The organism is Microvirga sp. 2TAF3 (genome assembly GCF_052114965.1).
Taxonomy (GTDB): domain Bacteria; phylum Pseudomonadota; class Alphaproteobacteria; order Rhizobiales; family Beijerinckiaceae; genus Microvirga.
The window spans coordinates 115,344-165,889 of record NZ_JBFRFT010000009.1 but is presented as its reverse complement, the minus strand read 5'-3'; the positions used below and the strand labels follow the sequence as shown (position 1 = coordinate 165,889).

General features: G+C 61.9%; 51 protein-coding genes, 1 tRNA gene and 4 pseudogenes. 36 read left to right on the top strand and 20 right to left on the bottom strand.

All coding sequences use genetic code 11. The features are described from left to right. Positions 1-1,109: 1,109 nt before the first annotated feature. Positions 1,110-2,158 (bottom strand): annotated as a pseudogene (locus AB4Y97_RS11600) (IS110 family transposase). A 269-nt stretch (positions 2,159-2,427) separates the two neighbouring features. Between AB4Y97_RS11600 and AB4Y97_RS11595 the strand changes: the two are divergent. Further along, positions 2,428-4,974, top strand: a complete 2,547-nt coding sequence (locus AB4Y97_RS11595; RefSeq protein ID WP_441999198.1) for an excinuclease ABC subunit A — start codon at positions 2,428-2,430, stop codon at positions 4,972-4,974. A gap of 596 nt (positions 4,975-5,570) precedes the next feature. On the opposite strand, the pseudogene AB4Y97_RS11590 reads toward AB4Y97_RS11595, so the two are convergent. Then, positions 5,571-5,834, bottom strand: a pseudogene (locus AB4Y97_RS11590) (L,D-transpeptidase); the annotation flags it as partial. Positions 5,835-5,848: 14 nt separating this feature from the next. Between AB4Y97_RS11590 and AB4Y97_RS11585 the strand changes: the two are divergent. Beyond that, positions 5,849-6,091, top strand: a complete 243-nt coding sequence (locus AB4Y97_RS11585) for an oxidoreductase (protein ID WP_441999197.1) — start codon at positions 5,849-5,851, stop codon at positions 6,089-6,091. A gap of 44 nt (positions 6,092-6,135) precedes the next feature. After that, positions 6,136-6,876 carry an SDR family oxidoreductase gene (locus AB4Y97_RS11580; RefSeq protein ID WP_441999196.1) on the top strand — a complete coding sequence of 247 codons (741 nt, stop codon included), beginning with the start codon at positions 6,136-6,138 and terminating at the stop codon, positions 6,874-6,876. A 124-nt stretch (positions 6,877-7,000) separates the two neighbouring features. Here the strand turns inward: AB4Y97_RS11580 and AB4Y97_RS11575 are convergent, their stop codons facing one another. Then, on the bottom strand, positions 7,001-7,624 hold the full coding sequence (locus tag AB4Y97_RS11575) for a short chain dehydrogenase (RefSeq protein ID WP_441999195.1): 624 nt from the start codon (positions 7,622-7,624) through the stop codon (positions 7,001-7,003). Positions 7,625-8,188: 564 nt separating this feature from the next. Here AB4Y97_RS11575 and AB4Y97_RS11570 point away from each other — a divergent pair. From AB4Y97_RS11570 to AB4Y97_RS11560, 3 genes are all read left to right on the top strand, one after another. After that, entirely contained in the window at positions 8,189-9,457 is a 1,269-nt protein-coding gene (locus AB4Y97_RS11570; protein WP_441999194.1) for a low temperature requirement protein A, read from the top strand. 87 nt (positions 9,458-9,544) lie between these two features. Beyond that, positions 9,545-9,805, top strand: coding sequence for a transposase (locus tag AB4Y97_RS11565; protein ID WP_441999193.1), 261 nt, complete (start codon positions 9,545-9,547; stop codon positions 9,803-9,805). 157 nt (positions 9,806-9,962) lie between these two features. Beyond that, the gene (locus AB4Y97_RS11560) at positions 9,963-10,592 is read left to right on the top strand and encodes a hypothetical protein (RefSeq protein WP_441999192.1); all 630 of its coding nucleotides are present in this window, start codon (positions 9,963-9,965) and stop codon (positions 10,590-10,592) included. Between the two features lie 197 nt (positions 10,593-10,789). On the opposite strand, the pseudogene AB4Y97_RS11555 reads toward AB4Y97_RS11560, so the two are convergent. Further along, positions 10,790-11,728, bottom strand: a pseudogene (locus AB4Y97_RS11555) (FAD-dependent oxidoreductase); the annotation flags it as partial. Between the two features lie 32 nt (positions 11,729-11,760). Next, on the bottom strand, positions 11,761-13,311 hold the full coding sequence (locus tag AB4Y97_RS11550) for an aldehyde dehydrogenase family protein (protein WP_441999191.1): 1,551 nt from the start codon (positions 13,309-13,311) through the stop codon (positions 11,761-11,763). A gap of 178 nt (positions 13,312-13,489) precedes the next feature. Between AB4Y97_RS11550 and AB4Y97_RS11545 the strand changes: the two genes are divergently transcribed. After that, positions 13,490-14,050 carry a BON domain-containing protein gene (locus tag AB4Y97_RS11545; protein ID WP_441999190.1) on the top strand — a complete coding sequence of 187 codons (561 nt, stop codon included), beginning with the start codon at positions 13,490-13,492 and terminating at the stop codon, positions 14,048-14,050. Then, positions 13,972-14,142: a BON domain-containing protein gene (locus AB4Y97_RS11540; RefSeq protein ID WP_441999189.1), complete on the top strand. Its 171-nt coding sequence runs from the start codon at positions 13,972-13,974 to the stop codon at positions 14,140-14,142. Before AB4Y97_RS11545 ends, AB4Y97_RS11540 begins: the two co-directional genes overlap by 79 nt. A gap of 639 nt (positions 14,143-14,781) precedes the next feature. Here the strand turns inward: AB4Y97_RS11540 and AB4Y97_RS11535 are convergent. Both AB4Y97_RS11535 and AB4Y97_RS11530 read right to left on the bottom strand, forming a co-directional pair. After that, positions 14,782-15,630: an aldo/keto reductase gene (locus tag AB4Y97_RS11535; protein WP_441999188.1), complete on the bottom strand. Its 849-nt coding sequence runs from the start codon at positions 15,628-15,630 to the stop codon at positions 14,782-14,784. 294 nt (positions 15,631-15,924) lie between these two features. Then, positions 15,925-16,530 carry an Hsp20/alpha crystallin family protein gene (locus AB4Y97_RS11530; protein WP_441999187.1) on the bottom strand — a complete coding sequence of 202 codons (606 nt, stop codon included), beginning with the start codon at positions 16,528-16,530 and terminating at the stop codon, positions 15,925-15,927. A gap of 520 nt (positions 16,531-17,050) precedes the next feature. Between AB4Y97_RS11530 and AB4Y97_RS11525 the strand changes: the two are divergent. Continuing rightward, a pseudogene (locus tag AB4Y97_RS11525) lies at positions 17,051-18,227 on the top strand (IS3 family transposase). A gap of 127 nt (positions 18,228-18,354) precedes the next feature. Here the strand turns inward: AB4Y97_RS11525 and AB4Y97_RS11520 are convergent. Continuing rightward, positions 18,355-18,444 (bottom strand) — tRNA-Ser (locus AB4Y97_RS11520). Positions 18,445-18,644: 200 nt separating this feature from the next. On the opposite strand from AB4Y97_RS11520, the gene AB4Y97_RS11515 reads away from it, so the two are divergent. The 3 genes from AB4Y97_RS11515 (at position 18,645) to AB4Y97_RS11505 (ending at position 20,126) form a co-directional block, all read left to right on the top strand. Continuing rightward, complete coding sequence (locus tag AB4Y97_RS11515) at positions 18,645-18,965, top strand: PetM family of cytochrome b6f complex subunit 7 (RefSeq protein ID WP_441999186.1); 321 nt, start codon at positions 18,645-18,647, stop codon at positions 18,963-18,965. A gap of 96 nt (positions 18,966-19,061) precedes the next feature. Continuing rightward, positions 19,062-19,721, top strand: coding sequence for a peptide-methionine (S)-S-oxide reductase MsrA (gene msrA, locus AB4Y97_RS11510; RefSeq protein WP_441999185.1), 660 nt, complete (start codon positions 19,062-19,064; stop codon positions 19,719-19,721). A gap of 42 nt (positions 19,722-19,763) precedes the next feature. After that, positions 19,764-20,126 (top strand): YqhA family protein, encoded by a 363-nt coding sequence (locus AB4Y97_RS11505; protein ID WP_441999184.1) that lies wholly within the window; start codon positions 19,764-19,766, stop codon positions 20,124-20,126. On the opposite strand, the gene mepA is transcribed toward AB4Y97_RS11505, so the two are convergent. Together mepA and AB4Y97_RS11495 are read right to left on the bottom strand one after the other, a co-directional pair. Further along, a complete protein-coding gene (mepA, locus tag AB4Y97_RS11500; RefSeq protein WP_441999183.1) occupies positions 20,113-21,024 on the bottom strand; it encodes a penicillin-insensitive murein endopeptidase in 912 nt (303 codons plus the stop codon). The two genes, AB4Y97_RS11505 and mepA, sit on opposite strands and share 14 nt — an antisense overlap. Positions 21,025-21,227: 203 nt before the next feature. Then, positions 21,228-22,379 carry an SDR family oxidoreductase gene (locus AB4Y97_RS11495; RefSeq protein WP_441999182.1) on the bottom strand — a complete coding sequence of 384 codons (1,152 nt, stop codon included), beginning with the start codon at positions 22,377-22,379 and terminating at the stop codon, positions 21,228-21,230. A 197-nt stretch (positions 22,380-22,576) separates the two neighbouring features. Here AB4Y97_RS11495 and AB4Y97_RS11490 point away from each other — a divergent pair, with 197 nt between their 5' ends. The 12 genes from AB4Y97_RS11490 to AB4Y97_RS11435 all read left to right on the top strand — a co-directional run bounded on the left by AB4Y97_RS11490 (position 22,577) and on the right by AB4Y97_RS11435 (position 31,575). Next, positions 22,577-22,999: a PRC-barrel domain-containing protein gene (locus AB4Y97_RS11490; RefSeq protein WP_441999205.1), complete on the top strand. Its 423-nt coding sequence runs from the start codon at positions 22,577-22,579 to the stop codon at positions 22,997-22,999. A 131-nt stretch (positions 23,000-23,130) separates the two neighbouring features. Then, the gene (locus tag AB4Y97_RS11485) at positions 23,131-24,162 is read left to right on the top strand and encodes a hypothetical protein (RefSeq protein ID WP_441999181.1); all 1,032 of its coding nucleotides are present in this window, start codon (positions 23,131-23,133) and stop codon (positions 24,160-24,162) included. 255 nt (positions 24,163-24,417) lie between these two features. Continuing rightward, positions 24,418-24,573, top strand: a complete 156-nt coding sequence (locus AB4Y97_RS11480) for a hypothetical protein (protein WP_441999180.1) — start codon at positions 24,418-24,420, stop codon at positions 24,571-24,573. Beyond that, a complete protein-coding gene (locus AB4Y97_RS11475; protein WP_441999179.1) occupies positions 24,573-24,770 on the top strand; it encodes a hypothetical protein in 198 nt (65 codons plus the stop codon). Before AB4Y97_RS11480 ends, AB4Y97_RS11475 begins: the two co-directional genes overlap by 1 nt. After that, positions 24,767-25,039: a hypothetical protein gene (locus AB4Y97_RS11470; protein WP_441999178.1), complete on the top strand. Its 273-nt coding sequence runs from the start codon at positions 24,767-24,769 to the stop codon at positions 25,037-25,039. The genes AB4Y97_RS11475 and AB4Y97_RS11470 overlap by 4 nt, the downstream gene beginning before the upstream one ends. Positions 25,040-25,119: 80 nt before the next feature. Further along, complete coding sequence (locus AB4Y97_RS11465; protein WP_441999177.1) at positions 25,120-25,986, top strand: DMT family transporter; 867 nt, start codon at positions 25,120-25,122, stop codon at positions 25,984-25,986. Continuing rightward, positions 25,983-27,074, top strand: coding sequence for an ATP-dependent DNA helicase (locus tag AB4Y97_RS11460; RefSeq protein ID WP_441999176.1), 1,092 nt, complete (start codon positions 25,983-25,985; stop codon positions 27,072-27,074). Before AB4Y97_RS11465 ends, AB4Y97_RS11460 begins: the two co-directional genes overlap by 4 nt. Before the next feature lie 149 nt (positions 27,075-27,223). Further along, a complete protein-coding gene (locus AB4Y97_RS11455) occupies positions 27,224-27,997 on the top strand; it encodes a sensor histidine kinase (protein ID WP_441999175.1) in 774 nt (257 codons plus the stop codon). 22 nt (positions 27,998-28,019) lie between these two features. Continuing rightward, positions 28,020-29,537, top strand: coding sequence for an RAD55 family ATPase (locus AB4Y97_RS11450; RefSeq protein WP_441999174.1), 1,518 nt, complete (start codon positions 28,020-28,022; stop codon positions 29,535-29,537). Then, complete coding sequence (locus AB4Y97_RS11445; RefSeq protein ID WP_441999173.1) at positions 29,534-29,890, top strand: response regulator; 357 nt, start codon at positions 29,534-29,536, stop codon at positions 29,888-29,890. The genes AB4Y97_RS11450 and AB4Y97_RS11445 overlap by 4 nt, the downstream gene beginning before the upstream one ends. 104 nt (positions 29,891-29,994) lie before the next feature. Beyond that, on the top strand, positions 29,995-30,168 hold the full coding sequence (locus tag AB4Y97_RS11440; protein ID WP_441999172.1) for a DUF1328 domain-containing protein: 174 nt from the start codon (positions 29,995-29,997) through the stop codon (positions 30,166-30,168). A 318-nt stretch (positions 30,169-30,486) separates the two neighbouring features. Beyond that, positions 30,487-31,575 carry a TRAP transporter substrate-binding protein gene (locus tag AB4Y97_RS11435; protein ID WP_441999171.1) on the top strand — a complete coding sequence of 363 codons (1,089 nt, stop codon included), beginning with the start codon at positions 30,487-30,489 and terminating at the stop codon, positions 31,573-31,575. A gap of 54 nt (positions 31,576-31,629) precedes the next feature. Here AB4Y97_RS11435 and AB4Y97_RS11430 read toward each other — a convergent pair whose 3' ends face one another. Further along, positions 31,630-32,466: a lytic murein transglycosylase gene (locus tag AB4Y97_RS11430; RefSeq protein WP_441999170.1), complete on the bottom strand. Its 837-nt coding sequence runs from the start codon at positions 32,464-32,466 to the stop codon at positions 31,630-31,632. 136 nt (positions 32,467-32,602) lie between these two features. On the opposite strand from AB4Y97_RS11430, the gene AB4Y97_RS11425 reads away from it, so the two are divergent. From AB4Y97_RS11425 to arsC, 3 genes are all read left to right on the top strand, one after another. Then, positions 32,603-33,238, top strand: coding sequence for a hypothetical protein (locus AB4Y97_RS11425; RefSeq protein ID WP_441999169.1), 636 nt, complete (start codon positions 32,603-32,605; stop codon positions 33,236-33,238). Between the two features lie 103 nt (positions 33,239-33,341). After that, complete coding sequence (locus tag AB4Y97_RS11420) at positions 33,342-34,676, top strand: sensor histidine kinase (protein WP_441999168.1); 1,335 nt, start codon at positions 33,342-33,344, stop codon at positions 34,674-34,676. An 11-nt stretch (positions 34,677-34,687) separates the two neighbouring features. After that, complete coding sequence (arsC, locus tag AB4Y97_RS11415; protein WP_441999167.1) at positions 34,688-35,116, top strand: arsenate reductase (glutaredoxin); 429 nt, start codon at positions 34,688-34,690, stop codon at positions 35,114-35,116. Between the two features lie 27 nt (positions 35,117-35,143). On the opposite strand, the gene AB4Y97_RS11410 is transcribed toward arsC, so the two are convergent. After that, a complete protein-coding gene (locus AB4Y97_RS11410; RefSeq protein WP_441999166.1) occupies positions 35,144-36,382 on the bottom strand; it encodes an MFS transporter in 1,239 nt (412 codons plus the stop codon). On the opposite strand from AB4Y97_RS11410, the gene AB4Y97_RS11405 reads away from it, so the two are divergent. The 3 genes from AB4Y97_RS11405 (at position 36,381) to AB4Y97_RS11395 (ending at position 37,676) form a co-directional block, all read left to right on the top strand. Further along, positions 36,381-36,635 carry a hypothetical protein gene (locus AB4Y97_RS11405; protein ID WP_441999165.1) on the top strand — a complete coding sequence of 85 codons (255 nt, stop codon included), beginning with the start codon at positions 36,381-36,383 and terminating at the stop codon, positions 36,633-36,635. The genes AB4Y97_RS11410 and AB4Y97_RS11405 overlap by 2 nt on opposite strands. A gap of 104 nt (positions 36,636-36,739) precedes the next feature. Beyond that, positions 36,740-37,324, top strand: a complete 585-nt coding sequence (locus AB4Y97_RS11400) for a PAS domain-containing protein (protein ID WP_441999164.1) — start codon at positions 36,740-36,742, stop codon at positions 37,322-37,324. Positions 37,325-37,397: 73 nt separating this feature from the next. Beyond that, complete coding sequence (locus tag AB4Y97_RS11395; protein ID WP_441999163.1) at positions 37,398-37,676, top strand: DUF6894 family protein; 279 nt, start codon at positions 37,398-37,400, stop codon at positions 37,674-37,676. Between the two features lie 35 nt (positions 37,677-37,711). Here AB4Y97_RS11395 and AB4Y97_RS11390 read toward each other — a convergent pair whose 3' ends face one another. From AB4Y97_RS11390 to AB4Y97_RS11380, 3 genes are read right to left on the bottom strand one after another with little or no spacing between them, the layout of a single operon-like run. After that, positions 37,712-38,515 carry a sulfite exporter TauE/SafE family protein gene (locus tag AB4Y97_RS11390; protein ID WP_441999162.1) on the bottom strand — a complete coding sequence of 268 codons (804 nt, stop codon included), beginning with the start codon at positions 38,513-38,515 and terminating at the stop codon, positions 37,712-37,714. Between the two features lie 14 nt (positions 38,516-38,529). Next, the gene (locus AB4Y97_RS11385) at positions 38,530-39,054 is read right to left on the bottom strand and encodes a rhodanese family protein (protein WP_441999161.1); all 525 of its coding nucleotides are present in this window, start codon (positions 39,052-39,054) and stop codon (positions 38,530-38,532) included. Between the two features lie 20 nt (positions 39,055-39,074). Continuing rightward, complete coding sequence (locus AB4Y97_RS11380) at positions 39,075-39,398, bottom strand: ArsR/SmtB family transcription factor (RefSeq protein ID WP_441999160.1); 324 nt, start codon at positions 39,396-39,398, stop codon at positions 39,075-39,077. A gap of 85 nt (positions 39,399-39,483) precedes the next feature. Between AB4Y97_RS11380 and AB4Y97_RS11375 the strand changes: the two genes are divergently transcribed. Then, positions 39,484-40,356: an MBL fold metallo-hydrolase gene (locus tag AB4Y97_RS11375; RefSeq protein ID WP_441999159.1), complete on the top strand. Its 873-nt coding sequence runs from the start codon at positions 39,484-39,486 to the stop codon at positions 40,354-40,356. 73 nt (positions 40,357-40,429) lie between these two features. On the opposite strand, the gene lepA is transcribed toward AB4Y97_RS11375, so the two are convergent. Continuing rightward, complete coding sequence (gene lepA, locus AB4Y97_RS11370; protein WP_441999158.1) at positions 40,430-42,235, bottom strand: translation elongation factor 4; 1,806 nt, start codon at positions 42,233-42,235, stop codon at positions 40,430-40,432. Positions 42,236-42,608: 373 nt separating this feature from the next. Here lepA and AB4Y97_RS11365 point away from each other — a divergent pair, with 373 nt between their 5' ends. Further along, positions 42,609-43,145 carry a Dps family protein gene (locus AB4Y97_RS11365; protein WP_441999157.1) on the top strand — a complete coding sequence of 179 codons (537 nt, stop codon included), beginning with the start codon at positions 42,609-42,611 and terminating at the stop codon, positions 43,143-43,145. Between the two features lie 13 nt (positions 43,146-43,158). Here AB4Y97_RS11365 and hrcA read toward each other — a convergent pair whose 3' ends face one another. Then, entirely contained in the window at positions 43,159-44,250 is a 1,092-nt protein-coding gene (gene hrcA / locus AB4Y97_RS11360) for a heat-inducible transcriptional repressor HrcA (protein WP_441999156.1), read from the bottom strand. Between the two features lie 182 nt (positions 44,251-44,432). Here hrcA and rph point away from each other — a divergent pair, with 182 nt between their 5' ends. After that, positions 44,433-45,146 carry a ribonuclease PH gene (gene rph, locus AB4Y97_RS11355; RefSeq protein WP_441999155.1) on the top strand — a complete coding sequence of 238 codons (714 nt, stop codon included), beginning with the start codon at positions 44,433-44,435 and terminating at the stop codon, positions 45,144-45,146. Between the two features lie 2 nt (positions 45,147-45,148). Further along, a complete protein-coding gene (locus AB4Y97_RS11350) occupies positions 45,149-45,793 on the top strand; it encodes a non-canonical purine NTP pyrophosphatase (protein ID WP_441999154.1) in 645 nt (214 codons plus the stop codon). 63 nt (positions 45,794-45,856) lie between these two features. Here AB4Y97_RS11350 and AB4Y97_RS11345 read toward each other — a convergent pair whose 3' ends face one another. Both AB4Y97_RS11345 and AB4Y97_RS11340 read right to left on the bottom strand, forming a co-directional pair. Next, positions 45,857-46,384 carry a DUF2852 domain-containing protein gene (locus tag AB4Y97_RS11345; RefSeq protein ID WP_441999153.1) on the bottom strand — a complete coding sequence of 176 codons (528 nt, stop codon included), beginning with the start codon at positions 46,382-46,384 and terminating at the stop codon, positions 45,857-45,859. 87 nt (positions 46,385-46,471) lie between these two features. After that, entirely contained in the window at positions 46,472-47,155 is a 684-nt protein-coding gene (locus tag AB4Y97_RS11340; RefSeq protein WP_441999152.1) for a TetR/AcrR family transcriptional regulator, read from the bottom strand. Between the two features lie 190 nt (positions 47,156-47,345). Between AB4Y97_RS11340 and hemW the strand changes: the two genes are divergently transcribed. After that, positions 47,346-48,506, top strand: a complete 1,161-nt coding sequence (gene hemW, locus AB4Y97_RS11335; RefSeq protein ID WP_441999151.1) for a radical SAM family heme chaperone HemW — start codon at positions 47,346-47,348, stop codon at positions 48,504-48,506. Positions 48,507-48,562: 56 nt separating this feature from the next. On the opposite strand, the gene gshB is transcribed toward hemW, so the two are convergent. Then, positions 48,563-49,510: a glutathione synthase gene (gshB, locus tag AB4Y97_RS11330; RefSeq protein WP_441999150.1), complete on the bottom strand. Its 948-nt coding sequence runs from the start codon at positions 49,508-49,510 to the stop codon at positions 48,563-48,565. A gap of 166 nt (positions 49,511-49,676) precedes the next feature. On the opposite strand from gshB, the gene AB4Y97_RS11325 reads away from it, so the two are divergent. Next, positions 49,677-50,546: a lipid kinase gene (locus tag AB4Y97_RS11325; protein WP_441999204.1), complete on the top strand. Its 870-nt coding sequence runs from the start codon at positions 49,677-49,679 to the stop codon at positions 50,544-50,546.

Genomic DNA, 50,546 nt, shown 5'->3' with positions numbered 1-50,546 from the left:
AGCTTTTGGTCGGGACCCCTTCGCGGAGGGCATTATGGCCAGCGGTCATGAGCACCGCAGCAACAGGTCGAACACATGGCCGCACCGACCAACCTTGCAGCAGCGTTCAACAAAACCCTTGCCAACGGGGAGCCGTCCACACATGGCACATTCCGGACCTTGGCCGAACTTCCGTTTTCGAGCTGAACGCGATTGCAGATTAAGCCGGTATCACGCACACCGGCCTGTCGCGCCATAACCGAACTGGGTGGTTTAGGGCAGAGATTGCAGGCAAAGTTGGAGGCCTAAAGGCCCTTTGGATATCCCGGAACATCTGCCAGAGAATAGCTATCCGGAAATTGGCACAAGAAATCAGACACTTAGGAGCCCACGCCCTTAAGAGAAAAGATTTGAAATTTCATAGATTTAGATAGTGGCGGTGGAGACAGTCACCTGCGAACCTGTCTCCATGGCGAATTCCCTGTTTTCAGCGAAATTACTGGTAAATCCATCCAACTAGACTGCTCCTGACCGACCTTCTCATAAAACTATATAGCTATAACAACAATTTAAACTCTTACTCCCTGTATGAAATAACAGGGAATAGTCCTGCATGAACAGGGAACTATCCTGAGCGGAACAGGCTGCCTAAATTTATGAAAAAGGAGTCTAGTTTCGAGCCCTCCACTGGGTGCTGAATTGAGGGCCCTGAGCCTAAATCTCTGGTCATCATACTGATGCATCTGAAGCCGGCGAGCCTCTGCGTGGCATGCCCATGAAAGCACTCAGGCGATCTCAATGAGCTTCCGCATTGTGGAGGCAAATGGACCTTCATGGAGCGTTACGGATTTCCGCTTCTGACCCGGATGTATGGACCGGCCGTGCGTCGCAAAAGGCTTTGGAGATGGCGAGGTTGGTCTTGCGCTAATGTATCCGGCCCTTGCGGAGCAACGCTCCTGGCCATCATGGATATCCGCGCGCATTCAGTCTCATAAGCGGATCGGCCCGTTATGGCCCACCGGGTCACCAGAGCATGAATGCGACGGCGCGACCGTTCTCCATCTCGTCTTCCTCTCGCAGACCTCGGCGAGCTCCAAACCAGCTTGTGGCAGGGGGAGGCGATACTGCCCTTACCCCGCCACAGCGGCAGTTCGTGGTTCATAGATGCGGTTCTGGCTCAGCACGCTCCAAGCAATCCGAGCGAGCTTGTTGGCCAAAGCTGCCGCGAGCACGTTGGTGCAGCCGTGTCGAAGCAGCCGTAAGCTAGTTCCCGAAACTGTGCTGGCGCCACTTGGCCGGCCAAAGCAGGAGTACGCGGGCGGCCTGAACCAGCAAGGATCGCAGATAGCTGTTGCCGCGCTTCGACAGGCGGCCCAGGATCGTGCGGTCACCCGTCGAGGTTTGCTTTGGCACCAGCCCGAGCCACGCGCCGAAATCGCGCCCTCGGCTAAAGGCGGCTCCGTTGCCAATGGCGGCCACCATGGCACTGGCGATGATCGGCCCCACGCCCGGCACGCTCATCAGGCGCTGGCAGGCCTCATCCGCCGCCACGAGCGCCTCAATCTCCTCGGTCACCGCATCAATGCGCTCATCCAGGTGACGCCAGTCCTGCACCAGGCCTTCGATCAGGCGCGATCCGCGGGGTGAGGACATCGGTGCGGTTGGCGAGGATATCCGGCAGGGCCTGGCGCAGCGAACGCAGCCCCCGGCGAACGGCGATGCCGCGCTCCAGCAGGAAGGTGCGGATCTGGTTGATCACCGCTGTCCGCTGGCTCACCAGGCGCGAGCGGACGCGGTGCAGGACTTGCAGGTCGAGCTGTTCGACCGTCTTGATCGGCACGAAATGCATGGTGGGGCGGAGCACCGCCTCGGCGATGGCTTCGGCATCGCGGAAGTCGTTCTTGTGGCTTTTGCGGAAGGGCTTCACGAACTGCGCTGGGATCAGCTTCACGTCATGGCCGAGAGCCAGCAACTGGCGACTGAGATGATGGGCTCCGACGCAAGCTTCCATGCCGATCAGGCAGGAGGGCATATTGGCAAGGCGCTGCTCCACCTGCCCGCGGGAGAGCTTCTGGCGCAGGACAATGGCGCCGCGAGCGTCCAGACCGATCAGTTGGAAGCTGTTCTTGCCGATGTCGATGCCAAGGGTGGCAACGTGCTGAAGCGGAGCTTTGGGCATGGCTCAGATCCTCGTGCTGGGCGCTCCTGATGGAGGGTGCGCCGGTAAGCACGGCCGGTCCATCCCATTAGCTGACGTTAGCCGGTTCGGGACCATATGCCTTGTGCGCAACACAGTCTCCATGACAGTCCTGGCGCTGAACGACAGGACCTGTTTCCGGCGAGCATGCCCTTAGCGGTTCCGCCACGCGGAGTCGAAAACCATTCCTCTGGCGGGAGCGTCGGATCGCCCTAGATCATCGCGGGTCCGATATCTCGCCGAGCCACGCAATGCCAGAGAAAAGCAAATTCCGATCTCCGACGCCCGTGCGGGACGGAACTGGGTTTGTGCGTGTGCGTGGCGCGCGAGAGCACAATCTCAAGAACATCGATCTCGATATTCCGCGCGATGCCCTAGTTGTTTTCACAGGCGTGTCCGGCTCGGGAAAGTCTTCGCTGGCCTTCGGAACCCTATATGCCGAGGCGCAACGGCGATATCTGGAGTCGGTGTCGCCCTATGCCAGGCGACTGTTCCATCAGATGCCCGTCCCGGATGTGGACGACATCGATGGTCTTCCACCCGCCGTCGCGCTTCAGCAGCAGCGCGGATCGCCGACCACGCGCTCCTCCGTGGGCAGTGTCACGACTTTATCCAACCTCTTGCGCATGCTTTATTCCCGCGCCGGAGACTATCCGCGCGGCCAGGCGATCCTCTATGCCGAGTCGTTCTCACCCAATACCCCCGAGGGTGCCTGTCCCCGGTGCCATGGCCTCGGCCGGGTTTATGAGGTCACCGAGCGATCGATGGTGCCTGACGACACGCTGACCATTCGCGAGCGGGCGATTGCCGCTTGGCCGACCGCTTGGCATGGTCAGAACCTGCGCGACATCGCGACCACGCTCGGCTTCGACGTCGATCGTCCCTGGCGGGATCTGCCCAAGAAGGGCCGCAACTGGCTGCTCTTCACGGACGAGCAGCCGACCGTTCCGGTCTATCCCGGATTCACGCAGCAGGAGGTTCGGCGCGCGCTTAAGCGCAAGGAGGAACCTGCCTATCAGGGTACGTTCACGAGCGCCAAGCGCCATGTGTTGCACACCTTCGCCAATACGCAGAGCCCGCTGATGAAGCGGCGCGTGGCGCAATACATGGTGAGCACCGAATGCCCGCTCTGCCACGGCAAGCGCCTGCGCCCCGAGTCCCTGGCCGTCAAGTTCGCGGGACTGGACATCGCCGACATGTCCAGCCTCCCGCTCGCCCGCCTCTCCGACATCTTTCGCCCCTATGCGGATGGGACGGCCTCACGAATGGAAAAGATCGAGGCGGAGCATCCGGAAAAGGCGGTAGTCGCGCAGCGCATCGCCCAAGATCTTGTCGCCCGGATCAGCGTCATGCTCGATCTCGGGCTCGGCTATCTCGCCATCGAACGGAGCACCCCGACGCTTTCGCCCGGCGAACTCCAACGGCTGCGGCTCGCCACGCAGGTGCGCTCGAACCTGTTCGGTGTGGTCTACGTGCTCGACGAGCCATCGGCCGGTCTCCACCCGGCGGATACGGAGGCACTGCTGAATGCGCTCAGGCAACTGAAGGCGTCCGGGAATTCGCAGTTCGTGGTCGAGCATAATCTCGATGTCATCCGTCATGCCGACTGGATCGTCGACGTTGGCCCTGGCGCGGGAGAGCAGGGGGGCTTCGTGCTGTATAGCGGTCCATCGGACGGGCTCAGGCAGGTCGAGGCCTCGCAGACACGGCGCTTCCTGTTCGGCGAATGTCCTATCCCTTCTCGGGAGCCGCGCCTACCGAAAGACTGGCTGCGCCTCGCCGGCGTCACGCGCAACAATCTGGATGGGCTCGATGTCGCATTTCCCTTGGGCGTGTTCACGACCGTCACGGGGGTATCCGGCTCCGGCAAGTCGAGCTTGGTCAGCCAAGCCCTGGTCGAACTGGTCGCGGAACATCTCGGCCATGACATCTCTGCGCAGGAGGAAGAGGGGGAGGAGCTCGAACGGGCGGCGGTCATTCCCGCCGGCGGCCGGGTTGTCAGCGGCATGAAAGGGATCAAGCGCCTGGTGCGGGTCGATCAGAAGCCGATCGGGCGCACGCCGCGTTCGAATCTCGCCACCTATACTGGCCTTTTCGATCATGTCCGAAAACTGTTTGCCGCAACCAAGCAGGCACGCGCCCATCGCTACGATGCGGGACGCTTTTCCTTCAACGTCGCCAAGGGACGTTGTCCCCATTGCGAAGGTGAAGGCTTCGTGATGGTGGAGCTGCTGTTCCTGCCGAGCGTCTATGCACCCTGCCCGACCTGTCATGGAGCGCGGTACAACGCCGAAACGCTCAAGATCAAATATCGCGATAAGTCCATCGCCGACGTACTCGGAATGACAGTCGATGCGGCCTGGGAGTTCTTCGCCGACGCGCCGCATCTGCATCGGTCCCTCACGATCGTGCGCGAGGTGGGTTTGGGCTATCTGCGGCTTGGCCAACCCGCGACCGAATTGTCCGGAGGGGAGGCACAGCGGATCAAGCTTGCGACCGAGCTGCAGCGAATCCAGCGCGGCGATACGCTCTACGTCCTCGACGAGCCGACCACCGGATTGCATCCTGCCGATGTGGAAAGGCTTGTGGCTCAGCTCGATGGGCTCGTCGAAGCTGGCAACACCGTCATCGTGGTCGAGCACGACATGCGTGTCGCAGCGAGAAGCGACTGGGTCATGGATCTTGGTCCGGGAGCCGGTGACGAGGGCGGACGGGTGGTTGCATCGGGGCCGCCAGTCGAAGTGGCAAAAGCATCAGGCAGCCGGACGGCGCCTTATTTGGCGTATGCACTCGCTTGATCCGGAGCTGCCTTTAGCAGATCTGAGGCATATGGCTTGTGTACAGCACAATCCCGGCAGCGGGGTTAACGCCACCGGGTCCGCGAGCGTTCGTCAATATTCGTACTCACATTGGGCCGGGCAGAGCGGCCGTATAAACGAGCTCTTTACTGCCTCACCGATCCGAATGCCGATGGCAGCCTTCGAATATGCTCAAACGACACTTTATCCGGTTCCGGAAATGCGCTTAGGCGCAAGCGGTGACGATGGCCTCACACGTGTTCTTGCTCGTCTCAGATCGGGTTCGAGAGTAGAATTCCCAAGCGGCTGGGGGCTTAGACCCGAGAGGGAGAAGGCCCATGACCTGCAAGGTGCATCACATGCCTAGCAACCCATGGCTACCCCAGGCCATTACAGTCCTGCTGGTCGGAACCGTCCTATCAATGGGATTGCCCTGGCTGGCGAAGGCCAAATGACGGCAGGAGAAGCCGCCAAGCGGTTCTGGGTGTCCTGCTTGCGGAGCGCTGAACGTCAGCCTGTCAGGTATGGCTGTTGGCATGGTCCGCACGTGCAAGGGTTAACTGCTGGCAATTGAAACAAAATCCCATCCCGGCGCGTCAGTTCAAGACCACAACCTTGGTGCCGATCCGGGTTCGGTTGTAAAGGTCGACGACGTCAGCATTGGTCATCCGAATACACCCGGACGAAACCGCATAACCGATGGTCTCCGGCTCATTGGAACCGTAAATCCGGCACATGGAGGAGCCAAGGTATAGCGCGCAGGCGCCCAGCGGGTTGCCCAGGCCACCTTCCATGTAGCGCGAGAGATCAGGGCGCCGCCGCCGCATCGCGGCCGGAGGGCTCCAGGCGGGCCACTCCCGATGCGGCGGACCGGGTGAAGAAGGCCTTCGGTGGCCGGGTGATCTCGGCCGGCGGCTATGTCCGCGAGACTGCCGCTGGTGCCATTGCCGAAGGGCGCGCCGACGCCATCGCGTTCGGTCAGCTGTTCATCGCCAACCCCGATCTGCCGGAGCGGCTGCGAACAGCCGCCCCTCTCGATCGTTACCATCGGCCGACCTTCTACGGCGGCGATGCACGCGGTTACACCGACTACCCGGCGTTGAGCGCTTCGGCCTGAGGCCGGGCCTTTCCTGTCAGTACGGAGATCATAAAGGAAATCACATGTCAGGAATCCAGGACAAGATTGTCGTGATCACCGGGGCCAGCAGTGGCCTGGGAGAAACCACCGCACGCCATCTTGCAGCCTCGGGCGCGACGGTCGTTCTCGGAGCTCGCCGCGTGGATCGGCTTGAGGCGCTGGCCGGCGAGATCACCGCTTCGGGTGGTAAAGCTAAGGCCTTTGCCACCGATGTCACGAAGCGGAGTGATGTCGAGGCTCTCGTCCAAGAAGCGGTTGATGCCTACGGACGGGTCGATGTGATCATCAACAATGCAGGTCTGATGGCTATCGCCCCCATGGCTCAGCTCAAGGTGGATGAATGGGACCGGATGATCGACATCAACATCAAGGGCGTGCTCTACGGCATCGCGGCGGCCCTGCCGGTGTTCCAGCGGCAGAACAGCGGCCACTTCATCAACATCTCCTCGGCGGCCGGGATCAAGGTCTTCAGTCCTGGCGGTACCGTGTATAGCGGCACGAAGTTCGCCGTGCGGGCGATTTCCGAGGGGCTGCGTCATGAGATCGGCGGGGCCATCCGCACGACCATCATCTCGCCCGGTGCGGTCGAGTCGGAGTTGAAGCACGGCAGCTCGGATCCCGACAGTGTCAAAGCCGTCGGGGAGTTTTACCAACAAGCCATCCCGTCGGACTCTGTGGCAAGAGCGATCGCTTTCGCGATCGAGCAACCAGCCGATGTTGACATCAACGAGATCGTGCTGCGCCCCACCTCTCAGGAGTTCTGAACCCGAGTGATCTGAGCCCATCGCTGCTCATGCGCCGTTTTCAATGAGACGTCGCATGAGTCCAGTTCTGTCAGCGCATGTGGCTTCGGCGGACCCTCCTTAGGCCTACGGCAAGTCGGGCCACCTAGCCCGCTGCGCTCGCCTCAGATGCGAAGGTGCGGGCGTCGAAGACCTTACCCCTGTCCTGACCTTCGACGCTCTGCACATAGGCCCTAGCAACTTGGACTGCCGGCATGCCGCCGGACGAATCCATGCCCATGGCGGCAAGGGTCTCGCTGACCCAGGGCGGGCTCACCACGTTGACCCGGATGTTGCGCGGCCGTTCCAGGGCAGCCGCTGCGGCGAACCCCTCGATGCCAGAGTTCACCAGGCTGATGGCGGCGCTGCCGGGCATCGGCTCCCGGGCGAGGATGCCGCTTGTGAGAGTGAATGAGCCTCCCTCGTTGATATGGCGCAAGCCGATTCGCACCAGGTTGACCTGGCCCATCAACTTGTTGGTGAGGCTGAGCTGAAAGTCCTCATCTGTGAGATCCGGCAGCGGCTTGAAGGCGGCCTGACCGGCCGCGCTGACAAGCGCATCGAACGGTCCGATGGCCTGGAACAGGCGCTCAATGGAATCCCTGGAGGCGAGGTCCACCCGGAGCTCGCCCTTCGAGTGCGACACGGGGATGATCTCGTGGCGGCCTGAGAGAATCTCGGCGACTGCCCGACCGATGGTGCCGGTCGCGCCGACAATGACAACTTTCATGATCTTCTCCTGCCCCGGATCAAGGCTGACCGGGCGGTCGTGATATAGGCGATGCAGGCTAAGCGGAATAGCGCCTGTCCGCAGGCGCAGCATAGAACAGACGACAGTAGATGTTTGGACAATTAGCTTCTAAACGCTTGGCACGGGATGGCGGACAGAATGTCCGCCGCTCAGTATGGACGGAACTGGGACAAGGGTCGGCTCTTGGCACCTCTGCGACCAAAGCTCGAGGGCAGCAATGCTTGCGTAACCAGACGTTGCTCTAGTTCCGCGAATTTCACTGCCTGATCCACTTCGGACCTTCTCAAGCGTGTGAGTTGTTGGCTGGATGGTATAGTCTCGCGGGGTGACCAAGCCTCACTAGGGCATTGATCCCAAGCGGGGGCACTTTTGGGATCGCTCCGATGTTCCAAGTTCGTTTCAGATCTTAACTACGAAACTCTTCGGGCACTGGTAGAGACCCTGACCGAAAGTGTCCTAGCGGCGTCACTCATGAAACGAGAAATGAGCCGCGCCTAATGTTGCGACCCTCGTCGCTCTCCGACCACCAACGAAAGGCTAAGCGTGAGCACGATACCGCCTAGCGCCGAAGCCCTCCGCCATCACTCCCGGCAGATGCGCGGACGCGACCCGCACGAGGCGCACCGCGTCGCGACCCCGCTCGAACTGCTGTTCGACCTGACCTTCGTGACCGCGTTCGGACTCGCGGCCTCCCAATTTGCCCACGCGCAGGCGGAGGGCCATTACGCGGCTGCCCTGTTCGGCTTTGGCTTTGCGAGCTTCGCCATCTGCTGGGCCTGGATCAATTTCTCATGGTTCGCCTCGGCCTATGACACCGACGATTGGCTTTTCCGGGTCATCACCATGGTGCAGATGACCGGTGTGCTGGTCCTGGCGATCGGCCTACCGCGCATGTTCGCCTCCATTGAGCACGGCCAACACCTTGACAATTCGGTCATGGTGCTCGGCTATGTGATCATGCGCGCTGCCATGGTGTTCCAGTGGCTGCGTGCGGCCAAGCAGGATCCCGCCCGGCGCCGCGCCTGCCTTACCTATGCCGTCGCCATCTCGCTCGCCCAACTCGGCTGGGCGGTGCTGATCTTTGTCGATCTCTCGCTTGGCATGACCTTCATCCTTATCTGCACCCTCGCACTCATTGAACTGGCGGGGCCCGTCATCGCTGAGCACAAGGATGGGGGCACACCCTGGCACGCCTATCACATCGCGGAGCGCTACAGCCTGTTCGCTATCATTGCGCTGGGCGAGGGGGGCGTGGGCACGGTCGCGACGCTGTCGGCCGTGATTGAAGAACAGGGCTGGACTGCGGATGCGGCGCTGGTCTGCATCGCTGGCAGCGGGCTCACCTTCGGCATGTGGTGGGTCTATTACCTGCTGCCCTCCGCGCAGATACTCCACGCTCATCGCAATCGGGCCTTCGTCTGGGGCTACGGCCAGATAATGATCGTCGCCTCCATCGTCGCGACCGGCGCCGGGCTGGATGTCGCAGCCTATTTCATCGAGAACAAGACCCAGATCGGCCCGCTTGCGACCGTGCTTAGCGTCGCCATCCCGGTCAGCGTCTTTCTCGGATCGATTTATGGGCTCTACACCTATCTCCTCGACCGTTTCGATCCTTTTCATGTTTGGCTGCTGATCGCGACTGCAGCGGTCGTGGCGCTCGCCGTCATTGCGGCGCTTGCCGGCACCGATATGGCGGTTTGCCTTGTAATCCTCATGCTGGCGCCGGCCGTCACAGTTGTCGGTTATGAAATGCTGGGATACCGCCACCAGGCAGAGGCGCTCGCGCAAGAGGACCACCGGACGGTGCATTAATGATCAGCCTTGATGCACGAATAGGTGACTTGGTAACCCAAACCGAGTGACATAGGAGGACTGCGCCCTTCATGTCGGATATTCGCTGTGCCGTTCAAAGCCAATGCCGCCCGCCGGCACCGCATTCCCAAGCAGCGGCACCGGGTGCTGAATTGGTCAGCGTACGATGCTGCCCTGCGCCAGCGCGGAAGCCTCATGGTCTGGTTCTCTGAGGAGGCGATTGCAGCCTGGCGGGCCGAGCCCCGCACCACACGAGGCGGTCAGCCGCACTACTCGGCTCTCGCGATCAGGACGGCATTGACCCTGCGGACGGTGTTCCGGCTGGTGATCCGCCACCGAAGAGGCTGACAGACCATCCGGTAACGGTGTTGCTTTCGCGGTCTCCGGCAGTCAGGCGGCTTGCCCGGCTCCCGTCCCACGCCATCTAGCCTGGGGGCAACTGGATGTGTCGCGCAATAGAAGCGGCTCCGGAGACATCTCTTCACAGTCCCTGACGGAGGCGATCTTGTCGCCTGACTGGATCTCGGCGGTGGGCAATCTCATGACAGGCCTAGCGGCCGTCGTCGCCGGCTGGGCCGGCGTCCGCGGGCTCAATGCCTGGCGGACCGAGACGGTCGGCCGGCGCAAGACTGAGCTCGCCGAGGAGGTGCTGGCAGGGTTCTACCGGGCCAGGGATATCCTAACATGGGCGCGCTTTCCCGCTTCGGATGACAACGACGTTGGAGAGGATGATCGCCCTGGAGCGAGACCGGAGGACGAGGAGCTTGAACGGGGCGAGATCTTCACGCCCGTCGACCGCCTGACCAAGGAGAGCCAACTGTTTTCCGACCTCCAAGCGAGTCGGTACCGCTTCATGGCCTATTTTGGAGAGGAGGCCGCCCGGCCCTTCGAGGAGATCCGGGCCATTCACAGTGAGGTCATAGACTCGGCCCATAACCTGATCCGCACCTACGGCCAGGAGTCGACGGGCTCGGAGGAAGCGAGGCGCAACCAATGGGAAGCGGCGATTGGCTGGGGCGAAGGGAACCGTGACACTCTCAAGAAGCGGCTCGACCTAGCGGTGAAGGCCATCGAGCAGACTTGCCGTCCCCTGATTGAGGAGCGCCATAAAACGCGCCGCAATGGTCTCGTTTGAGGCCTTTGGACATATTCACACTGGCCCGGAAATTGTGCCTGTGTGATTAGCTGGGGCAAGCTGGCGTTCATCAGCCTCGCGCTCTCCGCTCCCTTGTCGTAGGCGGTGGCACAGATGCAATTGAAAGAACGGTGTGAATTTGGGCTACCGCCGCTGCTCCCTCATCAATTGCGGCGCCGACGCGCTTACGGCACTAACGAGCAATCGAGGCCGACTGCTTCAGCCGGGATCACCATCTCGGCGCCGAATTTCTGCGCTTGTACGAAGGCGCGCGCTATAAGCTCCCGGCCGGGGATGCCGGTGGGAAATCCCAGATAGTTCTCGATCCGGGCGCTCTCGCCGGCTTGGCCGCCAAAGGCAACGCCATCCAGGACAATGACCGATAACCCCTCCGATGCTGCATAGACCGCCGTCGCGAGACCGGCAGGGCCCGCACCGACGATCACGACGTCATAGGTCCGATTTGGCGCATCGACGGGCACCATGCCGAGCGCCTGCGCCAGAGCCCGCTCGCTCGGATTCTTGAGGATCGTCCCCTTGGGGCACACGGCGAGGGGGAGATCCTTCGGGTTCGGCGCGTAGCGCTCGACGAGGGTCGCCGCATCACGGTCGCGGGCCGGATCGAGCACCTGGCACGGATAGCCGTTGCGGGCCAGGAAACCTTGCAGGCGAACCACGTCAGGATGGGTTTCGGGACCAATCAGGACCGGACCGCCTGCGCCGGTTTCGATCAGTACGACCCGTCTGAGAATGAGCGCCCGCATGATCCTGTCCCCCAGCTTGGCCTCGGCGATCAGGAGACTCCGGAGGTTATCGGGCGGAATGAGCAGCGCCTCCACATCGCCGGTGGCGTGAACGTCGACCAGCGACGGGCGGCCGGACAATTGCCCCACCTCCGCGACGAAATCGCCGGGTCCCAGTTCGACAATGGGGGCGAGACGTCCCAGAGGATCGCGCCGGGTGACCCTGACCGAACCGGAAATGAGAACGAACATGCCCGGAGCATTGTCGCCCGTGACGAAAAGCGGCTCGCCTGCAGCGTAGTGCCTGGTCTCGCCGAAGCGGCGCAGGCGCTCAATCTCATCGGGACCGAATTTCGGAAACATCTGCTCGTCGCGAGGATCAATGGATGACATGGGAAGCCTTGCTTCTCAACAGTGTGAACAACTCACGACCACGGGCCCTGGACGGCATCCGCCGTCCAGGGGAAACGGCGCGGAACATGCTGAACCGTCAACCATTGGTCGGTTGTGAAGGCCTCTATGGCCCAGGTGCCGTTGAACCGGCCTATCCCGGAATTCTTTTCCCCACCGAAGGGGCTGTTCGGCAGATCGACGACGCTCTGATCGTTGACATGCGCCATGCCGACCTGAAGGTTTCGGGCGAAACGCCTCCCGCGTTCGACATCGCCCGCGAACACGGCGCCCGCGAGGCCATACTGGGTCGCGTTGGCAAGTCTCAGGGCCTCGTCCTCACCTCGGGCGCGGATAATGGGGGCGACGGGTCCGAAGAGTTCGTCCCGCGCCAGATCCATATCGTTGGTTACGTCCGCGAAGACATGGGGCGGCAGAACAAGCCCCTGCGGTTCCCCGCCGACCACCTGCCTCGCACCTGCCTCCGGTGCCTTGCGGATCTGCTCGATGAGTCGATTGAGCTGAGACTCATTGATGATCGGCCCGATAAACGTGTCTGGCTCGTCAGGGTCGCCGACCTTGAGGTTCCTGACCCGCTCGACGAAAAGCTCGAGGAACCGGTCGTGGACATGGTCGTCCACAATGATCCGGTTGACGGCGATACAGATCTGCCCCTGATGCAGGAACTTGCCGAAAAGAGCGGCTTCAACGGCCGCTTCCAGATCGGCGTCCTCGAGCACGACAAAGGGACCGTTTCCGCCGAGCTCCAGTTCGACACGCTTGATGATCTCGGCCTTGGCAGCCAGTTCGGCGATCTGGCGGCCGACGGCCGTCGAGCCGGTGAACGAAATCACACGCGGAACAGGGTGTGTGACAAAGGCCTCGCCGATTTCGCTGCCGGCGCCAACGACGATGCTGAGGAGGCCAGCCGGCAGACCTGCCTCCTCGAATATTTTCGCGAGGAGCGACCCCCCCGTGACCGGTGTATCGCTGGCAGGTTTCACGACAACCGCATTGCCGACTGCCAGAGCCGGCGCGACTGATCGGGTGGAGAGATGGAGGGGCCAGTTCCACGGGCTGATCATGCCGACCACGCCGACCGGCTTGCGCCGGACCTGTCCCTCCTTGCCTCGGATATCGGTAGGCAGGATAGGTGCTTCCGTGAGATACGGCGCCGCGGTGGCCCACTCCAGAATCGCGTGGGTTGATGCCCATTCGAGGTTCGCCTTGAGGCGGGTGCTGCCCGCCTCACGGATCAGCCAGGATATAATCTCCTCCCGCCGAACTTCCAGGATCTCCGCTGCACGGCGCATGACAGCTGCGCGGATGCTTGGAAGTTCGGTCGCCCATACCTCCTGCGTGGCGGCAGCCAGGCGATAAGCCGCTTCGAGATCATCGCGGTCTCCCTGGCGGATCTGGAGCAACTCCGCTCCGTCATAGGGATCTCGATCGACAAGAATACGGCTTGAATGGCCGGGACGCCATTCGCCGGCGATCGGAAGACGATCGAAGCCTGAATACGATTGCGGCTTCTCCACGGACGCTTCTTGATGCGGGCTCGTTGTCATGCCGGCTGGGGCAGCCATGTGCTATCTCCTGATCCAGAATAGCGTTCGTCTGACATGCTGCCACCGTATCCTTCGCGCGCACTGACGCAGGTCAGGGCATCTGCGTCTGCCGGCTTCAAAATCGGTGCTCTTCTACCTCGTGCACTTCTGTCGGAGAGCACACGTTTTGATCTCAACAGGTACCGGGAGGACAGCCATGAGGCCGGACGATGACATCAAACGGGATGTAGAGGCGGAACTACGGTGGGACCCAGATCTTGGAGATGCCGATATCGCGGTGGCGGTGAAGGATGGCGTGGTTACGCTGACCGGCTTCGTCCGACGCATGAGGCAGCCGCGGGACGCGGAGGATGCAGCAAAACACGTGGCTGGCGTACTGGGAGTGGCCAACGATATCGAGGTGCGTTGGCCCTTGATCCATCCAAGGCCTGACCCCGAGATCGCGCGTGACGTCGTCACTCAAATTCAAGACGAGCTGCCAATCCCATGGGAGCAGATCCGTCTGACCGTTCAGGAGGGGTGGGTTACTCTCGAAGGTGCCGTCGAGTGGCATTATCAGCGAGAAAACATTGAAATCGCAGTGCTTGGAGTGAGAGGCGTCAAAGGGATCAAAAACTTGATTCAGATCAAGCCCGCGTTGAGCCCGGCAATATCAGGCAGGAGATTGAAAGGGCATTCATGCGCAGCGCCGAGATTGACGCCAATCGCATCACCGTCAAGGTGGAGGGCAGGGAGGTCATTCTCACCGGCATCGTGAGATCGTGGGCCGATCGCGAAGAGGCCGAACGGACGGCTTGGCGGGCTCCCGGGGTGGCGAAGGTCGATAACCGGATCGTCATCGGGGCGTAGGATACACCGGGTGTCCTGTCAGTCCAGCTCTCGCACCTGGCCTCGTCTTGTGCCGGCAAAGCCGTCTGGCTTGTCTGACATTGGGATATCCGGCTTGAAATCTCACATGCCCTGACAACGGTCAGAGAGAGCTGGTGCCGGTTGTATTATGGTGGTTGCTATGACTGGATGGGTTGTCTCGATCTCCACATTAGAAGGCAGGCTGCCAGAATTGCGTCTTTTTGCTGTTGGCGAATCCGATCCAGCCGATGCTATCGAAGCTGTCGAGAAGGATACGAGCGCTGGCGATGATCTGCGCGCCCGCATCGTCTCGCCCCTCTCACCTCAAACGGAGGTCGCTCTCGGGCTAGTCCCTGGAGAAGTGATGGAGATAACATCCTGAGTGTGACCTTCCTGATCGGTGGCGCTCAGGGTACGACGCATACATGCTCTACAGACAGGTGTCCGCCGTTAATGATTGCCGCTTGATTGCATCACAATCAGCATGACTGAAAGGACAGAAGGGCAGGGGTCCTGAAGATGTATCTGGATCTGCCCTTAACGAACTGATCGCATCAACGAACCAACACGAAACCGTGTCCTATAAAGCGGCCATGCCCTTCATGTGTCATCCGGAAGCCTAGAGAGCATCCACACACTTTATATCATCTCAAGAGGTTTTTTCGAGATCGGGGGTGGGAACCACCGGTCCAGATCGGCGAGATCTTGTGCGGTCAAACGAAGGTCGAGCGCCGCTCGGTTCTCCCGCACGTGAACCGGCGATCCTGTCCGTGGAATCGCACAGACGTTGTCCAGCCGTAGCACCCATGCAAGAGCGACTTGTGCTTGGGTCGTACCAGGATGTCTGTCGGCAGTCTCTCGAAGCCCCGGATGATTCAGCAGGCGTCCTTGCTCGATTGGAGAGTAAGCCATAATGGGAAGGCCGAATTTTCGGCACCAGGGCAGAAGGTCGAACTCGATGCCGCGCCGGGTCAGGTTGTAGAGCACTTGATCAGTCACCACAGCATCGCCACCTCTCGTTGCCGCAAGGTCTTCCATGTCGTTGACATCAAAGTTGCTGACGCCCCAATGCCGGATCCTACCGGCGGCCATCAGGATTTCGAAAGCCTCGATTGTCTCCGCGATTGGGACCTGCCCACGCCAGTGCAGGAGATAAAGATCAATCCGATCAGTTGCCAAGCGCTTGAGGCTGCGCTCGCAGGCCGAGAGAGTCCCTTTGCGCGTGGCATGCTGCGGAAGAACTTTGCTGACGAGGAAAACCTCCTCCCGGCGGCCGTCGATCGCTTCTCCAACCAGCCTCTCCGCGGCCCCATCACCATACATCTCGGCTGTGTCAATCAGCGTCAGTCCAAGATCAAGCCCCAGGCGTAGAGCTGCAATCTCATTGTCACGCTTGTTGGGGTCCTCTCCCAAATACCAGGTTCCTTGCCCGAGCTTGGGGATCGCCTCGCCCGACGGGAGCTTGATGCTATGATGTGCCTCTGCCATTAAAATAATATACCATATCCAGTGTGACAGGGACGATGAATAACCGCGGCGGCTAGTGCAGCGGCGTCATCGCCATACAACTCCTATCGTGCGCCATCGGTCGTCCCGAGAGCGGCGGCATCACGTGTCCTCCGGGGCCGATTCCAGCAGTCTCCCTGGGACCAAAATCGCCCAACAAAAGCATGCCACACAATTAGGATGGCCTTATCAAAAACAGGGAACGGATCCGATCCGCGTGTTGCATTCTGCCACAACGATCAAGTCGTTGACGGGACACGGCCTCCTCCTGCTATTTCAGTTGGTCTTCTGAGAGCTTGAGCTGCTCTGAGTGCTCTGGGACCCTCGAGCCGGACCGTCCTGTTCACCAGAGATGCCCTGCTGTGAACCCTGGTTCAAGCGGCCTTGCACCTGGATGCGCTGAGAGCGTTGCTGCGTTTGCGCCTTAGGGATCGTGATGGTGAGGACCCCGTTATCGAACCGAGCCTGGACCTGATCCCCAGCGACTGGGAAGCGCAGTTGCAGCGTGCGCAGGAAGGTGCCGAATACTCGCTCGTTTACATGGTAGCTCTGGCTATCCTCCTCGCGCTCGATCTGCTTCTGCGCACGGATCATGAGCATATCGTCGGTAACCGTCACCTCAACGTCATCCTCTTTGACCCCGGGCATCTCTGCAGTGATCCGGATTTCCTTATCTGTCTCGCTCACGTCGATCTGAGGCATCAAGGTTCGGACGCTGTGCCGCACCCCGGCGGAGGACAATCCACCGCCTCCTTCGGAGGCATCTTCAAACAAGCGGTTCATGTCACGATACAGCGCAAGAATGGGTGTGAGCAGCGGACTGCCGAAACCGCGGTCTGAAATACTGCCTGGGCGGGAAGGGAGGTTGTGTCCCCGTGCCATGGTTCGGCTCCTTTGCCGGTTAAGGAACAGGCCTGCGTCTGAATCAAGTGTTGTTGCCGCTAAACTTTCTTCAGCATTGCATTCAAATGGCGAAGAAGGCGGCTCGGATGTCGGCAACGGTCGGATCTATTCTATCGGTCCAGTAGACCTGCATGCCGACCCGTCTGCCCTGATCCAGATCAGTTTCTCTTGTTTTTAGACCCGGCATTGCTGCGATTGCGGCAATGCCGTTGCCCTCTCCCAATCACCGGTGGAAATCCGTTGGCGTTCTATTCGCTTGGCCATGCCGGTGCCACAGACGGTTGCCGAGCCCGCGCTCCATTCCATCCGACGGCTCGGACATCCGCTGGCACAACAGAATGGGACGGTTGCCCTTGGCCATTCCAACTGGGAAGACTGAGCGCATCATCGATCATTGGCTCGACAGTCGGGCATGTTGGAGCCCTTATCCACCTGGCCTGCCTCCACAAAAGTGGTCCTCCCTGATGTATGGCTTTTGAGCCGAATGGAGGACGAAAGAATGAGCAAGAAGAGACACACGGCCGAGGAGGTCGTCGCGAAGCTGCGGCAGGTGGACGTGCTGACGGCGCAGGGACGACCGGTGGCGGAAGCTGTCCGGTCGATAGGCGTGACGGAAGTTACGTACTATCGGTGGCGCCAGGAATACGGCGGTCTCAAAGGGGGCCAGGCCAGGCGCTTGAAGGAGCTCGAGGCCGAGAACGCGAGGCTGCGTCGCGCGGTGTCCGACCTGACCCTCGACAAGATGATCCTGGCGGAGGCTGCCAAGGGAAACTTCTGAGCCCCGCCCGTCGCCGCGCCTGTGTGGATCATGTGATCGCGGAGCTGGGCCTGTCGGAGAGACGGGTTTGCCGGGTTCTCGGCCAACATCGCTCCACACAGCGCAAGATCCCGACAACAGCCGATGACGAGGCGGCATTGACCGCCGACATCGTCGCGCTTGCCCTCCAGTACGGACGCTACGGCTACCGGCGGATCGCCGCTCTGCTGCGGGATGCCGGCTGGATGGTAAACATCAAACGGGTCGAACGGATCTGGCGACGGGAGGGGCTGAAGGTTCCGCAAAAGCAGCCGAAGAAGGGACGGCTCTGGCTCAATGACGGCTCGTGCATCCGCCTCCGGCCCGAGTATCCCAATCACGTTTGGTCCTACGACTTCGTCGAGGATCGCACGCATAACGGGCGCAGGTTCCGCATGCTCAACGTCATCGATGAGTTCACCCGCGAATGCATCGCGATCCGCGTCAGCCGGAAGCTGAAGGCCGTCGATGTCATCGACGTGCTTTCGGACTTGTTCATCCTGCGCGGGGTCCCGGGCCACATTCGATCCGATAACGGTCCGGAATTTATCGCCCGAGCAGTTCGCGATTGGATCAACGCGGGGTCGGGACCAAAACGGCCTATATCGAGCCGGGGAGCCCGTGGGAGAACGGCTATTGTGAAAGCTTCAATGCGAAACTTCGCGACGAACTCCTCAACGGAGAGATGTTCTACACGCTGAAGGAGGCCCAGATCGTGATCGAAAGCTGGCGGCGCCACTACAATACCGTTCGCCCGCATTCTGCGCTCGGCTACAAACCACCCGCACCCGAGGTGGTGCAATGGCCGGCTGCGCAACCCCAGCCAGCTCCGCCTGCCACCCCAACCGTAGCGCCACGACCAATCATCCACTACCATTGATCCAGGACCACCTCGTGGGGCCGGCCAGCATCAGAGAATAGTTATCCGGAAATTGTCTAAAAGATACCGCGACTTGCTAGTATTAGTCCTGAGGGAAAAAAGTCTACAATATCAGAGACTTAGATAATGGCGGAGGGAGAGGGATTCGAACCCTCGATACGGTTTCCCGTATACACACTTTCCAGGCGTGCGCCTTCAACCACTCGGCCACCCCTCCTGAATGAGCTCTTGGCTCGCTCGTCCGTGCCAGCTTTCGAGAGAAGCGAAGGCAGGATCGAGCCCGCGACGTGCGGAGGGGTCCGTGTATCGCTAAATGCATGCGAAAGGCAAGATCGAACTTATAAGAAGTTGGCGGGATCGCTTTGCCTTTGTGACAAAACGCCCTAAAATACCTATCCGTTTGGGGAGGGGTGGCTTGTGAAGTTTCTGGCGCGTAGTTTGGGCCTTCTGCTGGTCGCGGCAGGTTTCGTCGGTTTGGTGATCGACGGCACGCGGTCGATCGTCAATAATGTCATATCGTTCACTCCTCTCGACGGCCTCATCAACATGCTCGTCCCGGGGGGCGTGCCTAATCTTCAGATGCGGGTGGCGCAGCGCTTTTATCCCTGGCTGTGGGACTCGTTCTTCGCTCCTTTCCTGCAGCTTCCCGCCTCGGTGACGGGTTTCCTGGTAGGGGCTTTCCTGCTCTGGCTCGGGCAGAAATCGATAGAGCCCATCGGATATCTGGCGGGGCGCTGATCGCGTCGGCGCGGCACCTTTTCACGGGATGGTGACGGGAGAGCTCTCCCGGCGCGGCAGAAAACGCTTACATTAGGGCGAAACGAGAGGCCCTCCATGTTCAGCTTCCGCAAGCGACTCGATCTGCCCACCCCGGCCGAGGCTCTGCCCGGCCGCGCTTCGCCCCTGCCGACGGCAGAAACACATTTTATTAATGGCCGATCACTTCAGCCGCCCTATCCCGAAGGCCTGGAGAGGGCTCTGTTCGGGCTCGGCTGTTTCTGGGGCGCAGAGCGCAAGTTCTGGCAGCTGGGCGATGGGATCTGGATTACGGCGGCCGGCTATGCTGCCGGGGTCACGCCCAATCCGACCTATGAAGAAGTTTGTACGGGCCTGACGGGACACAACGAGGTTGTGCTCGTCGTCTTCGATCCGAAAAAGATCTCCTATGAGACGCTGCTCAAGACCTTCTGGGAAAGCCATGACCCGACCCAAGGCATGCGCCAGGGCAATGATGCCGGTACGCAATATCGGTCCGGCATCTATGTCTTCGACGAGAGCCAGCGCAAGGCCGCGGAGGCATCGAAGGCAGCCTATGAGGAGGCGCTTGCGAGTCGAGGTTACGGGCCGGTCACGACCGAGATTCTCGATGCCGGTCCGTTCTATTTCGCCGAGGATTATCATCAGCAATATCTGGCCAAGAACCCGAATGGATATTGCGGGCTCGGCGGTACCGGCGTGACGTGCCAGATCGGGACCGGCATCGCGGCCGCATGAGATCTCACATCTGATACGCCATCACGGCATCCACTCGGCTTCATGATGGAGCCGGGTGATACCCGACTTCTCGATCGCTTCCTGTTCGCGAGCCGCCGGCTTATGGCGCCATTTTACGTGGGCTTGGTGATCTCGCTCGCGCTGCTGCTCGCGGCGGCCCTGCAGGCCCTGTTTCATTTCGTGACGCATGCGCTGCAGGCGACGGAATCGGATGTCATGCTCGGCGTCCTCACCCCTCATCGGCCTGCGTTGACGGGCAAGCGGCCTCTAAAACTCGGGCGCTTGAATAAGGACAGAGCAGACGCGATGACGAGAGCCGGAACGATGCGCTTATCCAACGAGGAGCATCGGCTTGATCCCAAAAGTGCATTCCACATTTGGGTCCGAGGCTCTAGGGCGCCATGAGAACGCGGCGACACTCCGGCGGAAGCTGAACGAGTGTCAGGGGCGGACGCGGCTTAGTCGGCTTCGGATGGAGCATCTCCGGCGTGAACCATTGCGCGAGATCCGCCCCGCAGCCATCGCCCGAAGGCGGTGGATTCTGATCGGCGCAGCTCCCATCGCCATCGGGGCAGGCAAGACGGATGTGGAAATGATAGTTGTGGCCGAATGTCGGCCGAACCTTCGTGAGCCATCCGCGATCCTGGCCAGCCTCTCGGCACAGGGCCTTCTTGATGGCGGGGTTCACGAAAATGCGTGCCACTTGGCGCTCCATTGCCGTGGCGCGAATGAGGGCCATGTGCTGCGGCGTCCAGGCTTGCGGATCCACGTCGAGCCAGTCGGAGCGCACTACATTGGTGGCCGAAAGCTCCTCTCGCTCGGCACGGGTCAGGCGGCGTGACGGCATGGGCGTCAGCCAGACATCAGCATCGAGTCCGATTTGGTGGGAAGCGTGCCCGGTGATCATCGGACCGCCGCGCGGCTGCGCGATATCGCCCATGAGAAGTCCCGGCCATCCATTGATCTGCGGAACCTTCGCCGACAGTCGCTGCAGAAACGCGATCAGATCCGGATGCCCCCAATTGCGGTTTCGCGATAGTCGCATCACCTGCCATGTTTCTCCGTCGATGGGGATCGCCATGGCGCCCGCGACGCAGCCTCGCGCATAGCTGCCGAGCGCGCGCGGCGGTAGGGCGGCAGGCTTCTCGCGGCGTCCGAACAGCTCCTTCGCGGCGAGGGACGGGTCGTCCGGATTGGCAAGGGGAGGGAGCGGCTTGGGATTAAGCGCTCCCTTGTCTTGCGCGAATGCGGAGCCGGCGACGAGGATGGCACAGGTCAAGACGAGGGTTCGAATCATATCCATGTGGCGAGGCTAGAGCATCGTACGCAAAAGTGGACCCGGTTTTGCGGCGATACGATGCTCTCATCCGGTGCTTTAGCGCGCATGCCTTAACTCCGAAACGGCTTAAGAATGGTTCATCTGGTCGCGCTGGGTAGAGGACGGGTAGAGGCGAGAAGCCGGGTCTATATGGCCGCCGGTCTTGTCTGCGAAAGCGCTCTGGACGATCAATGCCGCGGCTGCTGGCGACCACTTACGCCCATGCGCTGGGAGATGTGGCCCGGCCCGAAGCTAGGCTTGTCATGCCCGTTGCCGATGCGGCGCGTCACGACTTGGTAAGGGGATAGCCGTCGCCTGCGTCGTGGCTTGTTCCGGAACCCGGGTACGAGAAGGGCCGCGATGGCAGCTCCGATGCCCACGAGAATGGCGGCAGTGGCGACCGGATGAATTTGCGCCTCGAGGAGAAGGCTCGTCCTGCGCGGTTCATGAGGAAGGGACGAATAGACATCGCCGTCCTCGCGCGCGCGGTAGAGATTGTCGCGCATCTGTGCGCGTTCAGGCTGGTCGGTGGTTTGGGATGAGTAGCCGGTCCATTCCATGGCTCTATCGAGGAGCCGCGGCGCGACCTTGCCCATGGCACCGATGGCCCACCCGCCGAAACCGATCGTCAATTCGCGCCTCTGGTGCTCGGCCGAGAAGACGATGGCCTTCGCCACGAGATTGGGATCGTAGAGCGGCGGGGGCACGGCAGCTCCGTGGCCGAGATAGTTGCGCGCGTGCTCGACATAGGGCGTATCGATCGAGGACGGCTTGATCAGCGTCACCCAGACCGGCGCGCCTTCGCTCTCGAGCTCCATTCGCAGCCCATCGGTGAATCCCTTTACCGCGTGCTTGGATGCGGAATACTGGGTCTGTAGCATCATCGTCCGCTCGGAGAGGACGCTGCCCAGATTGATGATGGTGCCGCCCCGCTTGCGCAGGTGCTGGGCGGCGATGAGAGAGCCATTGACGACGCCCCAGTAGTTCACCTCGAAGAGCTGGCGATGATCCTGGATCGGGACCTCCTCCAAGGTCCCGTAGATGGCCACTGCTGCGTCATTCACCCATGTGTCGAAGCCGCCGAAGGTCTTGATCGCCGCGTCGGCCACCTGCTCCAGCTCCTCGCGCTTGCTGACATCGGCGGGAACCGCGATGGCGCGTGTACCACTCTCGTTAAGCTCGTCGGCGATCCGGCGCAGGGCGTCTTCATTGCGGGCGACGAGCACAAGCCCCCTGGCTCCGCGGGAGACGAATTGCCGGGCCGCAGCAAGGCCGATGCCGCTGGACGCACCAGTAATCACGACGGCCTGATCCTCGACCGGCTTCTGGCGAAAGTTCATCGATCGGTTCCTCTATCCTCGTCGCTGTCCGCGAAACACAGGTCAACGTGACCAGGATAGAGGGGTTCCTTCGCAGGCCCGGCGCTGGGAATGACGTTGCGGAAATCTGGGAATGTCCGGAGCGTATGGAGGATAGCCGGAACCGGCTTTTTCGCCCGACGTTGCCCTGACATCTCACGGACATGAGGAGCAAGATGATGCAGACAACGGGACAAGCAACGGGACAAGGCAGCGACATTCGCGAAACCCACAGCCTCATTGCCAGCGACAAGGTCGAAGGAACGCCCGTACGCCGGACCGACGGCGACAAGATCGGGACCATCGAGCGTGTGATGATCGACAAGCGCTCAGGAAAGGTGGCCTACGCGGTCATGAGTTTCGGCGGCTTCATGGGGCTTGGCGAGGAGTATTATACGCTTCCCTGGGGCGTTCTGAAGTACAACACCCAGCTTGATGCTTATGAGCTCAACCTCACCGAGGATCAGCTGCGCGGGGCCCCACGGCGCACGGCGGAGGGGCACGATGCGTCCTATGACCGAGAATGGGAAGAGCATGTGCATCGCTACTACAACGCCACGCCCTATTGGGGCGACAGTGACCCGATGAGCAAGGGCCGTTGAGCGCTTCCTGAAACGACAATCGCCCGGCTTTCGCCGGGCGATTTTTATGCCGATGCACCGGGTGGCGGGTTTCCCCTCCATCCGCTGCATAGATCGGGACCGGCCTTTAGCGCTTCGATTTCGTGGAGCGCTTGCGGGCAGTCGTGGAACGCTTCGCGCCGACCGTGCCCGACTTCTTCGTCGAGGACGTGCGGCTCGTCGCGGCGGCGGCGCGCGCAGGGGACTTGCCAGAGCTGCGGGACTTGGTCGCCGAGCTCTTTGCAGCGCCGCGGCTCTTTGCAGCGCCGCGGGCCGAAGTCTTCTTGGCGGCCGAACGGGCCGAAGTCTTCGCGCCGGTGCGGGAAGCCGTCGAACGGGCGCTCTTCTTCGCAACCGCCTTCGATCCGCGAGCGGTCGTCGAACGGGCCGAAGTCGAACGCGAGGTCGCGGTCCGCTTGGCGGCCGACTTGGTCGACTTCGCTGCCGATTTGGCCGGAGCCTTCCTCGCAGAAGTCTTCTTTGCGGAAGTCTTCTTCGCAGTCGTCTTCTTGGCGCTGGCCTTCGTCGCAGACTTGGCTGCGGTCCGAGCCGAAGTCTTTGCCGCCGACTTGGCGGCAGTCCTGGCGGCCGCCTTCTTGGCGGTGGTCCGAGAGGTCGACTTCGCAGCCGTCTTGGTTCCCGCCTTCTTCGAGGCAGCGCTCCGCGAGGTGGTCTTCGCTGCGCTCTTTGCAGTGCTCTTGGCCGCGCTCTTACGGGACGAGGTGCCCGTCGATTTCGCAGCGGGTTTGCGGGCCGTCGTAGCGCCAGTCTTCTTGGCACCGGACTTCGCGCTCTTCTTGCTGGTCGAGCCGCGGCGAGCGCTGCCCTTCTTCGTAGATTTGGTGCTGGTCGCACCAGAGTCACCCGTGAACAGCATCGTCAGCGGGTTTGACTTGTCGTCTGTCGGCATAGCCGCCTCCTTCAAGGGCCTTCGCGTGCAACCGTCACGCTTGCAAGGCAACGTCGTTATACCAAGCGGGTTCCGATTAACGGAAAGTGTAGAAAGTAAAACAAGCACATTTTCTGTGGATACTTTTCTCGGAGTCCTGCTTTCCGACTTGTGTGCGGAGGGCGGAATGCATCGCGCAATACTCGCGAGAGTGAGTCTGTACCGGCGGAAACGTCATCACGAGAACTTGCCATAACGGTGACAATTGTCCTGTCATATCAATGCGTTACCTGATATCTTCTAATGAAGTCGAGTCATGAGACGAAGCGTGATGCTCTCCATATGTACAGGCATAGCATTCGCGCGTACCACCGCATTCGCGCGTCATGGATGGGGCAGTTACGACGCATCGAAAATTTTGCCGATCGGTGCCCCGTGATGCACCTCAGCTGGCAAAATCCGCATGTGCGTGTGGGTGTGAATCACGACAATGCCATGTGGGAGGTCGTTCTTGCCCCTCTTTTTCGGTTCGCTGCGCGGTTTGAGCCTGGACACGCTCAAGGTTGGCGCTTGGGTTCGCGTCGGGGGCTTTCCCTCGACGCGCGTTGAGCACGAACTGCACGCGGAACGGATCACGGTCGTCGGCAAGATCTTCGATCTGCGCTGATGATCGGGCTCTATGCCGATGGCCTAAGGGTCCTGGAGCAGTCAGGTCCCGGCCGTCTCGCACGCCAGTCTTCATGGATCTACCCGTTTGCCGACGTCATGCATGTCCTCGGCGCCGCCTTCGTTGTCGGCGCAATCGCTGTATTCGATTGCGCATTGGTCTTCCGGCGTTTCGAGGACGCTGCGCATCGGACGTGACGCCATCCCCATTCGGCCTTGCGATTCAGATCGTCAGGGGACCCGTGCTTCTCGCTGCGGAGGAAACACATCTCGGCGTCAACCCGGCCTTTTACGCCAAGCTGGTCTTCATCGCGGTCGGGCGCGTGAATGTTCGGCATCTTTCAGCCCGGTTTGGCGGCGCGTTGTGGACCGGATCATTGACCGGCACAGCATGGCCCTCGGCCTTCGTGTCGCTTGCAACCCGGATCCTTGGCCTCGGCGCCAGGCGCATGATCGCCTATCTGTAAAGAGCCTTCACGGCGGGCATTCAAGGCGCTAAGCCAGGGGAAACCTTGTCCCGCCGAACCTTTCCCTGGACCATATCGCCGTGTCCCATCGCAGCATTCTCGCCGTCGTCTTCTGGATGAGCGGTGCGCTTCTGTCCTTCTCCGCAGCCGCCGTCTCCGTGCGGGCGCTGTCACCGACATTTTCGGTGTTCGAGATCCTGTCGATCCGCAACGCGTCGGGAATCCTGTTCCTTCTGGGGCTCGCGCTCGTCCGGCCCGGCCTGCGTTGCGGGTTGAAGCCGCATCGGCTCGGCCTTCACCTCACCCGCAACACGCTGCACTTCGCGAGCACGGCGGCGTGGGCATACAGCCTCACGATCCTGCCTCTCGCAACCGTCTTCGCGCTCGAGTTCACGACCCCCGGCTGGGTGGCGCTGCTGGCGATCCCGTTCTTGAATGAAAGGCTGACCAGGGGACGTCTCGTCGCCGTCGTGTCCGGCTTCGTGGGTGTTCTCGTCATCCTGCGCCCCGGCTCGGAGTCGGTGCAGCCGGCAAGCCTGATGGTGCTTGCCGTCGCCTTCACCTTCGCCATCGTTTCAATCGTTACGAAGCGCCTCACCATGACCGAGAGCACCTTCTCGATCATTTTCCTCATGAATCTGATCCAGCTGCCCCTGAACCTCGCGGGATCGGGCTGGGGCTTCTGGCACAGGGTCGATGTGTCCCAGGCCCTGCCGCTCACCGGCATCTGCGCCGGAGGGCTGCTCTCGCATTATTGCCTGACGAACGCCTATCGCCATGGCGATGCAAGCATGGTCGTGCCGCTCGATTTCCTGCGCATCCCGCTGATCGCCTTCGCCGGCTGGAGGCTTTATGGTGAGCGGCTCGATCCTTATGTATTCATCGGCAGCGCCTGCATCATCGCGGGCCTTCTCTATTCCCTGCGCCGCGAGGCAAAATCCTCATGACATGGTCCCCGCAACAGGATGCCGCTTTGAAAGCCGTCGCCGATTGGCTGCGCAGGGGCGACAGGCCCGTCTTCCGGCTGTTCGGCTATGCGGGCACGGGAAAGACGACACTCGCCCGACACATCGCCGAGGGCGTAGATGGCGAGGTCGCCTTCGGCGCGTATACGGGCAAGGCGGCCCTCGTCCTGCGCTCGAAGGGCTGCACGGATGCCTCCACCATCCATTCGATGATCTACCGCTCGCGCGAGTCCGACGAGGGCGGGCCGCAATTCGTGCTCAATCGCCAGAGCCCGGCCGCCAAGGCGGATCTCATCGTCATCGACGAATGTTCGATGGTGGATGAGGAACTGGGGCGCGATCTGCTCTCGTTCGGCCAGCCCGTCCTCGTGCTCGGCGATCCGGCGCAGTTGCCTCCGGTGAAGGGCGGCGGATTCTTCACGGAGGCGGAACCCGACGTGATGCTTACCGAGGTGCATCGCCAGGCGGAGGACAATCCCATCATCCATATGTCGATGAAGGTGCGGGAAGGGGGGCGATTGGAACCTGGAACCTATGGCGAGAGCCGCATCATCCGCCGCCGGGAGATCGATGCCGGCATGGTGATGGAGGCGGATCAGGTTCTGGTCGGCCTCAATAAGACGCGCCGTCTTTACAATACCCGCCTGCGCGAGCTTAACGGCTATCGCGATCCGATGCCGGCGGCAGGCGAGAAGCTCGTCTGCCTGCGTAACGACAAGACGAAAGGCCTGCTCAACGGCGGCACCTGGAACATCCAGGCCTTGCGCGGCATCCGCAACGACTTCATCCGCATGGACGTGCTGCCCGACGACGACGGCCGCCGAAAGGCCGTCGAGGTGTCGGTTCACAAGGCCTTCTTCGAGGGGGCGGAGGAGGAGGTTCCCTTCGTCCTGCGCCGCGAGTCCGACGAGTTCACTTACGGGTACGCGCTCACCGTTCACAAAGCCCAAGGCTCGCAATGGGACGATCTCATGCTGTTCGACGAGTCGTACGCCTTCCGCGAACACCGCAGCCGCTGGCTCTATACGGCTCTGACGCGTGCTGCCGAAAAAGTGACCGTGGTGATGTGAGAAGTCATGCGTCGCAGAGTTTCAGGTTTTCTTGTGCTCCTGCAGGCATTGAACTCTCCCCGCCTGCGCCCTATCCCTAGGGCAGGCGGCTTCATATGGGATGTTGGTCCGTCGGCGGAGACGCCTCGTTGATGGATAGTCCGAAACAGATGGTGTCAAACGACCAATCGCAGAAGCGCGCCATTGAGGCGCTGGAACGCCAAGTGACGGAGTTGCAGGACGCGGTCGCCGCTCGCGATGCCTTCCTGGCCGTCGCCGCTCACGAGCTGCGCAATCCGATGACGCCGATCCTCGCGCATGTTCAGCGGTTGCGGCGCATCGCCGATGAGCCTGACCGTTCCAATTCCGATCTCGCCCGCGGCCTTGGCCGTCTCGAGACGCTGGTCGAGCATTATGTGCGGCGCGCGACCGCGCTTCTCGAAGTGTCGCGCATGACCACCGGCAAGCTCAGCCTCCAGCTCGAGACATTCGATCTTGCCGCATTGGCGAGGGAGGTCGCCGGGGCCCTGACACCCGCGGCCCATTACGTAGGCTCCTCCATCGCGATCGATGTTCCGGACAGCCTTTTCGTCCACCTCGACCGCTTGGCAATGGAGCAAATTCTCGACAATCTGATCTCGAACGCGGTGAAGTACGGTCTCGGCCGTCCCATCTATCTGCATCTCCGATCCGACCCTGAAAGCGTGGTCCTCGAGGTGCGGGATCAGGGCGTCGGGATTTCAGCCCGCGATCAGTCCCGGATCTTCGACCGTTTCGAGCGGGCGGCGACCCAAGGGGTTGCCATTGGTGGCTTCGGAGTCGGATTATGGGTCGTCGGGCAATTGGTAGAGGCGATGAGAGCAGATATTCGGATACGCAGTGCGCCTGGACAAGGAACGACCTTCACGCTCCACCTGCCGAATCACGAAACGGAACAAGCATGATGAACGACATTAGGAACGCAAGGTGAACGACCGGGGCATCGACAAGCTTCCGACAGGAATCCGGGGTCTGGACACGATCCTTCAGGGTGGGGTCCTGCGCGGCGGCATCTACATCGTTCAAGGCACGCCCGGCGCAGGCAAGACGATCCTGGGCAACCAGCTCTGCTTCAACCATGCGGCAAAGGGCGGACGGGCGCTCTATGTCACCCTGCTCGCCGAAACGCATGGGCGCATGCTGGCTCATATCGGACAACTCGCCTTCTTCGACGAGGCGTCGATTCCAGATGGTGTCTCCTATCTCAGTGCCTTTCGTATTCTGGAGACGGAGGGGCTGAAGGGGCTCACCGAGGCATTGCGGCGTGAAATCCGCGCAAGGCAGGTCGACCTTCTCATTCTGGACGGATTGGTCTCGGCGGAGGAAACTGCGGGCACACCTCGCGAGTTCAAGAAATTCATTCATGAACTTCAGATCCAGGCGGATCTCGCGGATTGCACCATGGTCTTGCTGACCAGCGCCGCAGCCGATCAAGGCTTTGCCTCCGCCGAGCATACCATGGTGGATGGTCTCATCGAGCTGCGCAGCGTGCTTCACAGGCGGCGTTCAGAGCGCGAACTCCTGGTCCATAAGATGCGGGGCGGTGACTTCATGCGTGGGCTCCACTCCTTCCAGGTTACGGATGCTGGCATTGTGGTCCAGCCGCGCATCGAGGCCTTGCTCGTTGAACCGAGCCGCCCGATCGAGGTGGATGGTCCGAAGCTTTCTACGGGCATTCACATGCTCGACGGCATGCTCGGCGGAGGACTCCATCGCCATTCGACGACACTGCTCATGGGCGCCGCCGGCTCTGGCAAGAGCACGGTCGGCCACCAGTTCCTCGGAACCGGTGACGAGCAAGGGGTCTATCTCAGCTTCGACGAGAGCCCGGAATCAATCCGTTTCAAGGCGCATTCGCTGAATCTGACCGTCGCCCGTCATTTCGACTCAGGACAGGTCGAAATCCTCTGGCAGCCGTCGACGGAAGGAAACTTCGACGAGGTCTGCATACGGCTGTTGGACAGGGTCCGCACGCAGGGCGCGAAACGCATCTTCATCGACGGGATCAACGACTTTCTGCAGATGACGGGGGAGCAGAGCCGCATTGGCCCCTCGCTCACCGCATTGGCGAACGAGTTCCGTGCGCTGGGCGCCACGATGCTCGGAACCTTCGAGCTCGATTTCAACGGCATCGTGCCCGGCCAGCCGCTGGCGAGCCTCCCCATCGTGGGGCTGTCGCCGATTGCCGAAAACATCGTGCTTATGCGCCTTGCCGCTTTAGGAGCCGATATCCATCGGCTGATTGTGGTGCTCAAGGCCCGCGACAGCGCTATCCAGCCTCGGTTTCGACGCTACGACATCACGACGCGCGGGATCGAAATCGAAGCCGACTCGATACAGGCCGATCTCGTCCTGAATGAACTCGTTCGCCAGACGGGCGCTGTGCCGGCGCCTTTCACGGTGCCGCTCTTCGCTCCCGACGAGCCCTCGGGAGACAGCACGTGAAGACTATCCTCGTGGTTGATGACGAGTGGGCGGTCGCAGAGGTGCTCGAAGCGCTCCTCGGCGACGAAGGCTATCGCGTCATCGTCGCCAACAACGGAAAGCAGGGGCTCGAGCGCCTTGCCGAGTGGCCTCCGGATCTCATCATCGTCGACTTCATGATGCCGATCATGGATGGACCGGCGATGCTTGCCGCCCTCACGGCGAACCCTGGCACATCCGGCATCCCTGTCATCGTGATGAGTTCGCTGCCCGAGGAAACCGTTGCGCAGCGCAGTTCCGGATATAAGACCTTCCTGCGCAAACCTTTCCGTATCGCCGCCGTCCTCGAAGCCATCGCCAAGGCCTTGGGTTGATCACCTGCCGAGAGCTAGGCGCTGGCCTTGGGTCCGGATGGAACCCGAATGGTCCTGAGACTTTATGTCTTTTGAGGCGACCATTTTCCCGGAAAGCGACAATCATGCTCAAATGGGCCCTAATCTTTCTCGTCATCTCCCTCGTTGCAGGTGCGTTGGGATTCACGGGTGTCGCTTCCGGGGCTAAAACCATCGCCAAGGTTCTTTTCGGCCTCTTCCTCGTGCTGTTCATCATCCTGCTGCTCCTGGCTTGGGGAGCAGGGGAGTTGATGACCTAGAGCATTTTCAGGAACCGAAGACTCGCGTCAACGCAACGTGGGGAACCGTTTCCCCGCCCGAAAAATGGGCGGCCCACCTCTGTGAGAGCGGTTTGCTTCCTACCAAAAGCCATTGAAAACCGACTGGCCGCCCAGCTTGTCATTCCATCCCGGTGTGATGCATGCGTCTGACGCATGATGTCCCTGCTTTTATGGGCATGCCTCCTTCCGCTCGTGCCGTTATGAGGAGCTTGGTCAAACTGGTGTGTTTCCAGGTTGTGTTTTGAAACGTTCTGTCTTCAGCGCGTTGTGGAAACTCATATTGTGAAAGGAATCTCCATGAAGCGTCGCGCTTTTCTCCAGGCCGCCACAGTTGGAACGGCGGCAGGAGCGGTGGCCATGCCCGCCATCGCCCAGTCCTCTCCCGAGATCCGCTGGCGCCTCACCTCGGGCTTTCCGAAGTCGCTCGATACTCTCTTCGGCGGAGGTGAGCTTCTCGCCAAGTATGTCGCCGAGGCGACGGACGGCAAATTCCAGATTCAGCCTTTCGCGGCGGGCGAAATCGTCGGCACGCCGCAGGCGGCAGATGCGGTCGGCAACGGCACCGTCGAGATGGCGCATTCCTGCTCCTACTACTACATCGGCAAGGACCCGACCTTCGCCATCGGCACCAATCTGCCCTTCGGCCTGAATTCGCGTCAGACCAATGCCTGGCTCTATCACGGCGACGGCAACAAGCTGCTCAACGAGTTCTATTCCAAGTATAACCTTTTCGCGCTTCCCGCCGGCAATACCGGAGCCCAGATGGGCGGCTGGTTCCGCAAGGAGATCAAGACCGTCGACGACCTGAAGGGCCTCAAGATGCGCATCGCGGGTCTGGCGGGCCAGATCATGGCGAAGCTCGGCGTGGTGCCGCAGCAAATCGCGGGCGGAGATCTCTATCCCTCCCTCGAGCGCGGCACCATCGACGCCGCCGAGTGGGTCGCGCCTTATGACGACGAGAAGCTCGGCCTGAACAAGGTCGCGCCCTATTACTATTACCCCGGCTTCTGGGAAGGCGGCCCGGCGATTCATTTCTTCATCAATCTTGAGAAGTGGAACTCCCTGCCGAAGGCATACCAAGCGGCAGTGCAGGCGGCCGCGGGTTATGCGAATGTGGATACGCAGGCGAAATACGACGCCCGCAATCCCGCAGCTCTGCGCAGCCTGATCGGCGCGGGGGCGCAGCTACGGCCGTTCTCGCAGGAAATCATGGAAGCGGCCTACAAGGCGGCGAACGAGATCTACGACGAACTCTCCGCCTCCAACCCGAACTTCAAGAAGCTCTATGACAGTTACAAGGCGTTCCGCGGCGAGGAATATCTCTGGTTCCAGGTGGCCGAATACGCCTACGACAACTTCATGATCCGCGCTCGCGCCCGCGGCTGATCGATCGACAGGGTGGGCCTCGCAAAATGCCCACCCTTTTCTTCGGCGTGCGTCTTATTGGCTCACGCTGTCGTCCGAGATATCCCCATCGGACAGCCGCGTCGCGAAATAGCCCACGGTCTGCGAATAGACCTGCGACTTGTTCCATTGCCGCAAGGCTTCGAAATTGGGCGAGCCCGGCGACCAGGGGGCGCCTCTCATCCAGCCATGGCTTTTGAGATAGTTCGCCGTCGAGGCCAGAACGTCGGCAGGGCTGTGGAGAAGATCGGCCCGTCCATCCCCATCGAAGTCGATTGCGTACTTGATGTAGGAGGACGGCATGAACTGGGTCTGCCCGAGTTCTCCCGCCCAGGCGCCGCGCATCTCGCCGGGCCTGAGATCGCCGCGCTCGACAATTCGGAGAGCATCGAACAGATGCGCCTGGAACATCTCCGTACGCCTGCAGTCGAAAGCCAGCGTCGCCACGGAACGGATGGTCGCCATATTGCCTTTCACGGCGCCGAAATCGCTCTCCAGCCCCCAGATCGCGACCAGCACCGGGCCAGGAACGCCGTATTGCTGTTCGATGCGCGCAAGGGTGCCCGCGTGCCTCCTGAGAAGCGCTGCGCCGGTCTTGAGGCGGTAGGGCGATACCATGCGACCTGCGAATTGCTCGAAACTCTGCTTGAAGACGCCTTGGCCGCGGTCTTTCCTGATGACGGTCTGATCGAAGGAAACACCCGACAGTCCGGCATTGACGGCATCCGGCGCAATGCCTTGCTGAATCGCCTCCTGGCGGATATCGCCGAGCCATTTCTCGAAGCCGGCGGGATCCCGGCAGGTGGCCGCAGAAGCTTGGCCAGCCGTCATCAGGCTCGCTGCAACGATCGAAACGCGCAACATGGCGGACATCCGTCATCTCCCACTTTCGCCAAAGTCTCAGGGCGAGGTAGGGCCCGAACAGGTCAACTCAAGAGGACGCGTCCGGCAACTCGAAGCCGTTGAAAGCGTTCTTTCATGAAGGATAGTTTCGCCCTTGGAGATCTTCATGTTGCCCTGGAAGCGTCTGATCAGGCTGTCGCCGTGCCTGGGCACCGTGGTGGCGCTTCTTATCGCATCGACTGCCGACAGCCATGCTTCGCTGCGCATGCAGAACGATCCGAATGTGCCGGAAGTTGTCCGCTTCGAGCGTGCGACGGATGAAACCCGGGTCGTCGGCCAAATCACTTCGAGCCTTTGTTTCATCCTCTCTTTGCCGCAGGAATGGCGGCTGGCCGCGAGCGACGATCTGAAGATGAGTCTGTCCGCCATGTCCGCCGCGGCCGAGCTTGAGACGTTCGTGCGCTCCGCCCGGGAGGTAAAGGACCGGCCGGAGCCTGACCTTGCAAGCCGAGATGCCGCGTTTCTGCAGCGTGACCATGAAAATCTCTTCGGCCGGCCCGCCCAGGCGGTGACCCTGGCTTCCCTGTCGTCGGGGGCCACGCGCTGGACCGCGACCTGGGTCGATGCCAACCTTCCCTCGGCGTCGCATGCGGTGACGGTAGAAACCTTCATCGTTCCTATCTCGAAGGATTGGCTGCTCGAACTCTCCCTGTCCAACGTCGAAACGCGCGCAGCCTATGAAACGCTCGTAGAGAAGGTCCTTTCCGGTTTGAAGCTGGGGCAGGGAGGCGAGTGCCGGTAGCTCGCTCTTCAAGATCCTCATCCTGCGTCGGAAAATTTATCTTTGCGCCTCGGTCATATTCCGTTCCGCAGACTATAGCGCTCCTCGTACCCAAGTCGGTTTTGTGTTCAATCGTTATACAAAACTCGTTCCAGCCAACTCGCCGGTCGCCATTGCGATCGCATTAGGCTGTGTCGCTGCGGCGATTGCAGCACGCATGGTTTTGGAGCCGCTGGTAGGGTCGTCGGTTCCGTTCATTACCTTGTTCCCGGTAATTCTGGTGGCAACGGTCATCGGCGGGATCGTGCCCGGCCTCATTGCCACCATCGTGGGCCTGATTGCGACCTGGTATGTCGTTATCGGAACTCCGTTCGAATTCGAGTTGCTCTCCATCGGCGAGATCACAGAATTCGCGCTCTTCCTCGTCAGCGCGATCCTGATGGTTCTCGTCGCTTCGGCCATGCGCGGCGCGCTCGAGCGGCTGGAAACGGCGCAGGAGCGGCTGTATGCGGCTCTCCAGGCATCCCACACGGGAACGTGGCGATGGGATATTCAGCGGGACTTGATCGAGTGGGACCCGGCCATGCTCAGCGTCTTCGGTCTCGACGCGGCTCAAGTGCCCCGGAACCTGACCGACGTTCTCAATCTCGTGCACCCTGACGACCGGGACTATGTGAGCCGGGTGACCGACATGGCCATCAAGAACCGGGCGACCGCGGAACACGAATTCCGCACCATTCTGCCGGATGGGACCGAGCACTGGATCTACGACCGCAGTCGCATCTTCTCCGATCCGGAAGGGCGCCCCGCCTACATGATCGGAGCATCCCTCGACATCACGGACCGCAAGCATGCCGAGGAGCGCCAGCTGCTTCTGCTCCATGAATTGAATCATCGGGTCAAGAATACTCTGGCCACCGTCCAGTCCCTGGCGCAGCAGACATTGCGGAGAAGCGTGAATCCGGGAGCATTCCAGACCAATTTCATTGCACGCCTCATGGCACTTTCCGCGACGCACGATATCCTCACCCGGAAGCTCTGGGAGGGCGCTTCCATCGACGAGATTCTTGGCGCCGAGTTGCAGCCCTATGGGGGAATCGATCAAAATCGGATCCGTGCCGCGGGCGAGGCTGTGCAGCTCAAGCCGCAACAGGCCTTGAGCCTCGGCATGGTGTTCCACGAACTGGCGACGAACGCCGCGAAATATGGCTCCCTCTCCACCCCTCGGGGGAGCGTCAGGGTTTCGTGGACCGTGACGCAGCCGGAACCCGGAGAGAACCGTCTGACGATTCGATGGCTGGAGCAGGGAGGGCCGGTCGTGCGGAAACCCGAGCATCGCGGCTTCGGCACGAGGCTCATCGAGCGGAGCATTGCCCATGAACTCGGAGGACAGGTGCAGATGGATTTCGTACCTTCAGGCCTGGACTGCCTGCTCCAGATTCCCTTGACCAACCCTTAGGATAATTCGACATGGACGTGATCATCTACCACAATCCCGATTGCGGCACCTCGCGCAACGCCCTCGGGCTGATCCGCAATGCCGGGGTCGAGCCGCATATCATCGAGTATCTCAAAACGCCTCCGACGCGACTTCTCCTCCGTCAGCTCATCCACCGCATGGGTGTGAGCGTGCGTGACGTGGTGCGCGAGAAGGGGACGCCGTTCCAGGAACTCGGCCTCGGCGATCCCGCAATCACCGACGATCAGATGCTCGATGCCATGATGGCGCATCCGATTCTGATCAATCGCCCGATCGTAGTGACGCCTCTGGGCGTGAAGCTGTGCCGCCCGTCCGAGACCGTGCTCGACATCCTGCCGGCGCCTCAACTGGGCGAGTTCCGCAAGGAGGATGGCGAAATCGTCATCGATGCCGCCGGACGTCGCGCGGCGACGGCGTGATTGCGCCCCCGTCGCCGCATACTCCCATCAGGAATTCGTCACCAGCTCCGTTCCCACCGGTACAGTGGGTTCGGGTACGAAGGCCTCCTTCTGCTCTTCGGGCGGCGCGGCGCGCTGCCTGATGCGGTAGACGCCCCACGCCGCCATCAGGATCTGCGCGAGGATGATGGCATAGGCCAGTCCGAGAGGGCCAAAGGCCGACATGGCCATGCCCGACAAAATGGGCCCTGCGGAAGAGCCTGCTCCCAATAGGATCAACAGGCCGCCCGACGCCGCCACGAACTCGCCCGATTCGACCATGTCGTTCACATGCGCCGTGACGATGCTGTAGGTGGGAATGACGCTGCCTCCGAAAACCGCGACGCATGCATAGAGAACCCAAGGCGGCGGATTCTCCGGCACGAAAGTGATGAGCCCGAGCAGGATCGCTGCCGCCATTCCGGCCGCGCCGATGATGACGAGACGGCGGTCGACACGGTCGGAGATCCAGCCCAGCGGCCACGTCATGGCGAAACCGCCCAGTGTACCGCAGGCCATGAAGATGGCGATGCCGCTCGTATCCAGGCCCGCCTGTTGCGCGAGGAGAGGGCCGAGCGCGAAGAACGAGGCGGTCGTCACGCCGCATAGAAACGCAGCTACGACTCCGAAGGGCGATTGCCGATTGAGACGCGGCAGGCTGATCTTCGTCTCGCCCGTTGCGTGAATCGGTGCCGTTGCGCGGGAGAGAGCGATGGGAACCAGGGCCAGCGAGATGATCATGGAAACGATGCAGAACAACCGGAAGCCGGAGGGATCGCCTGCCGGCAGAAGAAGCTGTCCGCCGATGCCCGCGATCAGCCCGGTCATGCCGTAAAGGCTCAGGATCTGCCCTCGCGTCTGCGTCGTGGCTGCTGCGTTGAGCCAGCTTTCGACTACTATGAACAGACCGGCGAAGCAGAAACCGGTGAGCGCGCGCGCGGCGATCCAGACCACCGGGTGGATCACAAGGAGATGCAAAAGCGTCGCTGACGCGGCGATGGCCGCGAGCGCCGCGAAAGTGCGAGTATGTCCGACGCGCCCGATCACCGTTCCTGCCCACAGGGAGCCGAGCACGATTCCGGTCCAGAATGCCGCGCCGACCGCGCCGATCTGCGTCGGCGTGAACGCCTCTAAACTGCCGCGCACGCTGAGCAATGTGCCCTGCAGCGTATTGCCCATTTGCATGAGTCCGTAGCCGAGCAGAAGCGCGAACAAGGTCGGCAGGATTGCACGCAGGGTCAAAGGCATGAACGATCCTCAGGAGAAACTGCGGCTCGCAGTTGTGGTTCTGGACTTCAATGGCCAGATCGCGGACGGTCCCGTTGTCGCCGCCGCGATCCTGCCGGTTGAGCTTTCGACCGATGATCGTTCAAGCCCTTCTCCGTGGTTGAACTCGCGCTCGGGCAGACGGTTCCGCTTCAGTGCAGCGCAACGGTTCGAGGAAATACGGATACGGCGATGGAGAATAAGGATGAGGGCAGGCGGTTTCGCACTGTCATGATCTCGCCATAGTCAAGTTTGGTAATCGTCGAATCCAACAACACGACTTTGTCTATTGACGTCACGAATGCGCGCCAACCGGCTGGAAACCGGAGGGAATGGCTGATGATGTACGCAGACATCGACAGGGACCTTGTTTCGCAGGCCGAAGATATTCGCCGCCACGTTCGCAAGTTGCTGCTCAATCTCGTGGTGAGCGAGAAAAGGAAAGCGTCCGAACGGGGAAAGTCTGCTCCGGTGGCGCTCAGGGCTGAGAAAATACCGGTTTCCAACCCGATGCCGGCGGCGTCGCTCTTTCCGGAGATCCTTGAGGCGCTTCCGGCCGCCGTCTATGTCACGGACGCTGTGGGTTTCATCACATACTACAACGAAGCCGCCGTGGCTCTTTGGGGGAGGCGTCCCGTCCTGGGACAGGACCGCTGGTGCGGATCCTGGCGCATCTACCGGCCGGACGGCACGGCGCTTCCGCACGAGGATTGTCCGATGGCCATCGCATTACGCGAGAACAAGGAGGTGCGAAACGTCGATGCGATCGCGGAGAGACCGGACGGCACATGGGTTCATTTCATGCCCTTCGCCACCCCTTTGCGCGATGCTTCCGATACTCTTATCGGTGCCGTGAACGTCCTGATCGATATCGGGGCGTTGCAAGTGGCTGCGCCGACTCCGACCGTGCCTCGGAGCACGTGATGCAAAACCTCCCATTCCCAATCCCTGTACTTGTTGCCGCCGATGCGGCTCGCTTGTTCAGTTGAGGTTCTGTATGCGCTGTTATTTCAATCTATCGAATGGAGACCGCTTCTTTCAGGATGAACACGGTATTGAAATCTCCAATCTCGATGACGCTCATGGCGAAGCCCTGCAGGCGATCCGCGAGGTCTCTCAGCAAAGAGATGCCGAGAAACTCGATTGGAACGGGTGGGATCTCAGCGTGGTCGATGCACAAGGCAACCTGCTTCTGTCGGTCTCTCTGGAAGACGTGATTGCGGAAGATCTCGCTGCCAATATGCTCTTGCCCAACGGTTTCAGCGCCCTGCAGTGACCTTTGTGGATTGCGGCGGTCGCAATCCTCAAAGCTCATGCCGCAACGGTGAGCGCGATGATGCCCCGCATCGTGACATAGACGCCGACTACGATGACGAGCGCGGCAAAGAGCATGCTCAAGGCCCGCTTGCGCTTGCTCAGCTTCTGTCCGAGCGCGATGCCACCGAAACCGCCGACAAGACCGCCACCGATGAACAGGCTGGCGATCGTCCAGTCGATGAGGCCGGAGGCGGAGTAGCTCGCGGCAGTCGCCGCGCCGAACGCGGTCACTGCAACCAGCGAGCTACCGATGGCGAAGGTCAGCGGCATGCCTGTTGCCAGCATCAATCCGGGCACGACCAGAAAACCGCCGCCGATGCCGAAAAAACCGGAGAGCAGGCCGACGGCGAAGCCCGTTCCGAGCAGGGGAGGGAGCAGGGCGCCGGCATTCTCCTTCGACAGGCGCAAGGATGGATCGCCGTCCGCTCGTCGGCGGCGCAGCATCGCCAGACCGACAACGATCATCAATACGCCGAACAGGGCAAGCAGGCGCTGGCCGTCGATGGCCTTGGCAAGGCTCGCTCCGCCCAGCGCGCCGAGAACGCCCGCGCTCGCAAAGACAAGCGCGCAGCGCCATTTCACATGTCCGGCGCGCCAATGGGCCATGAGATTGCCGAAGGCGCTCACCGAGACTGCGAGCGCGCTTGTGCCGATGGCGACATGCGGAGATGCGATACCGACCGCATAGACAAGAAGGGGAACCGCAAGGATCGAGCCGCCTCCGCCCACAAGACCGAGCACGAGCCCGACAAGCGTGCCGGATCCGAGGGCGGCGCCGTTCATCAGCAGAAGTGACATGCCATGTCCTCGCGTTAAGCGCTCGCAGCTGTCCTGCGGTTCCAGGGGGCCAGAGACAGAATGCGCGCCATGCCGCAGGTGCCGGTGACGCCCGCGAAAACCAGGCCCGCGCCCACGAAGCCGGACAGGGCGTAGAAACCCGGGTGAACGAAGGTGCCGAGCAATGCGCCGAGAACCACGAGCGAGCCCGCCGCGATCTGCACCTGTCGCATCATTTCGAGGGGTTGATGCTTGTCCTGGAGGATCGGAAGCCCCGCCTTCTTCCAGGCATCGATTCCACCTTCGAGAATGTAGGCCTCGCATGCGGCCGCGGCGGCAAGGCGATCCGCGTTGATCTTCGTCCGATTCCCTGAGCGGCAATGGAAGATCACCGGGCCTGCGGGTGCCGGGAGAGCGTCTGGCAGTTGCGACAACGCATGATGGCGCGCACCGGGAATGCGCTCGCGGGCATGTTCGTCGGTTTCGCGGATATCGACGAGAATGGCGCCCCGGTCGAGCAGCGCCTTGGCCTTTTCAGGCGAAATGGAAGCAAGGGACATGGTGGACTCCTTTTGAAGCATCAGGCGTGCTGTCGGCGGCAATAGAGACGGTGAAGCTCGGCCATGAGCTGTTCGATCCGGGGATCGGCGATGCGATACCAGAGGGTCTGGCTCTCGCGCCGGAAGGTCACGATGCCTTCGTCCCGCATCTTGGCGAGGTGCTGCGACAGAGCCGACTGGCTCAATCCCGACGCCTCGACGAGCGTCCCCGCCGTCGCTTCGCCGCTTTCCGCCAGCTGGCACAGGATCATCAGGCGCCGCTCGTTGCCGAGCGCACGCAGGATGTTCGCAACCTCCAAGGCGTTGGCCTGAAAATCCGCGATGTCGAGCTGGGGAAGTGGCATGGCGCAATCCATTTAATTAGATGTTGCTAAATTAGTTATTGCTAATATAAATGTCAAGCACGATCCCAAGAAAGGAGCTGTCGCCATGACCTCCCAGGCGAAACCCATCATCCGGGCCTTCTTCGACGAGCCCACCAACACCGTCAGCTATCTTGTCGCCGATCCGGCAACGAGAAAGGCTGCGATCATCGATCCGGTGCTCGACTATGATCACCGTTCCGGCAAAGCTTCGATGAAATCGGCGGAAGCTATTTTGGCGGCGGCGCGCGAGGCGGGCTACGCCATCGAATGGGTGCTGGAAACCCACGCCCATGCCGACCATCTTTCCGCCGCGCCCTACGTCAAGCTGAAGACCGGCGCCAAGGTCGGCATCGGCGAACATATCCGCGACGTGCAGAAGATCTTCCGCCCCGTTTTCAACGCCACCGACGTATCCGGCGACGGCACGGAGTTCGATCGCCTCTTCAAGGATGGCGAGCGCTTTCGCATCGGCGAATGGGACGTGGAGGTGATGCATGTTCCGGGCCATACGCCCGCGGACATCGCCTACCGGATCGCGGATTCCGTCTTCGTTGGCGACACCCTGTTCATGCCCGATTACGGCACGGCGCGGGCGGATTTTCCGGGCGGCGACGCCCGCAGCCTCTACCGCTCGATCCAGAAGCTGCTCGCCCTGCCGCCGGAGACCCGGCTCTTCATGTGCCACGATTACAAGGCGCCCGGGCGCAGCGATTATGCCTGGGAGAGTACGGTCGCGGAGGAGCGCGCCAACGTGCATCTGAAGGACGGCGTGTCGGAGGATGATTTTGTCGCCATGCGCGAAGCACGGGATGCGACGCTGCCGGCGCCCTTGCTGCTTCTCCCTTCGATCCAGGTCAATATCCGCGCGGGGCACTTGCCGCCGCCGGATGCAAACGGGGTCCGCTATCTCAGGATCCCGGTGAAGCTCGTTGCGTGAGCGGGCCTATAAAGAAAAGGCGCGCCGGGTTTAAATCCGGCGCACCTTTTCGTGTTTCAAGACTGAGTGTGCCTCAGCTATCCATCTTCAGCGCGGCGATGAAGGCTTCCTGCGGGATGTCCACCTTGCCGAACTGACGCATCCGCTTTTTGCCTTCCTTCTGCTTGTCGAGCAGCTTGCGCTTGCGGGAAGCGTCGCCGCCGTAGCACTTGGCGGTCACGTCCTTGCGCAGCGCGCGGATGGTTTCGCGAGCGATGATCTTGCCGCCGATGGCTGCCTGGACCGGAATCTGGAACATGTGCGGCGGGATCAGCTCTTTCAGCTTCTCGCACATGGCGCGGCCGCGGCTCTCGGCGCGGGTGCGGTGCACGAGCATGGAAAGCGCGTCGACCGGCTCGGCATTGACCAGCACCGACATCTTCACCAGGTCGCCTTCGCGGTAGTCGGAGATGTGGTAGTCGAATGAGGCGTAGCCCTTCGAGATCGACTTCAGCCGGTCGTAGAAATCGAACACCACTTCGTTCAGCGGCAGGTCGTAGACCACCATGGCGCGCTTGCCGACATAGTTGAGATCGATCTGGACGCCACGCCGGTCCTGGCAGAGTTTGAGCACGGAGCCGAGATACTCGTCCGGCGTCAGGATCGTGGCGCGGATCCACGGTTCGTCGATGGACTCGATCTTCATCACGTCCGGCATATCGGCAGGGTTGTGAAGCTCCTTGATCGTGCCGTCGGTCATCTTGAGATGATAGACCACGCTCGGCGCGGTGGAGATGAGATCGAGGTTGAACTCGCGCTCCAGGCGCTCCTGGATGATTTCCAGGTGCAGCAATCCTAAGAAACCGCAGCGGAAGCCGAAGCCGAGCGCGGCGGAGGTTTCCATTTCGTAGGAGAAGCTGGCGTCGTTCAGGCGCAAGCGGCCCATGGCGGCGCGCAGGTTCTCGAACTCGGCGGCGTCCACGGGGAAGAGACCGCAGAACACCACTGGCTGCACGGGCTTGAAGCCGGGCAGGGCCTGGGCTGTGGGCTTACGGTCCTCGGTGATGGTGTCGCCGACGCGGGTATCGGCCACTTCCTTGATCGAGGCGGTGAAGAAGCCGACCTCGCCGGGGCCGAGCTGCGCCATCTCGCGCATCTTGGGTGCGAAGACACCGACGCGGTCGAGGCTGTAGGCGGCATCGGTGCCCATCATCTTGATGGTCATGCCCTTCTTCATCACGCCGTCGACGATGCGCACCAGCACGACGACGCCGAGATAGGCGTCGTACCAGCTATCGACGAGAAGCGCCTTCAGCGGAGCCGCCTCGTCGCCCTTGGGTGGCGGCAGCTTCTTGACGATGGCCTCCAGCACGCCCTCGATGTTGATGCCGGTCTTTGCCGAGATCGGCACGGCGTCCGAGGCATCGATGCCGATGACCTCCTCGATCTGTTCCTTGATCCGGTCCGGGTCGGCGGCCGGCAGGTCGATCTTGTTGAGGACGGGCACGATCTCGTGGTTGGCGTCGATGGCCTGATAGACGTTGGCGAGCGTCTGCGCTTCCACGCCCTGCGAAGCGTCCACGACCAGCAGCGAGCCCTCGCAGGCGGCGAGCGAGCGGGAGACCTCGTAGGCGAAGTCCACGTGGCCGGGCGTGTCCATCAGGTTGAGGATATAGGTCTTGCCGTCCTCAGCCTTGTATTCCAGGCGCACGGTCTGCGCCTTGATGGTGATGCCGCGCTCGCGCTCGATGTCCATATTGTCGAGCACCTGCTCCGTCATCTCACGGGCGGTCAGCGCCCCCGTGGTCTGGATCAGACGGTCGGCAAGGGTCGACTTCCCGTGGTCGATATGGGCCACGATGGAGAAGTTCCGGATGTTATCGAAGGTGCGTGCGGTCATCTAATCTTGCAAATAAGACAATGTCTGTTGGCAGGGCCTTAGCAGCCTAGCCCCCTAAAGCCAAGGGAAGGGGATGTCGCGCGGCGGCCTCAACCTTTGCTTAATAGCAATATTCAGGCTGGATTGCCGAAAGACCGTCCTGGCTTCCCATGGCTCCGGGCCCAATCGCTCATGTAGGCAGCCTGACGCGGCGCTTAAACCCGGTGGGTCCGATTTCGTAAAATCCGTGGATTCCCATGCGGCGGCGGGCCCGCGAAAGGTCGTCTCCTGGCAACGCTTTTGCCTGTCGAGCGTTGTTTTTACACGTTTCCAGGCGGAAGTCGCGCTCGGCCTCCTGGATCAATCATCTTTTCCCATACAAGGAGACGCCGTCATGGCCAAGATTCGCGCCCTGCCGCAGCGCAAGGCAGTCAGGCCCCTCGATACCCCGACCGATCTGAAGCCCGAGGGCGTTGCGGCGATTTCGAAAGCGCTCAACGCGCTCCTGGCCGATACCTTTGCCCTCTATATCAAGACCAAGAATTTCCACTGGCACGTCAGCGGGCCGCATTTCCGCGATTATCACCTGTTGCTGGACGAGCAGTCCGAACAGATCTTCGCCACGACGGATGACATCGCCGAGCGCGTGCGCAAGATCGGCGGCACCACCCTGCGCTCCATCGGCCAGATCGCCGCCCTACAACGGGTTCAGGACAACGAGGCGGAATTCGTGCCTCCCTCCGAGATGCTGCGCGAACTGATGACCGACAACAAGGATTTCGCGGCCAACCTGCGCGACGCGCATGAGCTCTGTGACAAGCATGGGGATGTCGCGACGGCGAGCCTGATCGAGAACTGGATCGACGAGACCGAGCGGCGCACCTGGTTCCTGTTCGAGGCGAGCCGCGGAGCCGACCGGACTGGCCATTGAGGCTCTCCCGACGCTACCGCCCCTGTTCGAGGATGCGCGAGATCACGCGGGCCGTGTAATCGACCATCGGCACGATGCGGGCATAATTGAGCCGCGTCGGGCCGATGACGCCGAGCACGCCGACGATCTTCTGGCTTGCATCGCGGAAGGGGGCGGCGATCAGCGAGGAGCCGGATAGGGAGAACAGCTTGTTCTCCGACCCGATGAAGATGCGCACGCCCTCGCCGCCTTCGGCGCGGGTAAGGAGGTCGATCACGTCGGTCTGCGTTTCGAGGTCGGAAAACAGCAGGCGGATACGTTCCAGGTCCTCGGCGGCTTTCAGATCCTCCAGCAGATTGGCCTGGCCGCGCACGATGAGCTGGCGCGAATCCGCCGAGCCGACTGTGGTGGCGAGCCCCGCCTCGACCAGTTTTGCGGTCAGTGCATCGAGCTGGCGCTCCATGTCGCTGCGGCGCTCGGCGACTTGCTGCTTCAGGTCGGCGAGGGTCTTGCCCCGGATTCGGGCGTTGAGGAAGTTGCCGGCCTCGATCAGGGCCCCCGCCGGCAGTCCGGCAGGCAGGTCGAGCAGGCGATTCTCCACCGATCCGTCCTCTCCGACGAGAACCACGAGGGCGCGGGCCGGATCGAGGCGCACGAATTCGATATGCTTGAGGCGGGCATTGGATTTCGTCGTGACGACGACCCCGGCCCCGCGCGATACGCCCGACAGCAGCGTCGAGGCCTCGGCAAGCGCCGTCTCCATGGTATGGCCTGAGGCGGCTGCCCTCATCTGGGCCTCGATCCGGGCGCGCTCCTCCGTGCTCACGTCGCCGATTTCCATCATCGCATCGACGAAGAAGCGCAAGCCCGTCTCCGTAGGCAGGCGCCCGGCGCTGGTATGGGGCGCGAAAATCAATCCCGCCGCCTCCAGATCCGCCATGACGTTGCGGATCGAGGCCGGGGAGAGGGCCATCGGCAGGATGCGCGAGAGATTGCGCGAGCCGACGGGTTCGCCGGTCATCAGATAGCTCTCGACGATCTGCCGGAAGATTTCCCGCGAACGGTCGTTCAGCTCCGCTATGGCGCGGGTTTCGTGAGGGGTCACAGACGAACTCGGCATATTCATCGAAGGTCTTTAAACCTCGATCTCATTCTTGCACCATCCTTATGTGACGAGGGCGGAGGCCGAACGCAAGCCTGCCCGGGTCCCTGCCACAAGAGGCGTGCACCGCTTTCGACTAAACCGTATCCTTGCCGTCACGCGTCCGGACCTTTAAGAGCACCGAAACTTCGAGGAGACGAACAGATATGCGCCCTTCCAACCGCGCCCCCGACGAACTACGCCCCGTCAGCCTGGAGCGCAGCGTCGCGCGCTATGCGGAGGGGTCCTGCCTCGTCTCCTTCGGCAATACCCGCGTGCTGTGCACGGCCTCTCTGGAGGAAAAGGGGCCGCCGTGGCTGCGTGGCTCGGGTAAGGGCTGGGTCACCGCGGAATACGCCATGCTGCCCCGCGCGACGCACGAGCGCACCCGTCGCGAAGTGAATTCCGGCAAGCCTTCGGGCCGTACCCAGGAAATCCAGCGTCTCATCGGCCGCTCGCTCCGCGCCGTGGTCAACCTGCCTGCCATCGGCGAGCGGCAGATCGTGGTGGATTGCGACGTGATCCAGGCCGATGGCGGCACCCGTACGGCTTCGATCACCGGCGCCTGGGTCGCCCTGCACGAATGCTTCAGCTGGATGCAGAGCCGCTCGATCATCTCGATCAATCCCCTGCGCGAGCCCGTCGCCGCCATTTCCTGCGGCATCTACCAGGGCAAGCCGGTGCTCGACCTCGACTACGCGGAGGATTCCGCGGCTGAGACGGACGCGAATTTCGTGATCACCGGCTCCGGCGGCATCGTCGAGGTTCAGGGCACGGCGGAGGGCAAGCCATTCTCCGAGGATGAGTTCCTCGACCTGCTGCGTCTGGCGAAGGCCGGCGTGGCGCAGCTCGTCGAGTTGCAGAAGAAGGCCGTGGCATAATCATGCCCCGCCCGTTGACCGGAAAAATCGTCATCGCCACCCACAATCAGGGCAAGCTGCGCGAGATGCAGGAGCTTTTCGCCCCCTTCGGGGTCGAGGCCGTGTCCGCGGGCGAGCTGGGGCTGCCGGTGCCGGACGAGACCGGGCACATGTTCGCCGAGAACGCGGCCATCAAGGCCCACGCGGCGGCAAAAGCCACCGGGCTTCCCGCCCTGTCCGACGATTCGGGTCTTTGCGTCGATGCGCTCGACGGTGCGCCGGGACTTTTCACCGCCGATTGGGCCGGGCCGAACAAGGATTTTCCCGCCGCCATGGGGCGGGTCGAACGTGAATTGCAGAAGCGGGGCGTGACGGCCGAGGGAAACCGGAAGGCGCATTTCGTCTCCGCTCTGGTCATCGCCTGGCCGGATGGGCACGAGGAATTGTTCGAGGGACGCGTGTTCGGCCAGGTGGTCTGGCCCCCGCGCGGCAACCAAGGCTTCGGCTACGATCCGATGTTCCAGCCTGAAGGCTTTTCCGAGACGTTCGGAGAGCTGTCCTCGGAGCGCAAGCACGGCATCGACTGGTCGGCCTCCGAGCCGCAGGCCCTGTCTCACAGGGCGCGCGCGTTCCTGAGGCTGGCGGCGGGCTGCCTGCGCAGGCCGTAATTACCGCAGGCCGTTGGAAAGTACGAAGCGCCCCGAAGGGCGCTCCGTTTCGGCAAGTGGCGATCAGCCGTTCGCCGGGCCGCCCCTGTCGGCGCGGCGCTTGGCCATGAAGGAGTCGAACTCCTCGCGGTCCTTGGCACGCTTCAGCTCCTCGACGAACTCGGTGAAGGCGCGGGCCTCCTCGTCGAGACGGCGGCGCTCCTCCTCGAGCCGCTGCAGCTCGCTGCGGCGGTATTCCTCGAAGGCGGCATTGCCGGTGCCGGTCCCAAAGCCATTGCCGAAGCCGCCGGCCGAACGGCGATACGCAAACAGATCATCGATCGGGCGGCCGAAATTTTCGCGAAGGAAGGCTCTCGCCTCGTCGTATTTTGGGTATCCCATGACTTTCCAGACCAGATAGGCGACCGCAAGCGGCCAGAACCAGATGAAGGCCAGCACGATTCCGGCGATCTCCAGCGCACGCCGGGGCGGGCGCCCGCAGCGGCGGTGGTTGGCGCCATTATTCCATGGGCCCGAAGAACCGGGACCAGAAGCTCCGGGGCCCGAATAGCCGGGGCCAGAATTCCAGGCGGTGGAGGCAGAATCAGACATCGCAGTTCCCGCATGTTAATGCTAACAACATTAACATGCGGATCGATTTGGGCGCTTTCAAGAGAAAGGCCGGCGTTATTTGTCGCGTTATTTTCCGACAGGCGTCTGGCGGCGCTGAAGAGCCCCGTGGACCAGGGCGAGGACGCCGGCCCGGAGAAGTTCGTATTTGTCGGGCAGGCCGGGCCCTTTCGGCAGCTGGCCCGCCGCATCGAGAGTGGCGATGCCATGGGACAGGGCCCAAACCTCGATGGCGATGAAGCGCACGTCCACGTCCTTGAACCCGTCAGGGAAGGTATCCGACAGGGCATGAACCAGGAAATCGAAGGCATTGCCGCCGGAGGGGGCGCTTCCCTCCGAGGGTGCAGCCTTGGAGCCCTTGGTCCAAGGCGGCCCGCAAGTCTCGCCCTCGCCGGGCTTCTGCGAGAACATGGCGGCGTAGAAGCCGGGCTCCTGCTCGGCGAAGGCCAGGTAGGCCTCGCCCATGCGAGTGAAACGCTCCAGCGGCGTGCCCTGGCTCTTCAGGGCATGGCCGAGCCGCTCGGCGAGCTGTGTGAGGCCACGAAACGCCACCTCGGCCACCAGGGCCTCGCGCCCCCGGAAATGACGATAGAGCGCGGCCGGCGTCACGCCGACGAGCTTGGCGGCATCGGCCAGAGTGAAGCCGCCCAGGCCTCGCTCGGCAATGAAGCGCTGCGCCGCCTCGATCAGCGCCTCCTTCAGATTGCCGTGATGATAGCCCTGCCTGTCGAATGGGGCGCGCCAGTGACGCATGGTGGTTACCTGTACTCTCTCCCGCCCAGCCTAAGCCCTTGGGGTCGGAGAGGCTAGGCCGGAGGCCCCTTCATGATGAACCGCCGCCGGCAAAAGATGTTCAGAAATCTTTCGCCGCCCGTGCGGAAGACAGGTTCAATGCGGCAAGGGGGAGCGTGACGCGGAAGGCCGGAACTGCCATATACGGCCCATGATCAATCATCCGACGCGCGATGCGGGCTTCGGTGTCTATGTGCACTGGCCCTTCTGCGCCTCAAAGTGCCCCTATTGCGACTTCAACAGCCATGTCCGCCATCAGCCGGTGGACCAGGAGCGGTTCCTTGCGGCCTTCCGCAAGGAGATCGACCACACGGCGGCGCGCATTCCGGGGCGGACGGTTACCAGCATCTTCTTCGGCGGCGGCACGCCTTCGCTCATGAAGCCCGAGACGGTGGGCGCGATCCTCGATGCGATCGGCGGCGCCTGGGCGGTCGATCCGGGCGCGGAGATCACCCTCGAGGCCAATCCGACCAGTGTCGAGGCGGAGCGATTTCGCGGCTATCGCGCGGCGGGGGTGAACCGGGTCTCGCTTGGCGTGCAGGCGTTGAACGATCCCGATCTGCGCCGCCTGGGACGTATGCATTCCGTCGATGAGGCCCTGGCGGCCGTCAAGGTCGCCGCCTCCATCTTCGAGCGCTATTCCTTCGATCTCATCTATGCCCGGCCCGACCAGACGCCGGAGGCCTGGGCGGCGGAGCTCAGGCAGGCCATCGGTCACGCGGTCGAGCACCTTTCTCTCTACCAGCTCACCATCGAACCCGGCACGTGGTTCGAGCGGCTGCACAAGGCGGGCAAGCTCACGGTGCCCGACGACGATGCGGGCCGCGTGCTTTACGATATCACGCAGGACATCTGCGAGGCGCATGGCCTTCCGGCCTATGAGATCTCGAATCACGCCCGTCCCGGCGCGGAATCGCGGCACAATCTCGTTTATTGGCGCTATGGCGAATATGCGGGCATCGGCCCCGGCGCCCATGGCCGCCTCGTGACCGGCAATGCGCGGCTTGCGACTGCGACGGAGAAACACCCCGAAACCTGGCTCGAACGGGTCGAGCGGGAAGGGCACGGCGTCATTGAGGAGGAAGTGCTGACCTCGGAAGCCGAAGGGGACGAGTTCCTGCTCATGGGGCTTCGCCTGAGAGAGGGCATCGACCCGCGCCGCTACACGGCCTTTACGGGCCGCGCGCTGAACGAGCGGCGAATCGGGAACCTCGAGGAGCAAGGATTGATCCGCCGTTCCGACACCCGCCTTTCCGTCACGCACGAGGGTTTCCCTGTGCTGAACGCGGTGATTGCCGAACTGGCGGCTTAATCGGCTATGCGCCGCCACCCACCTTTCCATGGAGAGAGATGATTGGCGCTGCGCTATTACGTCCGCTTCACCTTCCCTTCGATCACATCCCAGAGCGTCACGGCGAGATCCGGGCCGCCGAGGCGCTTGATGGCGCGCAGGCCCGTGGGCGCGGTTACGTTGATCTCGGTGAGATTGCCGTCGATCACGTCGATGCCGACGAGAAGGAGACCCATCCGCTTCAGGTCAGGCCCGATCGTCTCGCAGATTTCCCTCTCCCGCGGGGTCAGGTCCGTCGGCTTCGCCGCGCCGCCGCGCACCATGTTGGAGCGGATATCGTTGGGGGCCGGAACGCGGTTGATCGCGCCAGCCGCCTCGCCGTCGATGAGGATGATGCGCTTGTCGCCTTCCGTGATCTTCGGCAGGAAGCGCTGGATCACCCAGGGCTCGCGGAAGGTGGCCGCGAAGAGATCGTAGAGCGAGCCGAAATTCGGATCCTCCCGATTGATCTTGAACACGCTCGCGCCCCCATGGCCATAAAGGGGCTTCATCACCACGTCGCCATGCTCGCGCCGGAACGCCTCGATCTCACCCTTGTCGCGGGAGATCAGTGTCGGCGGCATGAGCTGCGGAAAATGCGTCACGAAGAGCTTTTCCGGCGCATTGCGCACATGGGCCGGATCGTTCACCACCAGCGTCTTCGGGTGGATGCGCTCCAGCATGTGGGTTGTGGTGATATAGGCCATGTCGAAGGGCGGGTCCTGGCGCAGCAACACCACGTCCACCGTCGAGAGATCGATCCTCTCCTGTTCGCCCAGGGTATAGTGATCGCCTTCCACGTCGCGGACCGTGACGGGTTCGGCCATCGCCGTCACCGCGCCGTCGCGCATGGTCAGGCGGTCCGGCGTATAGTGCAGGAGGCGGTGCCCACGCCGTTGCGCTTCGAGCAGCATCGCGAAGGCCGAGTCGCCCGCGATCTTGATGTGCTGGATCGGATCCATCTGGACCGCAACGGTAAGGGTCATGCGTCAACCTCCATGAGACGGGCGGTTATTGGCCGGAATTCCGGCAATGGCAACTGTCCGGTGAAAGACGATGAACCGAAAAGGCCTTCGTGACGTTGTATCCGGCCTCCCGCGCTTCTCCGATTCGCCCCTTGCAGACACGCCCAAGCTTTTCCATCTGACAGTCATGCCACGCCGCGCCCTCCTGATCGTCAATGCCAAGAGCCGGAGCGGCGCATCCCAATGCGATCTCGCGGTCGCGCGCCTGAAGGCCCATGGGATCGAGCCGGTTTATCTCGAATGCAACAGCGGGGATGAGATTTCACCGCTCATCGTCAAGCACGCGAACGAGGTTGATTGCGTCGTGGTCGGCGGCGGGGACGGGACCTTGAACGCGGCGGCGCTCGGGGTCATCGAGGCGAAGCTGCCGCTCGGCATTTTGCCGCTGGGCACCGCGAACGATCTCGCGCGCACGCTGGGCATCCCCTTCGATCTCGACGGCGCCGCCGACATCATCGCCGCCGGGCGCACGCGGCGGATCGATCTCGGCCTCGTCAACGGGCAGCCTTTCTTCAATGTCGCCAGCATCGGTCTCTCGGCGGAACTGGCGCAGAAGCTGACGCGGGACATCAAGCGCCGCTTCGGCCGTCTCGGCTATGCCCTCGTCGCCCTGAAGGTTCTGGCACAGGCGCGTCCCTTCAATGCGACGATCATCAGCGAAACTGAATCGGTGAGGGTGAAGACCCTTCAGATCGCGGTGGGCAACGGGCGCTATTACGGCGGGGGCAATGCGGTCGAGAAGGATGCCGCCATCGATGATCAGCATCTCGATCTCTACAGCCTCGAATTCCGGCGCGCCTGGAAGCTCGCGCTCATGGCGCGCTCCTTCCGGTATGGCGAACACGGAGCCTGGAACGAGGTGCGGGCCGTCCGGGCCAAGGAATTCGACATCCGGACCCGTATCTCGCGCCCGGTGAATGCCGATGGCGAGATCGTGACCCGGACGCCCGCGCATTTCTCGATCAAGCCATGTGCCGTCACGGTATTCGCGCCCTGA

Bases quoted from the DNA above. Each gene is read 5' to 3' on its own strand.
- AB4Y97_RS11540 (WP_441999189.1), top strand. From the start codon at position 13,972: ATGCGCAGCGCCGAGATTGACGCCAATCGCATCACCGTCAAGGTGGAG.
- mepA (WP_441999183.1), bottom strand. From the start codon at position 21,024: ATGGATATGATTCGAACCCTCGTCTTGACCTGTGCCATCCTCGTCGCC.
- AB4Y97_RS11430 (WP_441999170.1), bottom strand. From the start codon at position 32,466: ATGTCCGCCATGTTGCGCGTTTCGATCGTTGCAGCGAGCCTGATGACG.
- hemW (WP_441999151.1), top strand. From the start codon at position 47,346: ATGATCAATCATCCGACGCGCGATGCGGGCTTCGGTGTCTATGTGCAC.
- AB4Y97_RS11345 (WP_441999153.1), bottom strand. From the start codon at position 46,384: ATGTCTGATTCTGCCTCCACCGCCTGGAATTCTGGCCCCGGCTATTCG.
- AB4Y97_RS11535 (WP_441999188.1), bottom strand. From the start codon at position 15,630: ATGGCAGAGGCACATCATAGCATCAAGCTCCCGTCGGGCGAGGCGATC.
- AB4Y97_RS11550 (WP_441999191.1), bottom strand. From the start codon at position 13,311: ATGGCTGCCCCAGCCGGCATGACAACGAGCCCGCATCAAGAAGCGTCC.
- AB4Y97_RS11325 (WP_441999204.1), top strand. From the start codon at position 49,677: ATGCCACGCCGCGCCCTCCTGATCGTCAATGCCAAGAGCCGGAGCGGC.
- AB4Y97_RS11375 (WP_441999159.1), top strand. From the start codon at position 39,484: ATGACCTCCCAGGCGAAACCCATCATCCGGGCCTTCTTCGACGAGCCC.
- arsC (WP_441999167.1), top strand. From the start codon at position 34,688: ATGGACGTGATCATCTACCACAATCCCGATTGCGGCACCTCGCGCAAC.
- AB4Y97_RS11385 (WP_441999161.1), bottom strand. From the start codon at position 39,054: ATGTCCCTTGCTTCCATTTCGCCTGAAAAGGCCAAGGCGCTGCTCGAC.
- AB4Y97_RS11490 (WP_441999205.1), top strand. From the start codon at position 22,577: ATGCAGACAACGGGACAAGCAACGGGACAAGGCAGCGACATTCGCGAA.
- AB4Y97_RS11545 (WP_441999190.1), top strand. From the start codon at position 13,490: ATGAGGCCGGACGATGACATCAAACGGGATGTAGAGGCGGAACTACGG.
- msrA (WP_441999185.1), top strand. From the start codon at position 19,062: ATGTTCAGCTTCCGCAAGCGACTCGATCTGCCCACCCCGGCCGAGGCT.
- AB4Y97_RS11530 (WP_441999187.1), bottom strand. From the start codon at position 16,530: ATGGCACGGGGACACAACCTCCCTTCCCGCCCAGGCAGTATTTCAGAC.
- AB4Y97_RS11395 (WP_441999163.1), top strand. From the start codon at position 37,398: ATGCGCTGTTATTTCAATCTATCGAATGGAGACCGCTTCTTTCAGGAT.
- AB4Y97_RS11425 (WP_441999169.1), top strand. From the start codon at position 32,603: ATGTTGCCCTGGAAGCGTCTGATCAGGCTGTCGCCGTGCCTGGGCACC.
- AB4Y97_RS11410 (WP_441999166.1), bottom strand. From the start codon at position 36,382: ATGCCTTTGACCCTGCGTGCAATCCTGCCGACCTTGTTCGCGCTTCTG.
- AB4Y97_RS11435 (WP_441999171.1), top strand. From the start codon at position 30,487: ATGAAGCGTCGCGCTTTTCTCCAGGCCGCCACAGTTGGAACGGCGGCA.
- gshB (WP_441999150.1), bottom strand. From the start codon at position 49,510: ATGACCCTTACCGTTGCGGTCCAGATGGATCCGATCCAGCACATCAAG.
- AB4Y97_RS11405 (WP_441999165.1), top strand. From the start codon at position 36,381: ATGAACGATCCTCAGGAGAAACTGCGGCTCGCAGTTGTGGTTCTGGAC.
- AB4Y97_RS11495 (WP_441999182.1), bottom strand. From the start codon at position 22,379: ATGAACTTTCGCCAGAAGCCGGTCGAGGATCAGGCCGTCGTGATTACT.
- AB4Y97_RS11575 (WP_441999195.1), bottom strand. From the start codon at position 7,624: ATGAAAGTTGTCATTGTCGGCGCGACCGGCACCATCGGTCGGGCAGTC.
- AB4Y97_RS11475 (WP_441999179.1), top strand. From the start codon at position 24,573: ATGATCGGGCTCTATGCCGATGGCCTAAGGGTCCTGGAGCAGTCAGGT.
- AB4Y97_RS11400 (WP_441999164.1), top strand. From the start codon at position 36,740: ATGATGTACGCAGACATCGACAGGGACCTTGTTTCGCAGGCCGAAGAT.
- AB4Y97_RS11440 (WP_441999172.1), top strand. From the start codon at position 29,995: ATGCTCAAATGGGCCCTAATCTTTCTCGTCATCTCCCTCGTTGCAGGT.
- AB4Y97_RS11595 (WP_441999198.1), top strand. From the start codon at position 2,428: ATGCCAGAGAAAAGCAAATTCCGATCTCCGACGCCCGTGCGGGACGGA.
- AB4Y97_RS11455 (WP_441999175.1), top strand. From the start codon at position 27,224: ATGGTGTCAAACGACCAATCGCAGAAGCGCGCCATTGAGGCGCTGGAA.
- AB4Y97_RS11580 (WP_441999196.1), top strand. From the start codon at position 6,136: ATGTCAGGAATCCAGGACAAGATTGTCGTGATCACCGGGGCCAGCAGT.
- AB4Y97_RS11350 (WP_441999154.1), top strand. From the start codon at position 45,149: ATGCCCCGCCCGTTGACCGGAAAAATCGTCATCGCCACCCACAATCAG.
- AB4Y97_RS11390 (WP_441999162.1), bottom strand. From the start codon at position 38,515: ATGTCACTTCTGCTGATGAACGGCGCCGCCCTCGGATCCGGCACGCTT.
- AB4Y97_RS11505 (WP_441999184.1), top strand. From the start codon at position 19,764: ATGATGGAGCCGGGTGATACCCGACTTCTCGATCGCTTCCTGTTCGCG.
- AB4Y97_RS11380 (WP_441999160.1), bottom strand. From the start codon at position 39,398: ATGCCACTTCCCCAGCTCGACATCGCGGATTTTCAGGCCAACGCCTTG.
- hrcA (WP_441999156.1), bottom strand. From the start codon at position 44,250: ATGAATATGCCGAGTTCGTCTGTGACCCCTCACGAAACCCGCGCCATA.
- rph (WP_441999155.1), top strand. From the start codon at position 44,433: ATGCGCCCTTCCAACCGCGCCCCCGACGAACTACGCCCCGTCAGCCTG.
- lepA (WP_441999158.1), bottom strand. From the start codon at position 42,235: ATGACCGCACGCACCTTCGATAACATCCGGAACTTCTCCATCGTGGCC.
- AB4Y97_RS11340 (WP_441999152.1), bottom strand. From the start codon at position 47,155: ATGCGTCACTGGCGCGCCCCATTCGACAGGCAGGGCTATCATCACGGC.
- AB4Y97_RS11460 (WP_441999176.1), top strand. From the start codon at position 25,983: ATGACATGGTCCCCGCAACAGGATGCCGCTTTGAAAGCCGTCGCCGAT.
- AB4Y97_RS11365 (WP_441999157.1), top strand. From the start codon at position 42,609: ATGGCCAAGATTCGCGCCCTGCCGCAGCGCAAGGCAGTCAGGCCCCTC.